Annotated in this window: 52 protein-coding genes and 1 pseudogene (2 of these 53 running past the window's edge); 22 read left to right on the top strand and 31 right to left on the bottom strand. The window is 63.4% G+C overall.

Annotation, left to right across the window (positions count from 1 at the left end; all coding sequences use genetic code 11):
* From L6639_RS20940 to L6639_RS20965, 6 genes are all read right to left on the bottom strand, one after another.
* Positions 1-201, bottom strand: the start of a protein-coding gene (locus L6639_RS20940; protein ID WP_237863522.1) for a caspase family protein. It extends 954 nt beyond the left edge of the window; the window shows 201 of its 1,155 coding nt (coding positions 1-201); it begins with the start codon at positions 199-201; the stop codon falls past the left edge of the window.
* A gap of 69 nt (positions 202-270) precedes the next feature.
* Positions 271-1,419 (bottom strand): amidohydrolase, encoded by a 1,149-nt coding sequence (locus L6639_RS20945; protein ID WP_237863523.1) that lies wholly within the window; start codon positions 1,417-1,419, stop codon positions 271-273.
* 227 nt (positions 1,420-1,646) lie between these two features.
* Complete coding sequence (locus L6639_RS20950; RefSeq protein ID WP_237863524.1) at positions 1,647-2,732, bottom strand: mandelate racemase/muconate lactonizing enzyme family protein; 1,086 nt, start codon at positions 2,730-2,732, stop codon at positions 1,647-1,649.
* A gap of 184 nt (positions 2,733-2,916) precedes the next feature.
* On the bottom strand, positions 2,917-4,122 hold the full coding sequence (locus L6639_RS20955) for a M20/M25/M40 family metallo-hydrolase (protein WP_237863525.1): 1,206 nt from the start codon (positions 4,120-4,122) through the stop codon (positions 2,917-2,919).
* 195 nt (positions 4,123-4,317) lie between these two features.
* On the bottom strand, positions 4,318-4,764 hold the full coding sequence (locus tag L6639_RS20960) for a hypothetical protein (RefSeq protein WP_237863526.1): 447 nt from the start codon (positions 4,762-4,764) through the stop codon (positions 4,318-4,320).
* 152 nt (positions 4,765-4,916) lie between these two features.
* The gene (locus L6639_RS20965; protein ID WP_237863527.1) at positions 4,917-6,167 is read right to left on the bottom strand and encodes an MFS transporter; all 1,251 of its coding nucleotides are present in this window, start codon (positions 6,165-6,167) and stop codon (positions 4,917-4,919) included.
* A gap of 186 nt (positions 6,168-6,353) precedes the next feature.
* Here L6639_RS20965 and L6639_RS20970 point away from each other — a divergent pair, with 186 nt between their 5' ends.
* The 3 genes from L6639_RS20970 to L6639_RS20980 are packed head-to-tail and all read left to right on the top strand — an operon-like array spanning position 6,354 to position 7,979.
* The gene (locus L6639_RS20970; protein ID WP_237863528.1) at positions 6,354-6,779 is read left to right on the top strand and encodes a C45 family peptidase; all 426 of its coding nucleotides are present in this window, start codon (positions 6,354-6,356) and stop codon (positions 6,777-6,779) included.
* On the top strand, positions 6,776-7,438 hold the full coding sequence (locus tag L6639_RS20975) for a C45 family autoproteolytic acyltransferase/hydrolase (RefSeq protein WP_377818874.1): 663 nt from the start codon (positions 6,776-6,778) through the stop codon (positions 7,436-7,438). Before L6639_RS20970 ends, L6639_RS20975 begins: the two co-directional genes overlap by 4 nt.
* 43 nt (positions 7,439-7,481) lie before the next feature.
* Positions 7,482-7,979, top strand: a complete 498-nt coding sequence (locus L6639_RS20980) for a GDSL-type esterase/lipase family protein (RefSeq protein WP_237863529.1) — start codon at positions 7,482-7,484, stop codon at positions 7,977-7,979.
* Between the two features lie 144 nt (positions 7,980-8,123).
* Here the strand turns inward: L6639_RS20980 and L6639_RS20985 are convergent, their stop codons facing one another.
* Entirely contained in the window at positions 8,124-10,274 is a 2,151-nt protein-coding gene (locus L6639_RS20985) for a methyl-accepting chemotaxis protein (RefSeq protein ID WP_237863530.1), read from the bottom strand.
* 220 nt (positions 10,275-10,494) lie between these two features.
* Between L6639_RS20985 and L6639_RS43285 the strand changes: the two genes are divergently transcribed.
* Positions 10,495-10,743, top strand: a complete 249-nt coding sequence (locus L6639_RS43285; RefSeq protein WP_237863531.1) for a hypothetical protein — start codon at positions 10,495-10,497, stop codon at positions 10,741-10,743.
* A 38-nt stretch (positions 10,744-10,781) separates the two neighbouring features.
* On the opposite strand, the pseudogene L6639_RS43290 reads toward L6639_RS43285, so the two are convergent.
* The 6 genes and pseudogenes from L6639_RS43290 to L6639_RS21015 all read right to left on the bottom strand — a co-directional run.
* A pseudogene (locus tag L6639_RS43290) lies at positions 10,782-10,919 on the bottom strand (HGGxSTG domain-containing protein); the annotation flags it as partial.
* The gene (locus L6639_RS20995) at positions 10,916-11,512 is read right to left on the bottom strand and encodes a hypothetical protein (RefSeq protein WP_237863532.1); all 597 of its coding nucleotides are present in this window, start codon (positions 11,510-11,512) and stop codon (positions 10,916-10,918) included. The pseudogene L6639_RS43290 and the gene L6639_RS20995, both read right to left, overlap by 4 nt.
* Positions 11,513-11,825: 313 nt before the next feature.
* Positions 11,826-12,782: a lytic transglycosylase domain-containing protein gene (locus L6639_RS21000; RefSeq protein WP_237863533.1), complete on the bottom strand. Its 957-nt coding sequence runs from the start codon at positions 12,780-12,782 to the stop codon at positions 11,826-11,828.
* A 212-nt stretch (positions 12,783-12,994) separates the two neighbouring features.
* Entirely contained in the window at positions 12,995-13,270 is a 276-nt protein-coding gene (locus tag L6639_RS21005) for a hypothetical protein (RefSeq protein ID WP_237863534.1), read from the bottom strand.
* 78 nt (positions 13,271-13,348) lie between these two features.
* Positions 13,349-14,206 carry a VOC family protein gene (locus L6639_RS21010; protein ID WP_237863535.1) on the bottom strand — a complete coding sequence of 286 codons (858 nt, stop codon included), beginning with the start codon at positions 14,204-14,206 and terminating at the stop codon, positions 13,349-13,351.
* Positions 14,207-14,351: 145 nt separating this feature from the next.
* A complete protein-coding gene (locus L6639_RS21015) occupies positions 14,352-15,545 on the bottom strand; it encodes a urate hydroxylase PuuD (RefSeq protein ID WP_237863536.1) in 1,194 nt (397 codons plus the stop codon).
* Positions 15,546-15,747: 202 nt separating this feature from the next.
* Here L6639_RS21015 and L6639_RS21020 point away from each other — a divergent pair, with 202 nt between their 5' ends.
* A complete protein-coding gene (locus tag L6639_RS21020) occupies positions 15,748-17,052 on the top strand; it encodes a PQQ-dependent sugar dehydrogenase (protein ID WP_237863881.1) in 1,305 nt (434 codons plus the stop codon).
* A 15-nt stretch (positions 17,053-17,067) separates the two neighbouring features.
* Here L6639_RS21020 and L6639_RS21025 read toward each other — a convergent pair whose 3' ends face one another.
* The 3 genes from L6639_RS21025 to L6639_RS21035 are packed head-to-tail and all read right to left on the bottom strand — an operon-like array spanning position 17,068 to position 19,247.
* Entirely contained in the window at positions 17,068-17,868 is an 801-nt protein-coding gene (locus L6639_RS21025; RefSeq protein WP_237863537.1) for an SDR family NAD(P)-dependent oxidoreductase, read from the bottom strand.
* A 1-nt stretch (position 17,869) separates the two neighbouring features.
* Positions 17,870-18,424, bottom strand: coding sequence for a carboxymuconolactone decarboxylase family protein (locus L6639_RS21030; RefSeq protein ID WP_237863538.1), 555 nt, complete (start codon positions 18,422-18,424; stop codon positions 17,870-17,872).
* Between the two features lie 10 nt (positions 18,425-18,434).
* Positions 18,435-19,247: an SDR family NAD(P)-dependent oxidoreductase gene (locus L6639_RS21035; RefSeq protein ID WP_237863539.1), complete on the bottom strand. Its 813-nt coding sequence runs from the start codon at positions 19,245-19,247 to the stop codon at positions 18,435-18,437.
* Between the two features lie 233 nt (positions 19,248-19,480).
* Between L6639_RS21035 and L6639_RS21040 the strand changes: the two genes are divergently transcribed.
* From L6639_RS21040 to cyoD, 4 genes are read left to right on the top strand one after another with little or no spacing between them, the layout of a single operon-like run.
* The gene (locus L6639_RS21040) at positions 19,481-20,314 is read left to right on the top strand and encodes a cytochrome ubiquinol oxidase subunit II family protein (RefSeq protein ID WP_237863540.1); all 834 of its coding nucleotides are present in this window, start codon (positions 19,481-19,483) and stop codon (positions 20,312-20,314) included.
* The gene (cyoB, locus tag L6639_RS21045) at positions 20,304-22,304 is read left to right on the top strand and encodes a cytochrome o ubiquinol oxidase subunit I (RefSeq protein WP_237863541.1); all 2,001 of its coding nucleotides are present in this window, start codon (positions 20,304-20,306) and stop codon (positions 22,302-22,304) included. The genes L6639_RS21040 and cyoB overlap by 11 nt, the downstream gene beginning before the upstream one ends.
* Positions 22,304-22,945: a cytochrome (ubi)quinol oxidase subunit III gene (locus tag L6639_RS21050; RefSeq protein ID WP_237863542.1), complete on the top strand. Its 642-nt coding sequence runs from the start codon at positions 22,304-22,306 to the stop codon at positions 22,943-22,945. The genes cyoB and L6639_RS21050 overlap by 1 nt, the downstream gene beginning before the upstream one ends.
* A complete protein-coding gene (gene cyoD / locus L6639_RS21055) occupies positions 22,942-23,325 on the top strand; it encodes a cytochrome o ubiquinol oxidase subunit IV (RefSeq protein ID WP_237863543.1) in 384 nt (127 codons plus the stop codon). Before L6639_RS21050 ends, cyoD begins: the two co-directional genes overlap by 4 nt.
* 215 nt (positions 23,326-23,540) lie before the next feature.
* Here cyoD and L6639_RS21060 read toward each other — a convergent pair whose 3' ends face one another.
* The gene (locus L6639_RS21060) at positions 23,541-24,329 is read right to left on the bottom strand and encodes a thermonuclease family protein (RefSeq protein ID WP_237863544.1); all 789 of its coding nucleotides are present in this window, start codon (positions 24,327-24,329) and stop codon (positions 23,541-23,543) included.
* A gap of 200 nt (positions 24,330-24,529) precedes the next feature.
* On the opposite strand from L6639_RS21060, the gene L6639_RS21065 reads away from it, so the two are divergent.
* The 4 genes from L6639_RS21065 (at position 24,530) to L6639_RS21080 (ending at position 29,486) form a co-directional block, all read left to right on the top strand.
* Entirely contained in the window at positions 24,530-26,128 is a 1,599-nt protein-coding gene (locus L6639_RS21065) for a GMC family oxidoreductase (RefSeq protein ID WP_237863545.1), read from the top strand.
* Positions 26,129-26,135: 7 nt separating this feature from the next.
* Positions 26,136-26,585 carry a hypothetical protein gene (locus tag L6639_RS21070; RefSeq protein ID WP_237863546.1) on the top strand — a complete coding sequence of 150 codons (450 nt, stop codon included), beginning with the start codon at positions 26,136-26,138 and terminating at the stop codon, positions 26,583-26,585.
* Between the two features lie 92 nt (positions 26,586-26,677).
* Positions 26,678-27,697 (top strand): S1C family serine protease, encoded by a 1,020-nt coding sequence (locus tag L6639_RS21075; protein ID WP_237863547.1) that lies wholly within the window; start codon positions 26,678-26,680, stop codon positions 27,695-27,697.
* A 58-nt stretch (positions 27,698-27,755) separates the two neighbouring features.
* Positions 27,756-29,486, top strand: coding sequence for an FAD-dependent oxidoreductase (locus tag L6639_RS21080; RefSeq protein WP_237863548.1), 1,731 nt, complete (start codon positions 27,756-27,758; stop codon positions 29,484-29,486).
* Positions 29,487-29,630: 144 nt separating this feature from the next.
* Here L6639_RS21080 and L6639_RS21085 read toward each other — a convergent pair whose 3' ends face one another.
* On the bottom strand, positions 29,631-33,107 hold the full coding sequence (locus tag L6639_RS21085; protein WP_237863549.1) for an indolepyruvate ferredoxin oxidoreductase family protein: 3,477 nt from the start codon (positions 33,105-33,107) through the stop codon (positions 29,631-29,633).
* A 162-nt stretch (positions 33,108-33,269) separates the two neighbouring features.
* Here L6639_RS21085 and L6639_RS21090 point away from each other — a divergent pair, with 162 nt between their 5' ends.
* The 3 genes from L6639_RS21090 to L6639_RS21100 all read left to right on the top strand — a co-directional run bounded on the left by L6639_RS21090 (position 33,270) and on the right by L6639_RS21100 (position 36,917).
* Complete coding sequence (locus tag L6639_RS21090; protein ID WP_237863550.1) at positions 33,270-34,223, top strand: hypothetical protein; 954 nt, start codon at positions 33,270-33,272, stop codon at positions 34,221-34,223.
* 317 nt (positions 34,224-34,540) lie between these two features.
* Positions 34,541-35,230, top strand: coding sequence for a cysteine hydrolase family protein (locus L6639_RS21095; RefSeq protein ID WP_237863551.1), 690 nt, complete (start codon positions 34,541-34,543; stop codon positions 35,228-35,230).
* Positions 35,231-35,249: 19 nt separating this feature from the next.
* Positions 35,250-36,917 (top strand): regulator, encoded by a 1,668-nt coding sequence (locus tag L6639_RS21100; protein WP_237863552.1) that lies wholly within the window; start codon positions 35,250-35,252, stop codon positions 36,915-36,917.
* Between the two features lie 130 nt (positions 36,918-37,047).
* Here L6639_RS21100 and L6639_RS21105 read toward each other — a convergent pair whose 3' ends face one another.
* Complete coding sequence (locus L6639_RS21105; protein ID WP_237863553.1) at positions 37,048-37,599, bottom strand: TetR/AcrR family transcriptional regulator; 552 nt, start codon at positions 37,597-37,599, stop codon at positions 37,048-37,050.
* 36 nt (positions 37,600-37,635) lie between these two features.
* Between L6639_RS21105 and L6639_RS21110 the strand changes: the two genes are divergently transcribed.
* Both L6639_RS21110 and L6639_RS21115 read left to right on the top strand, forming a co-directional pair.
* The gene (locus L6639_RS21110) at positions 37,636-38,571 is read left to right on the top strand and encodes an oxidoreductase (protein WP_237863554.1); all 936 of its coding nucleotides are present in this window, start codon (positions 37,636-37,638) and stop codon (positions 38,569-38,571) included.
* A gap of 46 nt (positions 38,572-38,617) precedes the next feature.
* Positions 38,618-39,622, top strand: coding sequence for an NADP-dependent oxidoreductase (locus L6639_RS21115; RefSeq protein ID WP_237863555.1), 1,005 nt, complete (start codon positions 38,618-38,620; stop codon positions 39,620-39,622).
* Between the two features lie 25 nt (positions 39,623-39,647).
* Here the strand turns inward: L6639_RS21115 and L6639_RS21120 are convergent, their stop codons facing one another.
* The 10 genes from L6639_RS21120 to L6639_RS21165 form a co-directional block, all read right to left on the bottom strand.
* Positions 39,648-40,472: a carbohydrate ABC transporter permease gene (locus tag L6639_RS21120; protein ID WP_237863556.1), complete on the bottom strand. Its 825-nt coding sequence runs from the start codon at positions 40,470-40,472 to the stop codon at positions 39,648-39,650.
* On the bottom strand, positions 40,469-41,407 hold the full coding sequence (locus L6639_RS21125) for a carbohydrate ABC transporter permease (RefSeq protein WP_237863557.1): 939 nt from the start codon (positions 41,405-41,407) through the stop codon (positions 40,469-40,471). The genes L6639_RS21120 and L6639_RS21125 overlap by 4 nt, the downstream gene beginning before the upstream one ends.
* Positions 41,404-42,729, bottom strand: coding sequence for an ABC transporter substrate-binding protein (locus L6639_RS21130; RefSeq protein WP_237863558.1), 1,326 nt, complete (start codon positions 42,727-42,729; stop codon positions 41,404-41,406). Before L6639_RS21130 ends, L6639_RS21125 begins: the two co-directional genes overlap by 4 nt.
* Positions 42,730-42,807: 78 nt before the next feature.
* A complete protein-coding gene (gene soxA, locus L6639_RS21135) occupies positions 42,808-43,587 on the bottom strand; it encodes a sulfur oxidation c-type cytochrome SoxA (protein WP_237863559.1) in 780 nt (259 codons plus the stop codon).
* On the bottom strand, positions 43,584-43,901 hold the full coding sequence (soxZ, locus tag L6639_RS21140; RefSeq protein WP_237863560.1) for a thiosulfate oxidation carrier complex protein SoxZ: 318 nt from the start codon (positions 43,899-43,901) through the stop codon (positions 43,584-43,586). Before soxZ ends, soxA begins: the two co-directional genes overlap by 4 nt.
* Positions 43,901-44,368, bottom strand: a complete 468-nt coding sequence (locus L6639_RS21145; protein ID WP_237863561.1) for a SoxY-related AACIE arm protein — start codon at positions 44,366-44,368, stop codon at positions 43,901-43,903. The genes soxZ and L6639_RS21145 overlap by 1 nt, the downstream gene beginning before the upstream one ends.
* Before the next feature lie 4 nt (positions 44,369-44,372).
* Complete coding sequence (soxX, locus tag L6639_RS21150; RefSeq protein WP_237863562.1) at positions 44,373-44,822, bottom strand: sulfur oxidation c-type cytochrome SoxX; 450 nt, start codon at positions 44,820-44,822, stop codon at positions 44,373-44,375.
* Entirely contained in the window at positions 44,815-46,098 is a 1,284-nt protein-coding gene (locus L6639_RS21155) for an NAD(P)/FAD-dependent oxidoreductase (protein ID WP_237863882.1), read from the bottom strand. Before L6639_RS21155 ends, soxX begins: the two co-directional genes overlap by 8 nt.
* A gap of 44 nt (positions 46,099-46,142) precedes the next feature.
* Positions 46,143-48,326: a xanthine dehydrogenase family protein molybdopterin-binding subunit gene (locus L6639_RS21160; protein ID WP_237863563.1), complete on the bottom strand. Its 2,184-nt coding sequence runs from the start codon at positions 48,324-48,326 to the stop codon at positions 46,143-46,145.
* Between the two features lie 12 nt (positions 48,327-48,338).
* Positions 48,339-48,788: a (2Fe-2S)-binding protein gene (locus L6639_RS21165; RefSeq protein ID WP_237863564.1), complete on the bottom strand. Its 450-nt coding sequence runs from the start codon at positions 48,786-48,788 to the stop codon at positions 48,339-48,341.
* A 424-nt stretch (positions 48,789-49,212) separates the two neighbouring features.
* Here L6639_RS21165 and L6639_RS21170 point away from each other — a divergent pair, with 424 nt between their 5' ends.
* Positions 49,213-51,408: a hypothetical protein gene (locus L6639_RS21170; RefSeq protein WP_237863565.1), complete on the top strand. Its 2,196-nt coding sequence runs from the start codon at positions 49,213-49,215 to the stop codon at positions 51,406-51,408.
* Positions 51,409-51,416: 8 nt separating this feature from the next.
* Here the strand turns inward: L6639_RS21170 and L6639_RS21175 are convergent, their stop codons facing one another.
* Positions 51,417-52,805: an MFS transporter gene (locus L6639_RS21175; RefSeq protein WP_237863566.1), complete on the bottom strand. Its 1,389-nt coding sequence runs from the start codon at positions 52,803-52,805 to the stop codon at positions 51,417-51,419.
* Between the two features lie 134 nt (positions 52,806-52,939).
* On the opposite strand from L6639_RS21175, the gene L6639_RS21180 reads away from it, so the two are divergent.
* Both L6639_RS21180 and L6639_RS21185 read left to right on the top strand, forming a co-directional pair.
* A complete protein-coding gene (locus L6639_RS21180; RefSeq protein ID WP_237863567.1) occupies positions 52,940-54,001 on the top strand; it encodes an isocitrate/isopropylmalate dehydrogenase family protein in 1,062 nt (353 codons plus the stop codon).
* A gap of 71 nt (positions 54,002-54,072) precedes the next feature.
* Positions 54,073-54,516, top strand: a complete 444-nt coding sequence (locus L6639_RS21185) for a zinc-binding metallopeptidase family protein (RefSeq protein ID WP_237863568.1) — start codon at positions 54,073-54,075, stop codon at positions 54,514-54,516.
* Between the two features lie 115 nt (positions 54,517-54,631).
* Here L6639_RS21185 and L6639_RS21190 read toward each other — a convergent pair whose 3' ends face one another.
* Entirely contained in the window at positions 54,632-56,200 is a 1,569-nt protein-coding gene (locus L6639_RS21190; protein WP_237863569.1) for a winged helix-turn-helix domain-containing tetratricopeptide repeat protein, read from the bottom strand.
* 160 nt (positions 56,201-56,360) lie between these two features.
* Between L6639_RS21190 and L6639_RS21195 the strand changes: the two genes are divergently transcribed.
* A protein-coding gene (locus L6639_RS21195; protein WP_237863570.1) for a hypothetical protein crosses the window boundary here: on the top strand, positions 56,361-56,812 show its 5' portion. The gene runs 244 nt beyond the window's last position; only the first 452 of its 696 coding nucleotides appear in the window; it begins with the start codon at positions 56,361-56,363; its stop codon lies beyond the right edge, outside the window.

Genomic DNA, 56,812 nt, shown 5'->3' on the forward strand with positions numbered 1-56,812 from the left:
GACGGTGAAGCCAAGTCGTTTCAGCGCCGCGGCAATGTCGCTCGCGTCGTTCGGCGGATTGAGCAGCGCCGGTACGTTCCTGTAGGCGCCATTGCCGATGACGAGCGCGACCCGCCGGCCTTCGGCAGTTGCGGCCGCACGCGCCGCGCCCGCAAACACCGACGCCGCCGTCAATCCCGAAACGAATTCGCGCCGGTTCATCCTGAACTCGCTCGCTCGACCGCGTCTCGATCCTAGCGCAACCGCTCCGGCGGAGCCACAGGCCCTCGCTTAGTTCGCCGACAGCGCCGTCTTGGCGACTTCGGCCATCCAGGTCGATGCCACCGGGAGGATCGCGTCGTTGAAATCATAGCGCGGGCCGTGCAGCTCGGCGCCGTCGCGCAAGGGCCCGTTGCCGATCCAGACGAATGCACCGGGCCGGTGCTTGAGATAGAACGCGAAATCCTCGCCCGCCATGCTCGGCGCGAGATCGCGCCTGACCTTGGCCCGCACCTTGTCCGCGGCCATGCGCGCAAGGCCCGCTTCCTCCGGCGTGTTGATCGTCACGCCGACGCCCATGACGATATCAGGCGTCACCTTGACGTCGAAGCTCGTGGCGATGCCGGCGCAGATCTCGGCGATCCGCGCCAGGATGATGTCCTTCACGCCATTGCGGTGATGCCGCAGCGTGCCGCGGATCGTGACTTTCCCCGCGATCTGGTTGGGCGCGGTGCCGCCCTCGATCGTCGACAGCGAGAGCACGGCGGTGTCGAGCGGATCGACGCTGCGCGACACGATTCCCTGCATCGCCACGATCAGATGGCCGGCGGCCATCACGGGATCGCGGGTCAGATGCGGCATCCCGGCGTGGCCGGCGTGGCCCTCGATGGTGATGGTGACGCGTCCGCCCGAGGCCATCACCGCACCGTCATGGACCGCGATGGTTCCGGCCTCGAGACCCGGCCAGTTGTGGAAGCCGAACACGCGCTCCATCGGGAAGCGCTCGAACAGCCCGGCCCCGACCATCGCGCGCGAGCCGCCAAAACCTTCCTCGGCCGGCTGGAAGATGAAGTCGACCGTGCCGCTCCAGCTGCTGTCGGCGGCGAGCAGCGCGGCCGCACCGAGCAGCGAGGCGGTGTGCCCGTCATGGCCGCAGGCATGCATCACGCCCGGATGTTTCGAGGCGTAGCTGAGGCCCGTATCCTCGGTGATCGGCAGCGCATCCATGTCGGCACGCAGGCCGACGCGCCCCTCGGCTGACCCGCGCGTCAGCGTCGCGACGATGCCGTGGCCGCCGATGCCTGACACGAAGGGAATGCCGAGCTCGGTGAGTCGCTCCTGCACGAAGGCGGCGGTCGCCTTTTCCTGCAGGGATAGCTCGGGATGGGCATGCAGATGCTGGCGCCACGCAGTCAGTTTCTGGTGCAGCTCGGGGGTCAAATGCGGCTCTCTCTGATGGTGTCAGCTGTCACCACTCTAGACGATTATCCGCACGCCGCATCAAGCCCCTTGGAATGCCTAGCGTGCAGCAATGCGCGCCATATCGCCCGTCATTCCGGGGCGCGCCTCTCGGCGCGAACCCGGAATCCATCGCGCAGCTATCTCTGTGGCCCGATAGATTCCGGGCTCGCGACTTCGTCGCGCCCCGGAATGACGAGCAATGGGTATCACACCAGCTTCGCCAGTCCCTTCCAGTCAAAGCCGATGCCGTGGCCGGGGCGTGCCGGGGCCAGCGCCTTGCCGTCCTCGAGCACCAGCGGATGCTCGATATATTTGTCCAGCCCGAAACCGTGCGCCTCGAGATAGGAACGGTTCGGGCAGGCCGCCAGCAGATGCACGGTGATGTCATGCGCGCCGTGGCTGGTGACGGGCAGGTTGAACGCCTCCGCCAGCCGCGCGATCTTCATGAACGCGGAAACGCCGCCGCAATTGGTGACGTCGGGTTCGGGATAGGACACCGCGCCCGCGGTGATGTAGTTCTTGAACTCCCACAGCGAGCGCAGATTCTCGCCCGCCGCGATCGGCACGCCGCCGGCCTGCATGATGCGTGCGTGTCCGGCGACGTCGTCGGGGATGATGGGCTCTTCCAACCAGGTCAAATCATGCGGCACAAACGCGCGCGCAGCGCGGATCGCTTCCTCCACCGTCCACTTCATGTTGGCGTCGGCCATCAGCGGAAAGCCGTCGCCGAGATGTTTGCGCATGGCCGCGACGCGCGCGACGTCGGATTTGAGATCGGGCCGGCCGACCTTCATCTTGATGGCGCGAAACCCCTTGGCGAGATTGCCGTCGGTCTGCTTGAGCAGCGCTTCCACGGAAAGATCGAGATCGATGCCGCCGGCATAGCAGGGCACGCGCGCATCGAAGCCGCCGAGCAGCCGATACAGCGGCAAGTTCGCGCGCCGCGCCTTCAGGTCCCACAGCGCGATGTCGAGCGCGGACAGCGCCAGCACCGTCGGCCCGCCCCGCCCGCCATAGTGCAATCCCCACCAGACGTGATGCCAGAGCGCCTCGGTGTCGTCGGCCTCGCGGCCCTCGACCAACGGCGGAATCTCGCGCTTCAGGATATCGGCGATGGCGCCGCCATTGCGTCCGACCGTGTAGGTGTAGCCGATGCCTTCGGCGCCATCGGCATCGCGCACGCGGCAGGTGATCAGCTCGAACGCCGACATATCGCCATGCGTGGAATCGGACAGCGTGACGGGCAGGGGGATCCGGTAGAGTCCGGTCTCGATATCAGCGATGCGCGGCATGTGGCCTCCCTGTATCTTCTTTTTCTTCTTCTTCGTAGGGTGGGTTAGCTAGCGGCTGCGCGAAGCGCAGTCCGCTGGCGTAACCCACCTCTGCTGTCTCCTGCGGCTACGAACAGTGGTGGGTTACGCGCCCCGGTTTGCGCTTCGCGCGATCCGCGGGGCTAACCCACCCTACGAACCTCCTTCACCGCGTCGTCGCCAGCTGCACCGCCAGCGCGCACGCGCGATCGTATTCGTCGAGATTGATCCACTCGTCGATCGTATGCGCCTCATTCTGCCCGGCGCCGAAGGTCACGGTCGGAATGCCGTGGCGGACCATCCAGTTGGCGTCCAGGCCGCCATTGGCGGCGCGCACGTTCGGGGTGCCGCCAACGGCGGACACGGCCTCGATGGCGCGCTTCACCACCGGCAGGTTCTCCTTCATGCGGAACGGATAATAGTCGGTCTCGGCCTTGAACTTGACCTTGCCGGACTTGCCCTGCGCGTTTGTCACCTTCTTGGCCGCCTTCTCGAACGCGGCCTTGTAGGCCTTGGTGATCTCCTTGAAGAATTTTCCGTCATGGCTGCGGCACTCGCCGCGCACATGCACGTAGTCGGTGACGACGTTGGTGGCATCGCCCGCGGGGCGGCCCTCGCCGCCGGTGACGGGGCCGACATTGCTGGTGCCCTGCCGCGCGCTCGCGCCCTTGCCCTTCACCACCTTGCCGAACCAGCCGCCGGCCTTCACGTCGGCAAGCGCCAGCGCCATGATCATGGTCGAGGAGATGCCGCGCTCCGGCGCGACGCCGGCATGCGAGGCGCGGCCAAAAATCTCGACGGTCCAGCGGTCGGCGCCAACAGCGCCGATCACGACGTTGGAGGCCGAGCCGCCGTCATAGTTGAAGGCCATCACCGGTGACCCCAGCTCATCCAGCTTGACGTGGCGCGCGCCGTAGAGCCCGCTCTCCTCGCGCACGCAGAACAACAGCGTGATCGGCGGATGGTCGAGCTGCTGCTTCTCGAGCTCGGCGGCCAAGGTCACCAGCACGCCGCAGCCGCAGCGGTTGTCGCCGCCGAGCGCGGTCTTGGCCTCGTTGACGATCTTGCGGCCGGATTTCTTTGGCTTCGCGCCGGCGCAGAGCGGCACCGTGTCCATGTGGGTCATGAACATGATGCGCGGCTGGTTGTGCAGCGCGCCGCGGCCGGGCAGGTCGACGATGAGATTGCCGGTTTCGGTCGGCACGGGAATGCGGGTGTTGGCATCGTCCAGCCGGATCGCCTTCGCCGGCACGCCGCTTTCCTTCAGCGCGGCGGTGAGCTCACGCCCGATCGCCGCCTCCTGTCCGGTGACGCCCTCGATGGAGAGGAAGCGCATGAGACGGTCGGTGGCGGCTTTGTTGTCGACGGGCATGAACTGAATTCCCTTGATGCAGACAGTGCGCCAGCATCTCTCGTGGCAGCGCGATGTGCAAGGGCTTCAGATGGTCCCCTCATATGCGAGGAATGTTGGCAGCCGACGCGATGCCCGTGGACGTACCGATCTGGCGACTTGATGACCGTCCTGATCGTTGGCATTGGTCCGTCTATCGCGGACCGTTCGTATCGCTTACGGTGACCACTTCATGTTTACGTATACGCCGGCTGCCCCAGCGAGGGCGAGCGCAAGAATTATGAAGACACCTTCCCACCACGTGCAGTAACGATAGTCGCCCTGATTGGGCCCAGTCGCATAGGTTGGCCGTTCCATTGGCGGGAGCAACCCGTAGTGGCCGAGCATACAGATGGGATGGAACGCGAGCAGGACGGCAGCAATTGAGAACACAATGGCCGAAGCTTTGTCGAATTGTTTGTAAGCCAGTGGCAGCACAATGCAGAATAAAGTCACGCTGAGCATGCTCAGAATGTTGATATAGTCGGGGATCGGGAACCAAGCTTTGCGTTTGCCGTCCGCGACGTCAATTTCACGCTTGATGCGGAAACTGAACAACGCCAATTGCGCGGCGAAAACGACCGATACCAGCGTCTGGAGGGAAAGACCTAAGTTTGCTTGCATGTTATCCTCGCATAAATTCGCCGCGACGGTGAGAACCGTAAAGCAAAGAGCCTGCGCGTATTATTGAGGCGCACGTTGTAATAGAAAACTCTATCGCATGCATGACAATGACGTTGTGAAGCGGTTCACATCCCGCCGCGGCTCTGCGTCCATCACGTCCAACGCTGCGAGGTGTAAGGCAAAAAGATCATCACCCCCACAAGCAACGCCGCCGCCATGAACAGCAGCACCGCCGGCAATCCCGCGACCGATGCGACAGCGCCTGACATCGACTGCATCAGCGCGGTGCCAAGGAAGAAGGCGAGGTTCACGGCGGCTAGCGCCTTTCCGGCGGTCTGCGCGTCCACCAGTTGCCGGCACATGCCGAACAGCAGCGGCTGAGCCGAGGTCGCAAGGCCAATCAGCACGAACAGCACGAGGTCGTATTGCGGTGGCATGACCTCAACGCCGAACAGCCATGCAACCGCATAATGCGGCGCGCCGAGCGCCATCAGCACCACCAGCAGAGCTGCGATCGTGTGCGTGCCAGCCACCAGTTCGCGGCGGTGGCCGACCTTGCGGTCGACCATGCCCATCAGCAGGGGACCTGCGATCATCGCCAGCGTGTAGGCGCCGAGCTGGTTGCCGGCCTCGACCCGCGACAGGCCCTTGACCTGCATCAGCCACGGCCCGCCCCACAAGCCGCGCAGCACCAGCGAGGTCGCGAGCGACACCAGCGCCAACGCGATCAGCCCGCGCAAGGGCCGCGACAGGCCGAGCCTGAGCACCTCGATCATCTGCGACAGCGGCGAGGAATCGTCCTTGTGCTCGGCTGGCTGGTTCGGCACCAGCGCAAACACGGCGAGCGCCACCGCGATGCCGCCGGCCGCGGCGATCCAGAACCCGGCGCGCCAGCCGTAAGTGTCGACCACGAAGGCGAGCGGGCTCGACGACAGCAGCATGCCGATATTGCCGATCGACAGGATCGCGCCCGACCACAGCCCGAAGCGCGCCGCCGACAATTGCTTCGCCGCCAGCGTCATCGGGCACATCAGCATGCCTGACGTCGCGATGCCCAGCAGCAATTGCCCGAAGGCAAAACTCTCAGGCCCGGTCGCAAAGCCCGACGCGGTCGCGCCGACCACGGTGCCCGCAAGCAGGCTCAGCGACACCGGCCGCACGCCAAAGCGGTCCATTGCGGCGCCCACAGGGATTTGCGAAGCGGCGAACGCAAAATGATAGACCGAGGTGAGGCTCGCCAGCGCCTGCGGCTGTACGTGGAAATCCTCCGCCATCAGGTCGAGGCTGAGCGCCGGGATGGTGCGCAGCAGCGTAGAGAGCATGTGCCCACAGGCCAGCGCCACCAGCGCAAAGATCAGCGCGCGTGTGCCATGTCCCGCCTCATCATTGGCAACCGCACTCATCAGCGTTCCGTCCCGGCAACGTTTTGGCCGGGTTACACGATTGGGGGAGGCGTGCCAATGCCGGGAGGGGGCGGCTTATCGCATGGCCCGCCAGACTTTCGCGTGTGAGTCGCGTTACGACCGCTCGGCTCTAGGCTATAGAGGTCGTAGCCCAGCCGTCCCGATTCCGTCCCACCAGAGCATCACATGGCGGACAAGCCCAAGACGCTTCGCGTCAGTCTTGTGCAATGTCGCGGCACTCCTTACGAGGTCGGCCGCGCCCAAGCCGATGCGTTTGCCGCGACCCGCAAGGGCAAGGCATTTCTCCGCAAGCGGTTGAAGCTGCCCTGGTGGTTGAACATCCGCACCCAGGAGCGTGCATTCAGGGCCTATGCGCCTGCTCTGTGGGAGGAGATCGGCGGGATCGCCGAGGGGCTCAACATCTCGATGGAGCATGCCGTCACCTATTTCGGCAACGAAGGCATGAGGATGCCGACAGGCGGCTGCTCGGCCGTGATGTCTGGTGGTGTTTATGGCCGCAACTATGATTTCTGGCCGCGAGGGTATGAGGGAGCTTCGCGCTCGTCCAGATCAGCGGCAGCTATGCCAGCATCGGCGGCAGCCATCAGCTGACCGGACGACTGGACGGCATGAATGAACACGGTCTCGCCATCGGCCTGCATCTGGTCAAGGCGCGACCGCGTGCGCCCGGTCTCAACAGCGTGTTACTGGTCAGGCGCGTCCTGGATAGCTGTGCGACGACGGCGGAGGCCATCGACCTTCTGCGCCGCACGCCTCATGCCATGCAGTACAATTATTCGCTGCTCGATTCCGGCGGCGTGGCTGCGGTGGTTGAAGCAGGGGCCGGCGCGGTCGCGGTGCGCGGTGGCGACTGGCTTGCCTGCACCAATCATTTCCAGTCGCCGCAATTGCGGCGCCTCAATCGCCGGGTCGCGCATTCGATCGACCGGCTCCCGCCGCTGGAAGGTTGGGCCGCGCGAAATCTGACGGCCGAGCAGACGTTCCAGGCGCTGAACTTTTCGGCCTCGCCGGCCTTCCATAATTACGGTCGCGCCCAAACGCTGCACACCATCGTTGCCGAGCCGGGAAAGCGACGGCTCCTGATCGGTATCGGGGGCGATGCAGCCGCGCTCGAAGAGGACATGCTGGACGTTGATTTCAAGTCATGGGTCGCCGGCGAAGATTTGCCGACGTCTGAGATCAAGGGGCAACTCAATCTTGGCCTGCAACGTATCAGGCGGACAAAAGCGAGGCGATGGAGCAAGCGGTGATATCAACGGGAATGGGAATCTCAATCCGATCAAGGGCACAAAAATGATCGCAAGGCTCAGACAGATCGTTCTTCTCGGCGCATTCGCCGCGTTCGCCACGTTTGGCGCCGCGCACGCTGCAACCGTCGTGGCCCTTGGCGCCAGCAACACGTTTGGCAAAGGCGTGTCGCGCAGCCAGGCCTATCCCGCACAGCTCGAAGCGCTTCTCCGTGCGAGGGGTCTCGGCGTCCGTGTCATCAATGCCGGCATCAACGGTGACACCACGGGAGGCATGCTGGCCCGCATCGATCGAGTCGTTCCGAAGGGAACGAGCGTCGTGATCCTCCAACCCGGCGGAAACGACCGGAGAAAGCTGGCGGCCGACAACACGCCCGAAATCCAAAGCCGGCTGGGCGCGATGGGCATCAAGGTGGTCATGCTCCCGAACGGGATGCTGCATGGACTGCCGCATCAACCCGACGGGCAGCATCTCACGCCAGAGGGCTATCACATGCTGGCAGAGCAGCTGGTCGGTCAGGTCGCAGCGGCGCTGGGTAAATGACGTTACGCCCGCTCGAAGGTGTCGATGCTGGTTGTGACCGCGCGCCGCCAGTTGAGCGGCCTCAGCTTTGCGGGGTCGCCTTCATTGGCGGCGCTCAGCGCCTGGTCGGCAGAGGTAGTCGAAAGAAGGCAATCGCTTGCGGTCTTACGCAACCCGTACCGTCCTCAAGAACTGGTCGACCTCCTGCTGAAGACGGCGACTCTCCTGCGAGAGCGATTGTGCCGCGGATAACACGCTTCCCGATGCGGCGCCCGTCTGGCTGGCGCCGCTCTCGACATCAACGATGTTCGTGCTCACGTCGGACGTTCCGCGCGAAGCTTCTTGGATATTGCGCGAGATTTCCTGCGTGGCAGCGCCTTGCTCTTCAACCGCGGCCGCAATGGTGGAGGAGATTTCAGACAGGCGCTCGATTGTCGTGCTGATGTCCTTGATCGCGACGACCGAATCCTCCGTCGCGGCCTGAATTCCCGAAATCTGTTGCCCGATTTCTCCTGTTGCCTTCGCGGTTTGCTCGGCAAGGGCTTTCACCTCGGAAGCTACCACGGCGAACCCCCGACCAGCATCGCCGGCGCGGGCCGCCTCAATCGTCGCATTGAGAGCGAGCAAATTGGTTTGCCCGGCAATGGTATTGATTAGCTCGACGACGTCGCCGATCCGGGCTGCCGCCTTGGAAAGTTCAGTGACCCGCTCGTTGGTCGATCTTGCCTGCTCCACGGCGCCATTGGCGATCCGGGCGGACTCCTGAACCTGTCGGCTGATCTCATTGACGGACGACGTAAGCTCTTCCGTAGCTGAGGCGACCGACTGAACGTTTGTCGAGGCCTCCTCCGATGCCGCAGCTACTCGCGTGGCCAGCTCCTGCGATCTCGTGGCCGATGATGACAAGGTGGTTGCAGAGGATTCGAGCTCGGCTGAAGCGGAAGATACGGTCTGGATGATGCTGCCGACTGTGCCCTCGAACTCGTTTGCTAGCTTGTCCATGTCGAGCTTGCGCTTTGCCTCAGCGGCGCGCTGGACCGCTTTCACTTCCTCGGCATTAAATCGGACGATCGCCTGCACACTGCGCATATTGCGAAGAGCTTCGCCAAGCTCGTCGTCTTTCTCGACGGGGATGGCGTTGTCCAGCTTGCCAAACGTGACGTTGAGCATTGCCTCGTTGAGCACTTTCAACGGACGCAGCACGGAGCGGATCGTCTGCACACCGATGAATCCACCGAAGGCAAGGCCGGCGAGGACCATCAAGCCGACGATCGCAATCGTCATGTAGAACTGATGCTGTGCCGCCTCGTATTCGGCTTTGGCCTCTTTCACCTGGATGGCAACAAGCACATCCAGCTCACGCTTCGCTTCGTCGAAAAGTTGACGCGCTTTGCCGGCGAGGAGAGAGGAGGCTTCGTCGAATTTGCGTTCTCCAAGCAGGGCAAGCGAAGGTTTGACCGCATTCTCCGCGTAGGCCTGGCGCTTCACGGTGAATCGCTCGGCCGCCATCTTCTCTTCGGGCGTGAGATAAGTGGCCAAGTACTCGCCCCAAACTCTCGAGATCTTGTCGATGTTTCCGTTGACTGCAGCAGCGACGTCTCCGACTGGCCTGCCGGCGCGTCCATCGGCAGCCGCGGCGAGCTGGATCGCCGTGTTTTGCAGCATTCGGTCGTTGATATCGAACAATTGAGCCAGCGGGATTGTCCGGTCTTCATAGATCGATTGCATTCGCCTGTTGCTGGCATTGGTGGACAGAAGTCCCGAAATTCCGGCAACAAGCATGAAGATGCTGAGGATCGCGACCAAGGTCGTTAGGCGCGCCCTCAACGTGCCCGTGAAAAAGGATAGCTTGTCCAGGACTGACCGACGGCGAATGATGCCCGCGCCTATCTGATACTCCTGCCCCTTGTTGGCGCGCATGAGCGCGTAGACTTTTTCGGCCTCGGCGCGGTCCTCCGGAGCAAGCTTCGTCCGAACTGAGGTAAAGCCTGTGACTTCGCCGTTTTCGCGGATTGGGGAGGCGTTCGCCAACACCCAGTAGAAGTCACCATTCTTGCGCCTGTTCTTGACCGCACCCGACCACGGCTTACCATCTTTGAGCGTCTGCCAAAGATTTTCGAAAGCCGCCTCCGGCATATCCGGATGCCGAACAATGTTATGCGGCTGGCCCATCAACTCGTCGGGCGCAAACCCGGCGGCCGCCACGAACTGGTCATTGAAGTAGGTGAGCTTCCCTTTGAGGTCGGTCCTTGAGACGATCAGCGTCTCGTCCGTAATGGGAAATTCAGTTGCTGTGACCGGAAGGTTCTTGCGCATGATGGTACCTCTGCAGCGTTGCGAGGGTGAAGTCTCATGAGCACGATTCTTTTCCAAATGACTGAATGTCGCGTAAATATTGAGCAAAACGATCATTAAATCAGCAGGGGAAGGCCGGTACTACCCTGCCGCTGTCGAAGGAGTGCTCGCGAATTATACTGCTTGCTCATTTGCGATGCATCGACGCGCGGCTCCATCGTTGGTTGTTGGAGCAACGCCCGTGGAACAGCACGATGATCTGCTCTATTCCGATCTTTTGCAGACGCGATCAACGACGAGCTTTGCAGAGCAATACCCTATGGCCGAAGTAGAGCTTGCCTGGTCAGTTCCCGGAGTGAGTTGGGTTCGGTTCTTGCGCGGGTTGCAGTTTGCGTTCGGCTGTGCGGGCAATTGGCCGAGCAAGTTCTCCGCTTCAGCCAATAGGGTGCGAACGAACTTCCGCTCTTCGATCGCCTCGCTGCTGAAATAGCCGTGCTTGACGGCATTGCCGTTCCCAATCGGCGCCCCGGATCCCCATGCACCGCCGTGCATGCGGCAGCGTATCCTGCCGCGCAGCGCCGGCGCGCGACACGTTGCACCGTTGCGGGTTTGCGCCCCGCAACGTCGACTCGTTCGCATCGCCCCTGTGTTGCGGACGTGGCTCATGCGGGAACGGCGTCCACCAGGCCAGGCTGTGCAGCGATCAAGTTCGCATGTTGCGTGAAGTTGCCGACGACGGCCTTGCCGCCGTCCTGCACGGACAAATTCTGCACCGTGATCGCGCACGCGCCGTTGCTGCGGTGCCGGTTCAAGGCCTCCACCTGGGCCGCGTAAGTGCGGGCTAGCCGGGTCAGGGCGCGTGTGAGGCTTTCCTGCTGCTGCACGTCATCGGTGCAGGCGAGGCGACAGGCGCAGCGCATCGTCGCGACCTGAATGCTCACCATCTGCGCCGCCAGCATGGATTCGAGCGAGTCCTTCGGCGCGATGCTCTTCAGCGTCGAGACCATGAAGGCGAGATTGCCCTGGTCGGGCTTGCACGCGACGACGCTCGCCTTCACCAGCTGGCTCAACAGGCCATGCAGCGCGTCGCGGTCGGCGGCGCCGAGCGCCTCGGCCAGCAGCGCTTCGCCGGCGCTCGCATCAGGATGTTCGATCACGATGCTCCGGCGGCGGAGCTTGACTTTCGGGCTTGCAATGGTCGCGGCGCGATCGCTGGCCGTGATGGCCGTCGTTTCGGGAGATGTCAGGGACGTGGTCATGCGATGTGTCCTTTGCCGCAGCAGGGCGCGGCCTCGCGGCAAGCGAAGCCGATCGCGCGTCTGCTGACGCGGCGGTTGGGATTTTCAGGTGGTGACGAGGCGTTGTCGCGCTGCCGGGTCGAGCGCGCCCATCATCGGGCAGGGCTGGACACGGGCTGATCTCGCGATGATGCCATCATGCTCCTGTTTTGCCCGACGAGTCAAAGTGATTTTCTGAAATTCAGCAGTCGACCGCGCGCAAGCCCCCGTTCTGACGGGGGCGTCAAGCTACTGTGCATGGGGTTGTTTTCGTGTTTCGGTCGCGGCGGGGCGTTCAGCCCGAAGACCGCTCGCGCGCCGCCACACGGATGGTGTGGGCCTTTGCCCCCTTGGCGCGGGCCGCGATCATGCTGCGCGCCTTGCCATGGGCTGCGCCGCCCTTGCGGAGCAGCGCCACGAGGTGCTTGCGGGCGCGGTTTGCTGCGAGCCGCGCCGCCAGCTGCTCGGCCTTGCGAATGATGGTGGCGGTCGACGGCGTGAGATTCGCGGGCACCCAGGCGACGTCCTTGATCTTGGACAGGCTGCCGACGCCCTCGCAAGGCGCCTCGCGCGGCAGGTCGATCCGGATCGCCAGCGCATCCGAACGCTCGATCCAGTCTTCGGCTTTGGTGCCGGTGATGATGCGGACATAGTCGCGCGTCTCGCGCGGCAAGTCGCTCTCCTTGGCGAGCCATTTCTGGATGCGGCCGGGGCCGGCGTTGTAGGCGGCTGCGGCGAGGCCGAGATTGCCGAAATCGTCGCGGAGCTTGCGCAGGAATCTTGCCGATGCGGGCAGCGCCTTCATGGGATCGAAGGGATCGTCGAGCCCCATTTCAGCGGCGGTCTCCGGCATGAATTGCGCAACGCCTTGCGCGCCGGCCTGGCTGACCTCGTCGGATTTGAAACGGCTCTCCTGCCAGAGCAGGCGGGCGAAGAACGGCACAGGAATGCCGCTCTCCTCGGCCGCTTCCTTGAGCGCGCGGCAGAATTGTTCGGTCGGTGAAGGCGAAGTCTCTACGGCAGCTTCGATGGCGGGCTCCGGCTCGATCGTCTCCTCATAGGAGGCACGCGCATTGGCAAGTTCAATGGCCTGCACACTTGCGAGGAACAGCTCGACGATCGGCACCAACGAAGGCGCGCGGTCGGACTTCGGCGTGGCCTGGTCGACATGTGAGGTTTGCCATGTCGGCTCTGGGCCGACGTCGCACATCAGAAGCAGGAACGCAGCGCAAGCCGCGACGAGAAATCGCATCTCGGTAAGAGTCCTCGAACTGTGGGGAACGACCAGCGGGTGCCGGTGACAAGGACTTCTTAACCGTAATTGCGGCGAAGCTGCGATTCCGAAAGACCACCGGTGTTAGTACGGTGTTCCCGTCGCAGGAACGCGGGGCGCCGCTCCCGCGGTTCTACGGAAACCGCGAGGGGCTCACAGCTGCAAACAATCTTGCGGCAGGTCGGCGCCGCCTAAGGCTTGGGAAAATCCTTGCGCATCGCGATCTCGGCGGCATCGCCGGGCGACAGCACGGTCTGGTCGAAGGCCGCTTGCGGCTTGGTCATGATGTCGTAGAGCGAGATGCCCTTGACGGGCTTGCCCATGAGCTCGCGGACGCAGTCGGCGAGCGTGCCGTTGTAGACGAGGTAGGGCGGACCACGGTCCTTCTGCCGCTCGCCCCTCAGTGACGGCCACTTCTTCAGCTCGGCCGGCGCGTCGTAAGCGATCGGCGATCCCTCTTTGAACATGCGTGTCCCCGGGCGGCTTGGACTTCAGGGGGAACCCTAAAGCCGTCAGGTAAACGCGCGTTAAAGAATTGGTTCAAATCAGCCGGCGATGAAGGCAAGCAGGGTGCCGTTGGCCTTCGCCGGGGGCACGACGATCGCCGCACCGCTACGGACGCCTGCGGGGCCGAGGGCCTTCTCGGTCGCCGCGAGATCACCGCTGACGAGCACCAGCGCCGCACCGCCGCGCCCCGAGAGGCCAGCGAGCGGCACGCCGGGATAGCGTTGGCCAAGCTGCTCCAGTGTCAGATAGACGAAGTCGGCGCGGTCGCCGCCTGAGGTCACCGTCACCGCGCCGTCGGCCTCTGCCTTCGGCTCGCGATCGATCAGCCGCGCCAGATGCGCGGCTTCCGCTGCGGGCTCGGGCGCTGCGATCAGCACTTGGCTAATCCGCTTGGCCGCGTTCGCATGTTTCATCAGCTCGGGAATCCACACCGTCTCGCGGGTCTTGTGCTGACAGGCGAAGATGCGCACCCCGCCGGGCGCTTCCGCGGTCGGCCACATGAAGGTGCGGAATTTTGCGGCCGAGACCGTGCCATCAGGCAGCGTGACCGGTCGCTCGAAATCGGTCGGGCCGATCGGCGTGAAGCCGCGTGCGCGGATTTCCTCGGCACCGGCGGCGGAATCGATCGCGGTGAAGGCGATGCGTTCGATGCCTTCACCCTGTCGCTCGACAAAGGCGCGCGCCGGCGCGTTGTGCTCGGTTGCGACCAGCACGCCGAGCAGCTCCATATAATCAGGGTCGAACATGATGGTGTAGTTGCCGGTGCCCATATGCGCGCTGTGGGTGCCGCGCGGCGAAAGCGTGAAGCCGAGCTGGCGATAGTTCTCGGCAGCCTTGTCGAGGTCTTTCACCATGACCACGGCGTGGTCGATCCCGATGACGTTCTTGAGGGCCACTTGCGATTTCCCCGGCAATTGCGAACTGACGTTGGACGGCCTGCGCCGCCAGTCCTGTCTACGCCGGATAGGCGCTCGAGTCATTTTCAAATCGAGGGGAGATCAGGAATTTCATTCCGCGAAACGCGGCATCGCCGCGCTGTGATCAGCGATCCTGCTCGCTGATATAGGCGGCGAGGACGGCGCGTTCCTCGCTGGTCATTTCGGTGATATTGCCCGGCGGCATCGCGTTGGACCAGGCCGCGACGCGGCCGATCAGACGGATGTTGCGATGGATGTGCTCGGGCGCATCGAGCAAAATGCCCTTCGGCGCGGTCACGATGCCGGCCCAGACCGGCTCGGCCGCATGGCACATGCTGCAGCGGGACATCACGATCTCCTCGACATTGGCGAGGGTGGGCTGCGCCGAGAGCGCGCCCGTCTTGACCTCGCGTGGTCCGGCTGCAGAGAGGAAGAGGATCGCGATCGCGCCCGCTGCCGCCACGCCCCACACCCACCACGGCGATTTGCGTCCGGCATGGCCTTCGTTGAAGAAGTGGCGGATCACCGGTCCCAGCGCCAGCACGATCGCGACGATGATCCAGTTGAAGCGCGTGGCGTAGAGCAGGGGATAGTGATTGCTGATCATCAGCACGACGACGGGCAGGGTCAGATAGTTGTTGTGGACCGAACGTTCCTTGCTGGTCTTGCCGAGCTTCGGGTCGGGCGCCTGACCCGCGATAAGCGCCGCGACGATTTTCTTCTGGTTCGGAATGATCACCGCGAAGACGTTGGCGACCATGATGGTGCCGATCAGTGCGCCGATCTGGTTGAAGGCGCCGCGGCCGCTCAGCACATGGGTGAAGGCGTAGGTCAGCGCGACCAGGAACAGATAGCCGCCGACGGCGAAGGGCAGCTCGCGCTGCGCAAGCCCGGTGCGGCAGGCGGCCTCGTAAAGCAGCCACGCCAGTGCGAGGCTGCCGAAGCTGAACAGCCCGGCCTGGAACGGCGTGAGGTCGAAGATCGACTTGTCGACCAGGAACAAATCGGCGTCGAGATAATACACCACCACCATCAGCGCGAAGCCGGACAGCCAGGTGGTGTAGGCCTCCCATTTGAACCAGGTCAGCTCGTCCGGCATTTGGCTCGGGGCCACCAGATATTTCATGATCCGGTAGAAGCCGCCGCCATGGACCTGCCAGGCCTCGCCCTGCACGCCATCAGGCAGGTCGCTCCTGGGCTTGAGGCTGAGGTCGAGGGCGATGAAATAGAAGGAACTGCCGATCCAGGCGATCGCGGCCACCACGTGCAGCCAGCGCAGCAGCAGACTCGCCCATTCCGATATGATCGATCCCCACATGATCATCCCATCAATCGCGACACCGATGCCGCAGCCTTGATGACCGCAACCTGCGGCCGTGCCCTTACAATCTGTTGCACCGATCCGCGACGTTTTCCAGTACGATGGGTCACACCATCTGCACATCGTGCGGGCATGAGCTGACGTGGGATTTGGCAGATAAGTCCGGGAGGAAGCTGGCGTGAAGATTCATGTTTCGCACATGATAGTGGCCGCATGGCTGTTGGTCGTCTGTGCAGGCGCGCAAGGAGAGCCCGTGCTGCGGGGCAAGGATGCCTATGGCAGCTGGCAGGCCGACAAGCCCGGTACCATCAGGCTGATCCGCCCACAGGATCTGGCCAAGCCCGGCGCCACGCCCTCGGTCTCAAATCCGACGCGAGTGACGTCGCGTGGCAGCGCAACACCCGATGTGCCTGACGGATTCAAGATCGAGCTGTTCGCCGACGGCCTCTCCGACGCCCGCGTGCTTCGCGTCGCGCCGAATGGCGATATCTTCGTTGCCGAGACCGGGCCGGGGCGCATTCGCGTATTGCGTCTCGGGGAGGGCGGCAAGGTTGCGACCAACGAGGTCTTTGCCAGCGGGCTGAGCCGCCCGTTTGGGATCGCTTTCTTTCCGAACGGCGACAATCCGCAATGGGTTTACGTCGCCAATACCGGCAATGTCGTCCGCTTTCCCTATCACGCCGGCGACCTGAAGGCCTCGGGCAAGGCCGATGTTGTGGTGGCGGATCTCGCACACGGATCGGGCCATTCGACCCGCGACATCGTGTTCACGCCAGACGGCAAGCGCATGCTGGTGTCGGTCGGTTCAGTCAGCAACGTCGCCGAGGGCATGGGCAGCCCGCCCGGTGGGCTCGAGGCCTGGGCGCGCTCGCAGGCGCTCGGCGCATCCTGGGGCTATGAGGCCGAGCGTGCCGCGGTGCTCTCATTCACGCCAGAGGGTAAGGACCGCAAGCTCTATGCCACCGGCATCCGCAATTGTGTCGGCCTCGCGATCCAGCCGCAGACCGGCATGCCGTGGTGCTCGACCAACGAGCGCGATGGCCTCGGCGACGATCTCGTGCCCGACTATGTCACCAGCGTAAAGGAGGGTGGCTTCTACGGCTGGCCGTGGTTCTACATCGGCAACAACGAAGACCCGCGTCATGCCGGCGCGCGGCCGGACCTCAAGGACAAGGTGACGGTACCCGATGTGCTGGTGCAGCCGCATTCGGCCTCGCTCGGCATGACCTTCTACCAGGGCGCGCTGTTTCCGTCCGAATATCAGGGCGACGCCTTCGCCGCCGAGCATGGCTCGTGGAACCGGTCGAAGCGCACCGGCTACAAGGTGATCCGCATCCGGATGAAGGACGGCAAGCCGACCGGCGAGTACGAGGATTTTGTCACGGGCTTCGTCGTGAATGACAGTCAGGTGTGGGGACGACCGGTTGGAATTGCGGTCGCGAAGGATGGGTCGCTGCTGATCTCGGAAGATACCGGCGGATCGATCTGGCGGGTGAGGCACTAGCAATCGCGCTGCGACCTATCCCCGCCGCACACTCGCTCCGCCATCCACCGGCAACGTCACGCCGGTGATGAAATTCGCCTCATCCGACGCGAGAAACAGGGCGGCATTGGCGACGTCCCAGCCCGTACCCATCTTCTTGCGCAGCGGCACCTTGTTGTCGCGCTCGGCTTCGACTTCGGCTCGGCTCTTGTGCCATTCGCGGGCGCGGGTATCGACAGCCATCGGCGTGTTCATCAGGCCGGGCAGGATGACGTTGGCGCGGATGCCGTATTCGGCGTTCTGGTAGGCGAGCTGTTCGGTGAAGGCGATCATCGCCGATTTCGTCGCCTTGTAGGCGACGTAAGGATAGGTGGTGATCGCCGCCATCGACGAGATGTTGATGATGACCCCGCCCTTCTGCGCGCGCATGATCGGGATCACTTCTTTGGCGGCGAGGATACAGCTCTTCAGATTGATCGCGACCACGCGGTCGAATGCTTCCTCGGTGATTTGCAGCAGCTCGGCATCGCCGCCGGCGAGGCTCACGCCGACATTGTTGTGCAGGACGTCGATCCGGCCCCAGCGCGATTTGGCGTCGGCGACCATCGCCTTGATGTCGGCAGACTTTGTCACGTCGGCCTTGAAGGCTGCTGCGGTGCCTTGCTTCGCAACGATCAGATCGACGGTCTCCTGCGCCGATTCCAGATGGTGATCGACGCACAACACCTTCGCGCCCTCGCGCGCGAAGGTCAGCGCGGTGGCGCGGCCGTTGCCCATGCCTTCGCCGGGGCTCTGGCCGGCACCGACCACGATCGCAACCTTGTCTTTCATGCGCATGTCAATTCACTCCCGGGATCGGGTACTGCTGGAGTACCTCTTTGTAATAAGGCTCGTTGTCGATCTTCATGGTAGCGAGCACGCGTACCACACCACAATAAAAGGCGATGGTGAGCACAAGGTCGACCATGTGCTCGTCGGAGAGATGCTGCTTGAGTTCGGCGAAAGTTGCGTCCGACATCGCAAGGTCCCGCACCATTTCGCGGGCGCCTTTCAGGATCGACTTGGCGAGCGGCTCGAGCTTCGACGGCTTGCCCTCGGTCTCCGCCATCAGGCCGGCGATGTCTTCGTCTGTAACGCCGAACTCCTTGCCGATCTTCACGTGGTGCGTGAACTCGTATTCCGACTTCTCCATCCAGCCGACCTGGAGGATCGCCAGCTCCCGCAGGCGCGGGTCGAGCTTGCTCTTGAAGCGGATGTAGCCGCCGATGCCGTTGAAAGCGCGCGCCATCTCCGGTGAGTTGACCAGCAGCTTGTGCAGGTTGGTGTTGCGCTTGAGCATATCGCGATATTCGGGCGCGACCTGGTCGGCCTCGAGATAGGGCAGGCGGGCCATTGTGTTTCCTCTAGTGTTCTTGTGACTCGCGTTCGGGCGCCTGCAGCGTGACGCCGCCGTCGACCACCAGCACCTGGCCGGTGATGTAGCGCGCGAAATTGCTGAGCAGAAATTTGACGGCATGGCCGACGTCCCAGCCGGTGCCTTCGGTCTTGAGCAGGGAGGCCCTGGCGCGGTTGGCGCGCGCCTGCTCGCTCATGCCGCGGGCATAGACCATCGGCGTGTACATCGGCCCGGGGCAGATGCAGTTGACACGGATGTTGTCGCGGCCGTGATCGACCGCCATCGCGCGCGTGAGGCCAATGATGGCCGCCTTGGAGGTCGTGTAGGTCGTGAGCCCGCGCGGCCGTAGCGCGGAGATCGAGGAGATATTGACGATCGCGCCGCCCTTGGCGGTTTTGATCATGGCGGGAATCGCATGCTTCGACAGTAGGAACATGGTCTCGACATTGACCTGCATGACGCGGCGATATTGCTCGGGTGCCTCGTCGACCACGCTGCCGCGGCTGCCGATGCCGACATTGTTGTCAAGGAAATCGAGCCGACCCCAGCGGTCGAGTGCGGCGTCGACGAGCTGTTTGCAATCACCTTCGCTGGTGACGTCACCGCCGTGGGGCGCGGCCGTGCCGCCCTCGGCTTTGATCATCTCGACGGTGCGCTCGGCGAGCTTGAGGTCGAGATCGGCGACCAGCACCTTTACGCCGGCGCGGGCCAGCAGAATTGCTGCGGCGCGACCGTTGCCGATGCCGTCACCAGCGGCGCCACCGCCGCTGATCAGCGCCACCTTGCCGGCGAGGCCGGCATCGTCCTCAGGGCCCTGCATGTCGTTTCATCCCGATATTTTCGTGCAAACTAGCAACGCGCCGCCTGGGTGAGAAGGCCCGCCGTCCCGCGTCGATGTCATTGACATCGCACGGAATTGCATGCCGCCGGACGAGATGAGCTGCGGTTGAGCAGCAACTGCTCGGAACCGTCTTCACGCAACTGCGTTTGTGGCTGGAGCGCTTTTCGCGTTACCGTCGTCGTCGGGGTCTCCCAATCGCCAGTGGCTTGCCGATGAATCTGCTCGATCCACAAGGGCCGGTGGCTGCCGCCAACAGCACCATCCTGGTCGATTCCGTCTTCATCATGCTCGCGATCGTGGTGCCAACCATTTTCGCGATCCTCGCTTTTGCGTTCTGGTTTCGCGCCTCCAACACGAAAGCACGCTTTCAGCCTGACTTCGTCTATTCCGGCCGCGTCGAGATGGTGGTGTGGGCGATCCCCGCGCTAACGGTCATCCTGCTCGGCGGCGTCGCCTGGATCGGCTCGCACCAGCTCGATCCGAGAGCGCCCGTGCCAGGCACCGGCAGCCCGGTGCGCATTCAGGCAGTGTCGCTCGACTGGAAGTGGCTTTTCATCTATCCGGACCAGCGGATCGCCACCGTCAACACGTTGACAGTACCCGCAGGCGCTGAGCTCAATTTCCAGCTGACATCGTCGAGCGTGATGAACGTGTTCTTCATCCCGCAGCTCGGCAGCATGATCTACACCATGAACGGCATGGTGACGAGGTTGAACCTGCGTGCTGACAATGAGGGCAAGCTGCAAGGCCTCTCGGCACATTTTTCCGGCGATGGCTTTCCGGACATGATGTTCGACGTCAACGTGATCTCGCCGCTCGCCTTCCCTGATTGGGTGGCGGGCACGGCGAAAAGCGATGCCGTGCTGAACGAGGACAGCTACAAGAAGCTGATGCAGCAGGGCATCGAGAAGGGTAGGCCGACCTATCGGCTGGACGATCCCCGCCTGTTCGACCTGATAGCAACCCAGCACATTCCGCCGGGACCGGGGCCGGAGCTCCTCTCCGATGCCGGCCGTCCCCACAGTGGAGGCGTTGATGCTCGGTAAGCTCGACTGGTCGGCCATTCCGTTCGATCAGCCGATTCCGCTGATAGCGGGTGGCGTGGTGCTGGTTGCGATCCTCGCCGTGCTGATCTGGGTCGTCGTGAAAGGGCATCTGTCCTATCTCTGGCACGAATGGATCACCAGCGTCGATCACAAGCGCATTGGCGTGATGTACATCCTGCTGGCCTCGGTGATGCTGCTGCGCGGCGGCAGCGATGCCATCATGATGCGGGTCCAGCAGGCGATCGCCTATCAATCGCAAGGCTATCTGCCGCCGGAGCACTACAACCAGATCTTTTCTGCGCATGGCACCATCATGATCTTCTTCGTGGCGATGCCGTTCGTGATCGGACTGATGAATTTGGTGGTGCCACTTCAGCTCGGCGTGCGCGACGTCGCGTTTCCGACGCTCAATTCGGTCGGCTTCTGGCTCACCGCGACAGGTGCCTTGCTGGTCAATCTCTCGCTCGTGATCGGTGAGTTCGCCCGCACCGGCTGGCTTGCCTTTCCACCGCTCTCGGAGCTGTCTTACTCGCCTGGAGTAGGTGTCGATTATTACGCCTGGTCGCTCCAGATATCAGGCGTCGGCACGCTGGTGGCAGGCATCAACCTTGTCACGACAGTGCTGAAGCTGCGGACCAAGGGCATGAACTATCTGCGCATGCCGATGTTCTGCTGGACCACGCTCGCTTCGAACCTCCTCATCGTCGCGGCGTTCCCGATCCTCACCGCGACGCTGGCGATGCTGCTGCTCGACCGTTACCTCGGCTTCCATTTCTTCACCAACGAGGCCGGCGGCAACGTCATGATGTTCATGAACCTGATCTGGGCCTGGGGGCATCCGGAGGTCTACATCCTCGTGCTGCCGGCCTTCGGCATCTTCTCCGAGGTGGTCTCGACCTTCTCCGGCAAGGCGCTATTCGGCTATCGCTCCATGGTGCTGGCCACCATGGCGATCTGCGTCATCTCCTTCATGGTCTGGCTGCATCACTTCTTTACGATGGGCGCAGGCCCCGACGTCAACGCCATCTTCGGCATCGCGAGCATGATCATCGCGGTGCCGACGGGCGTGAAGATCTACAACTGGCTGTTCACGATGTATGGCGGTCGCATCCGTTTTGCGACGCCGATGCTGTGGGCGGTCGGCTTCATGGTCACCTTCATCATCGGCGGATTGACCGGCGTTCTGGTCGCGGTGCCGCCGGCGGATTTCATGCTCCACAACAGCATGTTCCTGGTCGCCCACTTCCACAACGTGATCATCGGCGGCGTGCTGTTCGGCGCCTTTGCCGGCTTCGAATACTGGTTTCCGAAGGCCTTCGGCTTTCGGCTTGACGAGCGCTGGGGCAAGCGGGCGTTCTGGTTTACCTTCCTCGGCTTCTACATCACCTTCGTGCCGCTCTATGTTGCCGGCATGCTCGGCATGACGCGGCGCTTGCAGCATTATGACGTCGCGGCGTGGCGGCCGTGGATGATCGTGGCAGCAATCGGCATGGCCGTGCTGTCGATCGGCGTGATCTGCCAGATCATGCAGCTCGTCGTCAGCATCCGTAATCGCGAGGCCTTGCGCGACCGCACCGGCGACCCCTGGGACGGCCGGTCGCTGGAATGGGCGACCTCCTCGCCGCCGCCGGTGTTCAACTTCGCCTTCCATCCTGATGTCCGCGGCGAGGACGCCTATTGGGACATGAAGATCGCGGCCCAGCAGCAATCGCTCGAACACGAAGTGCCCGAATATCACGACATCGAGATGCCCAGGAACTCGCCGACCGGCTTCGTCTGCGCGTTTTTCGCCGCGATCATGGGCTTTGCGTTGATCTGGCACATCTGGTGGATGGTGATTTTGGGCGGCATTGGCGCCTTCGCGACCTTCGTCGTGTTCGCCTGGCGCGACCATGACGAATACGTCATCCCGGCCGCGGAGGTCGCCGCGATCGACCGCGCCAATCTCGAGGAACGGCGCAACCTTGTCAGCATGGCGGGGGCAATCTGATGTCGATGACCGCGACCGTCGGCCGCGCGCATGCCGATCCTCATCACATCGGTGTTGTCATCGAGCATCGCGGGCCCGCGCCGAAGCGGATCGTGACCGCCTATGGCTTCTGGGTGTTCCTGCTCTCCGACATCGTGATGTTCTCCTGCTTTTTTGCGGCCTACGCCGTGCTGGTCAGCCAGACCGCCGACGGTCCGAAGGGCTCGGAGATTTTCGAGCAGCGCAACGTCGCGATCGAAACCGTCTGCCTGCTGCTGTCGAGTTTCACGTGCGGTATGGCCAGCATCGCCGCCGACGTGCGCAACCGGTTCTGGTTCTATCTCGGCATGGCCGTAACTTGCGTGCTGGGGCTGATCTTCCTCGCCATCGAGTTGAGGGAGTTCGCCGATCTCGTCTCCCGCGGCTATGGCCCGTCGCGCAGCGCCTTCCTGAGCGCGTTCTTCTCACTGGTCGGCTGCCACGGCCTGCATGTCTCGGCAGGCGTGCTTTGGCTGCTCACCATGATGGCACAGGTCTTTGCCAAGGGCTTTCGCGCCGATGTGCTGCGCCGGATGATGTGCTTTGCGCTGTTCTGGCACGCGCTCGACATCATTTGGGTTGGAGTCTTTTCCGTGGTCTACTTGCTTGGGAGTGGCGTATGAGCGATCAGACGCACATCGAACATGACCTCGCGCCGGGCGAAGAAGAGCAGCACAGCGTCGGTGAGCGCATCGTCGGCTACGTCGTCGGCCTGGGTCTCGCGCTGCTGCTCACCGCGACCTCGTTCTTCATCGCCGGCACGGATCTGGTCTGGCAGCCTTCGATCCCCGTCGCGCTGATCGTGCTCGCGATCGCGCAGATGGGCGTGCACCTCGTCTTCTTCCTGCACATCACCACGGGACCCGACAACACCAACAACGTGCTGGCGCTGGCCTTCGGGCTGCTGGTCGTTTTCCTGGTGGTCGGTGGCACCGTCTGGATCATGGCGCATCTCAACCAGAACATGCCGCCGATGGATCAGTTCATCCGGATGCACAGCTAGCGCTGCGCAAAAAAGAAGAGCCGCTTGTTGTGACAAGCGGCCCAAGTCTAGGGAGGAAACGCCCGAGCAAGGACAATCCGATGAGGATCGTCTGCCAAGGAAACGCCCGCGCAAAGCGCTTACGTACACATATAGGTGCAGCAACTCCCGATTCAGTTCAATTCCGGATCAATACGGTCTAGGACTACCACTCACGGGTGCGTGAACCAAAATGTTCACTTTGGCCGGCGGCAGTTGTACGCCTTGCGGAAGCCGGAGGCCTGGGCGTCGTCCTCCGAGCAGAACCAGCGGTCCGGCTTGGTCGTCGCGGCATAGCTCGGGCAGCCCCTCAAGTGATAAATGCCGATATTGCCGGTGACGCGGGCGCGCACCGCGAGCTTACCTTTGATGGTGCAGCTCGGCGGCGCCGTCAGCTCCTCCGGAAACAGCACCGCCCGAATCTCCTTGTCGCGGTCGGGACGGCAGGCGGCGCCGAGCAGGGAGCCGTCCTTCTTGCCGGTACGGAATTCTTGCGGTGCAACAAAGCAGCCCTTCCAGATGCCTGATGACGCCGTCTTCGCCTCGGCGGCCGCCGGCTTGACATTGGCCTTGAGGGGCTCGCGCGCGATGGCGAAGCCCAGCCTGACGAGTTGCTCGTTCAATGATACCTTCTCGCCCTCGACCGTGCAGATCGCGCGGTGGCGCTTGCCAAAATTCTTCTCGGGACCGACGTCGTCACAGCGCACCGGCTTGCCGCCGATCAGCTTGGCGAGCTGGTCGCGGGCCTCGATGCCGCAGGTCCAGGGATCGGCGTGGTCGTCGATGCAGACCTGGTCCAACTCGGGCGCGTCGACGCCATCGAGCCGGTAGGTGATGTCGCCAAGCTGGATCGAATTGGCATCCCGGACCGTTGCGGCCGCAGTCAGCGCGGTGACAGGACTGGAGGTCCCCAAAAATCCGGAAAGAGCGAGAAATAAAACAAGCGCGAAGGCGCGGGCAGCGGCCAATGAATATTCGAAGGACATAATTTCTCGCTATCGATTGCTCTTGCTCCTCGTTCCTAGCATCCGGCAGACGCGAGACCAATGGTCTGCGCTGTGCGAAGTGCGACATTCGCCAGCCAGCCTTTACTCGCCGGCCGGTCTGCCCCTATCGTTTGATGGCCTTGTGAGCCGTGATGGCCGAATCGCCCGGGAAGTGGCGAGGGCGGGAGGAAGACTTTTCGATGAAAGACCCCGTGGACGTCCTGATCATCGGCGCTGGCGCTTCAGGCGCGGCAGTGGCGTGGTCGTTGGCCGAGACCAAGATGCACATTCTCTGCCTGGAGCAGGGCGGCTGGATGAACCCGGCGGAATATCCGAGCACGGGCCGGGACTGGGAGGCCAGGTTCTTCGGCGAGTGGTCGTCGAGCCCCAATATCCGCGGCCGGCCCGAGGACTATCCTGTTAACGACGACAATTCCCCGATCAAGGTCGTGAATTATAACGCGGTCGGGGGCTCGACGGTGATGTACACCGCGCACTGGCCGCGGCTGCATCCTTCCGATTTCAAGGTGAAGACGCTCGACGGTGTCGCTGACGACTGGCCGATCGACTACGACGCGCTGACACCGTTCTTCGAAGAGAACGACCGCATGATGGGCACGTCTGGCCTGTCAGGCGATCCGCTGTCGCCGCTGACGCATCCGCCGATGCCTCAGCAGCCGATGGGCCTGTCTGGCGCCATCGTCGCCAAGGCCATGAACAAGCTCGGCTGGCACTGGTGGCCGTCGGATACGACGGTCGCGACCATGGACTATGAGGGGCGGGCGCGCTGCATCAATCTCGGCCATTGCACGCCCGCCTGCGCACAAGGCGCAAAATCCTCGACCGACATCACCTATTGGCCGCATGCGGTTCGGGCCGGCGTCGAGCTGCGCACGCATTGCCGGGTGCGCGAGATCACCACCGACGAGAACGGCATGGCCACCGGCGTGGTCTATTACGACAAGGACGGCATCGAGCAGTTCCAGCCCGCGCATGTCGTGATCATCGCCTGCAATGGCGTCGGCACGCCGCGGCTGCTGCTCAACTCGAAATCCGACCGCTTCCCGAACGGCCTTGCCAATTCGTCCGGCCTCGTCGGCAAGAATTTGATGTTCCACCCCTATGCGCAGATCTACGGCTATGTGAAGGAGCCGACCGACTCCAATCGCGCGCCGCCGACCTGTCTGTGGAGCAAGGAGTGGTACGACACGGACCTGTCGCGCGGTTTCGTGCGCGGCTATGGCGTCCAGTTCGTGCGTGGCGCCGGGCCGGTATTCGAGGCTGTGGTCAGCGAGCAGAAGGGCATTCTGCCCTGGGGAGAAGATCACCACCGCGTCTTCCGCAAGCTCAACGGCCATCGGCTCGGCTTCTCCGCGATCTGCGAGGACCTGCCGGAGGAGCATAACCAGGTCACGCTCGATCCCGTGCTGAAGGACAGCCACGGCATTCCCGCCCCGAAGATCGACTACACGATCTCCGAGAACAGCCGGAAGATGATGGACCATGCGCTCGCCCGCGGCCGCGAGGTTCTGGAGATGGCGGGCGCCACCGACATCTGCGTCAACTCCCCGATCCCCTGGGGCGGCTGGCATCTGCTCGGTACCGCGCGGATGGGCACAGACCCCCAGCGCTCCGTCGTCAACGAATGGGGCCGCACGCACGACGTGAAGAACCTCTTCATTGTCGATGGCAGCATCTTCGTCACCTCGGGCGGCGTAAACCCGACCTCCACCATCCAGGCCCTCGCGCTCTACATCGCCGACCAGATGAAGCAGCGTCTCGCCAACCTGTTCGACTGAGGCCGACATGTCCGAAAGTCTTCAACTGACGCGCGCTCAACGCGACGACCTGCGCACCATCGCCGCGATGATCGTGCCCGCCAGCGACGAGTACAAGGTGCCCGGCGCCGACGATGCCGCGATCCAGGCCGATATGCTGGCGACGCTCGGCCGCGACAGCAAGATGGTGACGGCGGCGCTGGACCATCTGGCGCGCCTGGCCGGCGGGCCGCTTGCCGAGCTCGATGCCTCGAAGCGCAATGCCGCGGCGCAGGAATTTCGCAAGAAAGGCGGCGCGGCCGCGGCAACGCTCGTGCGCGTGGTGCTGCAATGCTACTACCGCGACGACCGCGTGCTGCGCTCGCTCGGGCTGGAGTTGCGTGCGCCGTTTCCCAAGGGCTACGTGCTCCCGGATGGCGACTGGTCGCTGCTCGATCCGGTCAAAGCCAGGGGCGGCACGCTGCGGCGCGCGCCCTAGCCATCTGGGCAGTCCGGCCTTGCACCCCCGGGCTTGCACCTTGCGCCCGATGGAACAGGCCACCATCTGTGTGAGCCTCAAGGACTCTTGCCATGCTGGATTTCACTTCAGATATCGTCGATGACGCACCGTCATCGCGAACGACAGCATCTGCTCCGGTCGATGACCGGGCCCTGCTGGACGCCTATTCCAACGCTGTGATCGATGTGACCGACCGCGTCGGTCCCGCCGTCGTGCGCGTCGAGACCGGACCAAAGACGCCGAACGGCCGCGAGCGCGGCGGGCTCGGCTCCGGCATTGTGATCTCGCCTGACGGCCTCGTCCTCACCAACAGCCACGTGGTCGGCTCGGCCAAGGAGATCCGGCTGCGGGACGTCGAAGGTCATGTTGGCGATGCGCGCGTGCTGGGCGTCGATCCCGATACGGATCTCGCGCTCCTGCGCGCCAACGGCGTGCGCGACTTGCCCTATGCCGCGCTTGGCAATTCCAAAACGCTCCGGCGCGGCCAGCTCGTGATCGCGATCGGCAACCCGCTCGGTTTCGAATCGACCGTCACCGCCGGCGTGGTTTCTGCGCTCGGGCGCTCGATCCGCTCGGTCAGCGGCCGGACCATTGAGGACGTGATCCAGACCGATGCCGCGCTCAATCCCGGCAATTCGGGCGGGCCGCTGGTGTCGTCAAATGCCGAGGTGATCGGCATCAACACGGCGATCATCAACGGTGCGCAGGGCATCTGCTTTGCGGTTGCGAGCAACACGGCGCAATTCGTACTGTCGGAGATCATCCGCCACGGCTATGTCCGCCGCGCCTTTATCGGTGTTGCCGGGCAGACCGCGCCGGTCCCGCGGCGGCATGCGGTGCTGGCCGGCGTCGAGAACAAGATGGGCGCGCTCTTGATGCAGATCGAGCAGGACGGCCCGGCGGCGAAGGCGGGCCTGTTGCCCGGCGACGTCGTCATCAAGCTGGACGGTGTCGAGATCAACGGCGTGGATGATCTGATCCGCGTGCTCGACCGCGACCGGATCGGCCGGCGGCTCGCCATGGACGTGTTGCGGCTCGGCCGGCTGCGGGCGATCGATATCGATCCCATCGAGCGGAAACCGGCCCGCTAGCTGCGGGACGGCAGGCGGGGTATGACGGTGTCATGCCTCCCCTCCGGACCCCTGCCGCATGATGCCGGCGCATGAGACCTACGACGTCATTGTCATCGGCGCTGGCGCCGGCGGTATGACAGCTGCGGCCGTCGCTGCCGCCGAAGGTCTGCGCGTGCTGGTGATCGAGAAGACCGCTTTCGTTGGCGGCACGACCGCGTGGTCCGGAGGCATGGTCTGGATCCCCGCCAATGCCAAGATGAAAGAGGCGGGGCTCTCCGACAGCATCACGGATGCGGTCCGGTATCTGTCGAGCACCGTGCCCGAACCTGCCAACGCGGGCCTGCGCGCGGCATTTCTTGCGCGTGGGCCGGAAGCGATCGCCTATCTCGAAAGCAACACGGAAGTTCGCCTTCAGTCAGTGAAGGCCTATCCGGACTATTATCCGGAGCGGCTGGGCGCGACATCAGGCGGGCGCGTGCTGGAGCCGGTCGCGTTCGACGGCACGCGGCTGGGCCCAGCTTTCGCGCGGCTGCGCGCGCCGCTGCCGGAATTCACGCTGTTCGGCGGGATGATGGTCAACCGGCTCGACATCCCGCATCTGCGCCGTGTCGGAAAATCGCTGCGCTCGACTTTGCGCGCGGCACGGTTGATCTCCGGATATGCGCTGCAACGACTGCGCAGCCTGCGCGGAACGACGCTGCATCTCGGCAATGCGCTCGCTGCTCGGCTCTATGCCTCGCTGCTGGCGCGGCAGGTCGAGATTCTCTTCAGTGCCGATGTCGAGGATTTGTTGATGCAAGGCGATCGCGTCGGTGGCGTTGTGATTCGCCATGGCTCGCGCGACCGCTTGATCGCCGCGAGGCGCGGCGTCGTGCTCGCAACCGGCGGCTTTTCGCATGATGCGGTCTTGCGCAAACGCTTTTTCCCGCCCTCGGCTGGATTTGTCTCGGCCGCCAACATAGCGGGCACGGGCGATGGGCTTCGGCTTGCGGCGACGGCCAATGCGGCGCTGAATACGGACGCGACGAGCCCGGCCTATTGGGTACCGGCCTCGCTGTTCCGCCGCACCGACGGCAGCCGCGGCGTGTTCCCGCACACTGTGACTGACCGCGCGAAGCCCGGCGTCATCGCCGTGAACGGCGCGGGCCGGCGCTTCGTCAACGAGGCGCTCTCTTACCATGAGTTCGTGCTCGCGATGCTGCGCGATGCCAATGGCGAACCGGACCGGCCGTTCTATCTGGTCTGCGACCGGCCGTTCCTGTGGAGCTACGGTCTCGGTCGCATCAAGCCGTTCACGCGCAGTGTGCGCTGCTATGTGGCGAGCGGTGAATTGATCGAGGCTCCCGACATCTCAGAGCTTGCGGCCAAGATCGGCATCAAGCCGGCCCTGCTTACCGCGACGATCGCGGCTTACAACGATGGTGCAAAGGAAGGCCGCGATCCCGAATTCGGTCGTGGCAGCACCATCTACCAGCGCCACCTCGGCGACGCCGCTCATAAGCCCAACCCCTGCGTTGCGCCAATCCACTGTGCGCCCTTCTTCGCCATGCGCATCTATCCGGCCGATCTCGGCACCGCGATCGGCATGAACGTCGATGCGCAGGCGCGCGTGCTGCGCGAGGACGGCATGCCGGTTGCGGGGCTTTATGCCTGTGGCAACGACATGGGCTCGATCATGAACGGGAATTATCCCGGTCCGGGCATCACGCTCGGGCCGGCGCTGACGTTCGGGTATATCGCGGGGCGGCATCTGGCGGAGGGGGCGGCGGGGTCGGTGGCGCCGCGCGTCGCCACGACGTCAGCCTAGCTATCTCCCACCGCAGTCATGCGCCGCGAACGCGGGGCAACCGGTCCGCCGCGGCCCCTCAGTTCAATTACAGCTGTCTCGGCGTACTGGATCGCCCGGTCAAGCCGGGCGATGACAGCTGTGTGCTTGGCGACAATGCGGCCTCTACTCCGCCGCCGCGGCAAATCGGCTGTTCTCCAGCTCCGCCTCTAGCCGCGCCTTCTCCGCTGCCGCCAGCTTGATGTTGGCCTCCTTGACGTGGCCGAAGCCGCGGATGGTTTCCGGTACACGCGCTAGTCTTGTCAGAAGCGGGATCTGCTCCGCTTTCAGTCCGGGCATCCGCTGATCGATCATGCCGAGATAATCTGCGACCAGCTTCCGCTCGGTCCGGCGCTCTTCAGTGCGGCCGAACAGATCAAAAGCGCCGCCGCGCAGGAATTTCAGCTTCGCCAGCACGCGAAAGGCGTGGATCATCCAGCCGCCGAATTCCTGCTTCTGAAGCCGTCCCGTCGACTTGTCGCGCTTGGCGAAGATCGGCGGTGCGAGGTGGTACTTCAGTGTGAAGTTGCCGTCGAACTTTTCCGACACCTTCCTGGCAAAGCTGCCATCGGTATAGAGCCGCGCGACCTCGTACTCGTCCTTGTAGGACATCAGCTTGAACAGGTTCTTTGCCACGGCCTCGGTCAGCTCCGTGGAGGCGGGCGAGGCGGCAGCTTCCGCCTTGCGCACTTTGGCCACAGCTGCGAGGTAGCGGTCCGCGTACGCCTTGTCCTGATAGCTGGTCAGGAATTCGGCACGGGTTGCGATGATATCGTCAAGCGATTTGGTCGGCGCGGACGCCCGATTCTTGAATTGAAGCACGCTGCGCACGCGCGACATGTCGTGAGCGGCGAGGCGGCCCCAGGTGAAGGCGAGCTTGTTCATCTCGATCGCGGCGCCGTTGATCTCGATGGCGCGCAGCAGGGCCTCCAGCGACAGGGGGATCGACCCCCTCTGGAAGGCGAAGCCCAGCATGAAGGGATTGGTTGCGATGCTGTCGCCCATCAGCGCGCCGGCAATGCCTGTCGCGTCGATGATGTCGAGATTCTTGTCGCCGACCGCATCGCGCAGCACGGTCTGCATCGTGCCCATCTCGAAATCGATATCGGGGTTCTGCACGAAGCTCGCGGTCGGCTGCAGGTCGGCGTTGATATAGGCCTTGGTCACGCCACGCTCGGCGCGGCTCAGCGCCGCCGGGCCGGCCGAGACGATCATGTCGCAACCGAGGATGACGTCGGCGCCGCCGGTGGTAATGCGGACCGCCGAGATGTCTTCCGGCTTCGGTGCGATGCGGACATGGCTCATCACCGCGCCGTTCTTCTGCGAAAGGCCGGTGATATCGAGCGCCGAGCAGCCGCGGCCGTCGACATGGGCGGCCATGCCGAGCAGCGCGCCGATGGTGATGACGCCGGTGCCGCCAATGCCGGTGACGAGGATGTTGTAGGGTCCATCAAGCTCACGCGCGGACGGCAGCGGCAGGTCGGCGAACAATTGGCCGGAGTCCACCGCCGAGGTCTTCATCCGCTTCAGCGAACCACCATGCACGGTGACAAAGCTCGGGCAGAAGCCCTCGACGCAGGAAAAGTCCTTGTTGCAGTTGGACTGGTCGATCTGGCGCTTGCGGCCGAACTCGGTCTCCAGCGGCTGCACCGAGACGCAGTTGGACGCCTGCGAGCAATCGCCGCAGCCTTCGCAGACCAGCTCGTTGATGAAGGCGCGCTTGGCGGGATCGGGATAGAGCCCGCGCTTGCGACGGCGGCGCTTCTCCGCGGCGCAGGTTTGGTCGTAGATGACGACCGTGAGCCCCTTGATATCGCGCAGCTCGCGCTGCACGGCATCGAGCTCGCGGCGGTGATGAATCGTCGCGCCCTGCGGGAAGTAATTGCCCTCAGGGTATTTGCTCGGATCGTCCGAGACGATCGCAAGCCGCTTGACGCCCTCGGCCCAGACCTGGTGCGCGATCTGCGCGACATTGAAGGCACCTTCGGCCGGCTGGCCGCCAGTCATCGCGACGGCGTCGTTGTAGAGGATCTTGTAGGTGATGTTGATGCCGGCCGCCGATGCTGCGCGGAGCGCCAGCAAGCCGGAGTGCGTATAGGTGCCGTCGCCAAGATTCTGGAAGATGTGCTTTTCGGTGGTGAAGGGCGACTGGCCGATCCAGTTCACGCCCTCGGCGCCCATATGAGAGATCAGGTCGGTACGGCGAGTGGGCATGCTCAGGGCCATGCCGTGGCAGCCGATACCAGCCATGGCACGGCTGCCTTCGGGCACGCGCGTCGAGGTATTGTGCGGGCAGCCCGAGCAGAAGAACGGCGTGCGCGCGAGTTTGATCTGCGTTGTGGTCGTCACAGGATTGTCGAAGGCCTCGAGCCGGGCAAGGCGCTGCTCCAGCACCGGGCTGTGATGGCCGAGCTTGCGCAAGCGTGCCACCAGCGCGCCCGCGACGATGGTCGGCGTCAACTCGCCCTCGCTCGGCAGCAACGGTGCACCGCTCTCGTCGCGCTTGCCGGTGACGGTCGGGCGCCTCGACCCATCAATGTTGTAGAGGATGCGCATCAACTGGTCTTCGATGAAGCCGCGCTTCTCTTCGACCACCAGCACGTCCTGCAGGCCCTCGGCAAAGCGCCTCGCGCCGCTTTCCTCCAGCGGCCAGGTCAGCGCGACCTTATAGATGCGCAAGCCCAGATCCTGCGCGTCCTTGTCGGTGATGCCGAGGTCGGCCAGCGCTTGGCGCAGATCGAGATAGGCCTTGCCGGTCGCGATGATACCGAGCCTTGCGGGCTTGGAATCGAGCACAATGTGATCGAGCCGGTTGGCGCGGGCGAAGGCCTGCACCGCGGCCATCTTCGGCCCGAACAGGCGCCGCTCGGCCTCCAGCGGAGGATCGGGCCAGCGGATGTTGAGGCCGCCGGGCGGCATCTCGAAATCATCGGGAAGTACGATCCTGATGCGTGCGGGATCGCTATCGATCGAGGCGGAGCTCTCGACCGTCTCGCTGATCGCCTTGAAGCCGACCCAGCATCCGGAGAAACGCGACAGCGCAAAACCGTAGAGGCCGAGATCGAGATAGTCCTGGAGCGTGGCGGGATTGATCACGGGAATCATTGCCGCCGCGAACACCTGCTCGCTCTGATGCGCCAGCGTCGAAGACTGGCAACCATGGTCGTCGCCGGCGAGCGCGAGCACGCCGCCATTGAGCGAGGTGCCAGCGGCATTGGCATGCTTGAGCGCATCGACCGAGCGGTCGACGCCCGGACCCTTGCCGTACCAGATGCCGAACACGCCATCGACCTTGGCGCCGGGAAACAGGCCGACCTGCTGGCTGCCCCAGACCGCGGTCGCCGCCAGATCCTCGTTCAGGCCGGGGACGAAGGCGATGTCGTGCTGCTGAAGGTGCGACTTCGCGCGCCACAGCGCGTGGTCGTACATGCCGAGCGGGGAACCGCGATAGCCCGAGATGAAGCCGCCGGTTTTGAGTCCCTGGAGCCGGTCACGTTCGCGCTGCAACATGGGCAAGCGGACCAGGGCCTGAGTGCCGGACAGGAAGATCCGCTTCGATTCGAGCCGGTATTTATCGTCCAGCTCGACCTGCAACAGCGCCATTTTAGGAGTCCTCGTCGTCGCATGAGGTGGGAATTTTGCGCCGCGGAAAGATCGGCGACTTGCGAAGCGGATGCGGCAGTCAAAAGCATGGAGCACCGAAGTCAATATCGCTGGCCGCATCCGTGGCGGGCCTGCTAGTCATGGCTGCCTGTGGAGGAGCCCATGACGGCGAACGCGTTCAATACCGAGATCACCGAAACCGCCGAGGCCCTGATCGGGCCATGGCGTCAGCCCCGCCAGATGCTGCACGCGCAGGTTTACGATGCGCATGCCTCCATCCACGACGATGCCACCGCGCAGAAGCTCGGCTTCAAGGGCGGCACCATCGAAGGCCCGACGCATTTCAGCCAATTCGCGCCGCTCGGCGCGCGGTTATGGGGGCGGGCGTGGTTCGAGAGCGGCTGTCTGTCCGCCCATTATCGCAATGCCTGCTTCGAAGGTGAGGACGTGCAGGCGATTCTGTCGAAGCCGTTGCCCGGAACGAGCCAGTGCCAGATCCAGATGGTGAAGCGCGATGGCACCGAGGTCTTGCGCGGCACGGCCTCGGTCGGCGATGCGCAAGCCGCGACGGCGCTCGAGACGCGCCTGACCGAGCTCAAGCCGCTCACCGATCCTGTCATCCTGCGCGACGTGAAGGTGGCGCAGACGAGCAGGCGGCAGCCGGTGCGGATGGCGTTCGACCAGAACATGGGCGACCTCTATCCGTTCTCCCTCAGGCAGAAGCTCGGCGTCATCACCGAAAACTCGCCTTACTATTCCAGCGCCGACAATCCGTGGCGGAAGGCGATCATCCCGATGGAGATGCTGAGCGTGCTGTTCCAGTACCGCTCCAAGGACGATCCGCTGCCGGCGAAGGGACCGGCCGTCGGCCTGTTCGCCGACCAGGAGATCCGGCTGATGAAGGGGCCGCTCTTTGTTGACGAAGAGTATGAGGTCGAGCGTGAGGTGGTCGCACTGTCCGGCAGCCGACGCACCGAGAGCGCCTGGGTCAAGACGCGAGTGTTCGAAAAGGCCGGCGCGGTGGTTGCGACCATGCTGCTCAACATGGCGACGCTGAAGGACTCTTATGCGCCCTATGAGGAGGAGTATCGGCGGCTGTATGGAGCGGGGCGGTAGTCTCTCTGTCCGTCATTCCGGGGCGCGACAAAGTTGCGAGCCCGAAATCCATACTCCCGATCGTGGTTATGGATTCCGGGCTCGACGCTTCGCGTCGCCCCGGAATGACGGGCGGAGAGTGCGCGACCAACGCTCATCCTCTAGGCAAATGCACCTCGCAAAGCCGTCGCACAGGGAATAAGCAGTCCTCGATCTCGGGCGTAACCTTCTGAGTACGCATCGATTTTCGTTGCGCCTCGTACGTCACTGCAATTGTACACAATGGCACGGCGCTTGCAGAACTCCCCGCAAAGAGAGTTCTCGCGGGGGCCTGCGTCATGTTGAACTCAACCAAGCCGACATTGGGCGTCATCAGCGCCGAGCCCGAGCCGATCAAGCTCGACTGGTCGTCGACCGCGCTTGTGATCATCGACATGCAGCGCGACTTCATGGAGCCCGGCGGTTTCGGCGAGACGCTTGGCAACGACGTCAGCCAACTCGCGCATGCGGTGAAGCCGATCGGCGCGGTGCTGAAGGCCGCACGCGACACCGGCATGCTGGTGATCCATACCCGCGAAGGGCATCTGCCTGATCTGTCCGATGCGCCGCCGGCGAAAGTCGAGCGCGGCGCGCCGTCCTTGCGTATCGGTGATCCCGGCCCGATGGGCCGCATCCTCATTCGCGGTGAGGCTGGTCACGACATCATTCCCGAGCTTTATCCGCTCGACAGCGAGGTCGTGATCGACAAGCCCGGCAAGGGCGCGTTCTACGCCACCGAGCTCACCGATGTGCTGGAGAAATACGGCATCGAGAATTTACTCGTATGCGGCGTCACCACTGAGGTGTGTGTCAACACCACCGTGCGCGAGGCCAACGACCGCGGCTATCGCTGCGTCGTCATCTCGGACGGCTGCGCATCCTACTTCCCCGAGTTTCACGAGATGGGCCTGAAGATGATCAAGGCCCAGGGCGGCATCTTCGGCTGGGTCGCAACCTCAGCCGCGGTCTTGGAGGCAATGAAGGTTTAGACCACACAGGGGTATTCTCATGAGCACATTGACGGGGACGGCCGGCAAGTCTGCAAGCAATACGTCCGAGTTCAAACCGGCGCTATGGACATCGGGCGACTGGAACGCGTTTTTCGGCTTCGGCACCAACATCCTCGTCAACATGCTGGTGCTCACGGGCCTGCTTCGCTTCGTGTTGAAGATGCCTGACAGTCTCGTGTTCGGCCGCATCCTGCCCGCGCTCGGGCTGATGATGTGCCTGTCGACCTTCTACTACGCCTTTCTCGCCTATCGTCTCGCGCAAAAGACCGGGCGCAGCGATGTCTGCGCGCTGCCGTCTGGCGTCAGCGTGCCGCACATGTTCATCGTCACTTTCGTGATCATGCTGCCGATCACGCTGAAGACGGGCGATCCGCTCAAGGGCTGGTCCGCGGGCCTCGTCTGGGTGTTCTTCCAGAGCTTCATCCTGATGATCGGCGGCTTCATCGCGCCGTTCATCCGCAAGATCACACCGCGCGCGGCGCTGCTTGGCACGCTCGCGGGTGTCTCCATCACCTTCATCTCGATGCGGCCTGCGCTCGAGATGTACATGACGCCTCAGATCGGCCTCGTCTGCTTTGCCATCATCCTGGTGAGCTGGTTCGGCGGCGTGAAGTATCCGAAGGGGATTCCCGCGGGTCTCGTCGCCATCGCGGCGGGCATGATCATCGCCTGGGGCTCGAATCTGTTCGGGCTTGGCCTCGGCGGATTGAGCCTCAAAGGCGTCAGCGCCGCCTTCTCCAATTTCGGCTTCTCGGTGCCGCTTCCCGCCGTGGGCTACGTCTTCTCAGGCTTCGAATATCTCGGCGTCATCCTGGTCACCGCCGTTCCGTTCGGCATCTATGACCTCGTAGAGGCCATGGACAATGTCGAGAGCGCGGAGGCTGCCGGCGACGAATATCCGACCACGCGCGTGCTGACCGCCGACGGCGTCGTCAGCCTGATCGGCTGCCTGATGGGCAATCCTTTCATCAACGCCGTCTACATCGGCCATCCCGGCTGGAAGGCGATGGGCGGTCGCATCGGCTACTCGGCGGCGACCGGCATCATGGTGGTTGTGCTGGCCTGGTTCGGCATCATCTCGGTGCTGCTGGCGTTGGTGCCCGTGGTCGCGATCTCGCCGATCTTGCTCTATATCGGCATGCTGATCGGCGCGCAGGCGTTCCAGACCACGCCGGTCAAGCATGCGCCCGCGATCGTGCTGGCGCTGACCCCGCATCTCGCCGCTTGGGCCAAACTCCAGATCGACACGATGCTGGCCTCGACCATGACGGCGGCAGCGACCGTCGGCGGCATGGCGGCCGACAAAGCTGACGCAGTGAAGACCGCGGCGGTCGCCGCTCTGCCGCAGCAGGGTGTGTTTTATCACGGGCTGGAGGTGATGGGCGGTGGCTCCATCCTTGGCGGCCTCATCCTCGGCGCGATCGGCGTCTTCATCATCGAGCGTGATTTCGAAAAGGCGTCGGCCTTCGCACTTGTCGGTGCAGTGCTGACCTATTTCGGCTTCATGCATGGCGAAGCCGTTGGCATCGGCGGCGGCTTCGGTGTCACGCCTGCCGTGGCCCTCTCCTACGCCGTGATGGCTGCCGGCCTGTTCGCGGCCAGCAAGCTCGGCGCCAGCGAGCACTACGCCGCGCATCCGGAGATGCATGCGGCACCGGCGGAGTAGGCTGGGCGAATAAAGTCTGCGGCCGGACGACGTCGCGTCGCCAGGCCGCATCTTTGTCTTAATCCAGCCAGTTGCTCGACTGCCGCCACCCATCATGGTGGCAGGTCTAGCCCCGCACTGCGCCGCGCGATCAAACGCCTATCTGGTTCCTGGTCGCGCGAAGAATATCGTCCGACAGCTTGGGATCATTCACGGCCCGGGCCAGCACGAGTGCCCCGACCAGGGAGGCGGCCGTCGCGAGGGCCTTCTCCTCGCGCTGCCGCGGCTTCAGCGTCGAGGTCATTCGACCGCTCAGCAGCCCGATCATGCCACGTACTCCGGCTGTGAAACGGTCTCTCACGCCACCGCTTTGTCGAGCCATCTCACAAGACAGGGCCGCGAAGGGGCAACCGCTTCCCGGTTCGTCGCGATGCCCAGCTGAGAGGTATTCGGAAACGTAGTCGCCGAGCGCAAATTCGTCGGGCACTTCTCGCCCTTTGGCGACGATGGCGTGGGCCACCGCTTCTTCGACGAGTCGTTCCTTGGAGCCGAATTGACTGTACATGCTGCCGTGGGTCATCCCCGCAGCATCGGCCAGCGCGTCCACACCCATGCCGGAGATGCCGCGCTCCCGCATGAGGCGGGAGGCGGCCTCGAGAATACGCTCGCGATTTTTCGCCGCCTGTTCCTTTGAAACGCGCATGTCGCAGATCCTTGGTCCCGGGTCTTGACAATTATAATGGCGATCGTCATGTATATCAATAATTACGATCGTAATCAAAGTGGTTCGAAGCTGGCACCCTCACAGGAGAAGCTCGTGAATACGACCAACACTGGAATAGCGCTTGTTACCGGCGCCTCATCAGGCATCGGCGAAGCCACGGCGGAGCGGCTCGCGAAAGCCGGCTACAAGGTCTACGGCACCAGCAGACGAGGCGCGCAGGCCGGCAGGCGATCGTTCGAGATGCTGGTCCTCGACGTGACCAGCGATGAATCCGCCAAAGCCGCCGTCAGTAATGTCATACGGTGCGATGGCCGCATCGATCTGCTCGTGAACAACGCCGGCTTCGGTGTTGCCCCTGCCGGCGCGGAAGAGAGCTCGATCGATCAGGCCCGATCGATTTTCGAGACGAACTTCTTTGGACTGATCCGGATGACACAGGCCGTCCTGCCCCACATGCGGCGGCAGGGGAATGGTCGCATCATCAATATCGGCTCCGTTCTCGGCTTTCTGCCGATGCCCTACGGCGCGCTCTATGCCGCCACCAAACACGCCGTGGAAGGCTATTCGGAATCGCTCGACCATGAGCTGCGCACGAGAGGCATCCGGGTCTCGGTCATCGAGCCCGCGTACACCAAGACGCCGTTCGACGCGAACTTCATGGAGCCGGATGCCAAGCTCGACGAGTATCGCGAGGCGCGTGCGCACGTCACCAAACGGGTGAACGAGGTTATGACGACGGCTGAGGACCCAAGCGTGGTGGCCGACACCGTTCTGAAAGCGGCCAGCGCGGCGCATCCGAAAGTCCGGTACGCGGCCGGCAAGCTCGCCAACCGCCTGCGGTTGCTTCGCAGATTTGCGCCGGCTGGACTGGTCGACGCCGGGATTCGAAAGGACCTGCGGCTCGATGCGGCAACTGCATTGCAGCCTGCCCGCACCGCCCGAGCCTTCTGACGGCATGCGGCCGGCGCAAGCACCCGAAAACCGGACATCAGCAACCATGAGAGCACTCGTCTTCAAGCGTTATGGTAGACCGGACCAGGTTACGTTCGTTGATACGCCTCGGCCGTCGCCGAAGCCGAACGAGATTCTCGTCCAGGTCCATGCGGCTGGTTTGAACCCTATCGACAACATGATTCCGAAAGGAACCTTCAAGCCGATCCTTCGCTTTCAGCTTCCGGCCACGCTGGGCAGCGATTTGGCCGGTGTCGTGGTGGAGGTCGGAAGTCGCGTCACCCGCTTCAAGCCGGGTGATGCCGTCTTCGCCAGCATCTTCGACCTGAGCGGCTCGGGTGCTCTCGCTGAGTTTGCGACGGTGCCCGAGGACGCGGCCGCGCTCAAACCGGCAAATCTGGACTTCGTGCAGGCGGCCTCGATACCGATGGTTGGACTGACGTCGTGGCAGGCGCTCAAGGTCCGCGCACGGCTCCAACCCGGCCAAAAGGTATTCATTCCGGCAGGCGCGGGCGGCATTGGTACGTTTGCGATCCAGCTGGCGAAATATCTCGGCGCGAAGGTCGGGACGACGACGAGTACCGGAAATGTGGATCTGGTCCGGAGCCTCGGAGCCCACGAGGTGGTCGACTACAAGAAGCAGCAATTCGAGGATGTGCTGCGCGGCTACGATGCTGTGCTGGGCACAGTCAGGGGCGACGCACTCGAGAAGTCGCTTCGGATATTGAAACCCGGGAGCGCAATCGTCTCACTCATTGGGCCACCCGACGCTGCGTTCGCTCGCGCCCGCGGCATGAATTTCTTCATGGTGCTGCTGTTCGGGTTGCTGAGCCGCAAGATCCTGCGGCGTGCCAAGGCAAGCCGCGCTGCGTATTCCTTCCTGTTCGTACACCCGGACGGCAGTCTACTCGCAGAGCTCGGTAAGCTTATCGAGGCCGGGCACATCCGGCCGGTGATCGACAAGGTCTTTCCGTTCGCGCAGGCAAAGGAGGCGCTGGCGTATCTCGAGACGGGCCGAGCCAAGGGAAAGGTCGTCGTCCGGATCAGCTAAAGGCGTCGACAGGGATGAGCAGCGATCATCCGCCCTTCACGGCCCCCGCCGTCAGCCCTGCCACGATCTGCCGCTGCGCGAATACCGTAAGCAGCAGCACCGGCAGCGTCACGACCAACGCAGCTGCGGCGAGCGGGCCCCAACTCAACTGGTCGAACGAGATCATGTTGTAGACGGCGACGGGCAGGGTGCGGGTCTCGCGCCCCGCCAGCACGATGCCGAACACAAAATTATTCCAGGAGAAGATCACCGCGAGAATGAAGGCGACCGCGATGCCGGGCTTGGCGATCGGCAGCGCGACGTGGCGGAATACCTGCCAGCGGCCTGCACCGTCGATGAGGGCGGCTTCTTCCAGCTCCAGCGGCGTGGTCTCGAAATAGCCGATCATGATCCAGATCACGATCGGCACCGTCACCACGAGATGGATGATGATCTGCGGCACCAGCGTGCCGAGCAGGCCGAGCCACTGGAACAGCAGGAACAACGGGATCAGATAGGACAGGCCGGGCGTGATGCGGGCGATCAGGATCACGATCGCCGATTTGTGCGCGGCCATCCGCGCGATGCCGTAGCCGGCGGGGACGCCGACCATCAGCGCCAGTACCGTCGCACTGCCTGTCACGATCAGGCTGTTGAAGAAATAGGTGACGAAGCGGTTGGAGGCGAGCACGTCGGCGTAGTTCTTCCAGGCGAAATGCTCTGGGATGAACACCGGCGGGTAGGCGGCGTTGTCGACCTCGAATTTGAGCGAGAGCGACAGCATCCAGAGGAAGAACAGGATCGCCGGCGACACGATGACGAGCACCGCGAACCACAGGCCGATCTTGCCGATGATTTGCTTCGGGGTCATGCGTCGCTCGCGATTTCGGTCCACAGCATGCGCTGGCGGGCGTAGAGCATCACCGCCGCAAGCAGGACAATCAGCAGGAAGAACACGACTGCGATCGCCGAGCCGTAGCCGAGGTCGTAATAAACGAAGGCGACGCTGTAGAGGTAGAGGTTGATGGTCTCCGACGCTGATCCCGGTCCGCCCTGCGTGATCGCGAAGATGACGTCAAAGCTCTTCACCGCGTCGATCATGCGGATCATGCCGGCGATGAACAGGAACGGCATGATCAGCGGCAGGGTGATGAACCGGAACACCTGCCACAGGCTGGCGCCGTCGATCTGCGCGCTCTCGTAGGGTTCGGTCGGGATCGCAGCGAGCCCGCCGAGCACGATCAACATCACCAGCGGTGTCCATTGCCAGGTCTCGACCAGCACCAGCGAGGGAATCACCGTTGCCGGATGAAACACCCAGAGCTGCGCAGGGATGCCGACCAGTGACAGCAAATAGTTGAGCACGCCGAGTTGCGGGTGGAACATCATGGTCCAGACCAGCGCGATTGCCACCGGCGTTGCCATCATCGGCATGATGAAGATGCCGCGCAGGAAGCCGCGGCCGGCGAATTTCTGGTGAAAAACCACGGCCGCAAATGTGCCGAACACGAGCGGCAGCACCACGGACAGCACGGTGTAGACCAGCGTGTGTCCGATCGCCTCGATGAAGCGCGGATCGCCGGTCAGGCGCAAATAGTTGGAGAATCCGACGAAGGTGGTCGGCGAGCCGACCTTCCACTCGTTCAGGCTCATCCAGATGGTGAACACCCACGGGAAGATGATGATCGCGAGCACGACGACCAGCGCCGGCACCACGAACGGCCAATAGGACGGCGGCCGCAGCTCCTTCTCCGGCGCGGCATCAGACTGTGCCGCGCGCGGAGTCGATTGTGTCAACGCACTCACGCCTTTTCGCTACGCTCCAGGATCGGCCGGAACTGATCGTGGGCTTTCTTCAGCTCTGCCGCGGGATCGGAGCCGGCCAGGGTCGAGGTGATAGCGGCGCCGACGAGATCGCGGAATTCGGCGACCGGGATGATCACCGGCAGGCCGAGCTTGCTGATCTTGGCGGAATCAATCACCGACTGCAGCCACTCCTTGGGCATCTTCACGCCCTTCTGGACCTCAGCATCGTTCAGGATCGAGTTGCGGAACGGCACGCCGCCACCGGCCTGCAAGAGCCGCGCACCCTGCTGCTTCGAGACGATCCACTGGCAGAGCAGATAGGCGGCTTCCTTGTTCTTGCTCGCGGCGGCGACACCGATACCGTCGCCATAGGTCGCCGAATATTGCCCCTTCGGACCGGCCGGCACGACGGTGTAGCCGACCTTGCCGACGACGCGCGAGGCAGCCGGATCCTCCAGCGGCGGCGCCCAGCCGACGCCGTCGATCCACATCGCCGATTTGCCTTGCGTGAACGAGGCCATCGACTCCATCCAGTTGAAGCCGGCGACGCCGGGCGGAGCCACTTTCGTCAGCAGAGTCTGGTAGAGCTTGGTCGCTGCGACGGCTTCGGGACCGTCAGTCAGAATGTTGCCCTTGGCGTCGAGGAATTCGCCGCCATAATCGAGGAAGAAGTTCGTCCACAACGTCATATTGGCGTTGCGCAGGCCCCGCCCGACGAAGCCATAGGTGCCGTCCTTCGCATCAGTGAGCTTTTCGGCGGCGGCAACCATCTCGTCCAGCGTTTTGGGCACTGCGACGCCCTTCTTCTGGAACAGCTCCTTGTTGTAGTAGAGGATGAAATAGTCGACCGACCACGGCAGGGACAGCATCTGACCCTTGTCGTTCTTGCAGTACTGCAGACCTGCGGCCGAGAAATCGCTCTCGACGAGGTCGGGCGCGGTCAGCGTCGGGTCCTTCATGTAGGGCGTGAGGTCGGCGAGCCAGCCGGCTTTCTCGAACTGCCGCTTCTGCACATGATAGCTGAGATGGACAACGTCGAAACTCGGCCGGCCCGAGGTGAGCTCGATGACGCATTTCTGCCGCTGCTGCTGCTCGGGGATTTGCTCGGATTCGACCTGGATGCCGGTGAGGTCGGTGAATTCCTTGACGTATTTTTGCAGGTTGTCGCCGCGCGGCCCCTTGGCGAGGATCACCTCCAGCTTGGTACCTGCATATTTCTTCCAATTCACCTCGGCGCGCGCCGGAAGCCCGGTGAGGCTGAGTGCGCCCGCCGCAGCGGTGCCCGTCAGCAGCGTACGGCGCGAGATTTTATGGTCAGCCACTTTAGTCCCTCCCTCTGATTCAATTCTTTGGGGGGATACTAGCGACCGTTCCACGCCTGCCTAGCCCTAATTTATGCGTTACGGTCGCACCGCCGGCGTTTCCATCGGCATTCCGCGGGCCCGCGACATCAGGTAGAGTTCGAGCGCGACCAATTCGGGCGCGCCATACTCATAGGCTTGGGCGCGGACGCCGGTCATGCAGCTGCGCAAGCGCCGCTCCAGGGATCCCAGCGTCTGCCATTCCAGTCGATAGAGCGGATAGCCGGTCGGCTGCCCTTGCGTGATCGGCGAGCCTGCAAGGTGCTTGTCAAAGTTGTCGTCATGGCAATTGGTGCAGGCCAGGTTGAGTTGTCCCTCGCGCTGCATGAAGAGGCTGCGCCCCTGTTCGACGAAAGCAATAAGTTGTGGATCATCGCCTGTGGTGATCGCAACGCCGCGCGACTGATGAGCAACGAAGGCGGACAGCGCCAGGATGTCGTGGCCCTCGTAAGGCAGTGAGCTCGCCTGCTGATGATTGGCACGGCAAAGGTTGATGCGCTGGTCGAGGGTGACGGGGCGCCCCAGCGTCCGGTCGAACGCCGGATAGCGCGCCGCGACGCCCTTCATACTGCTTCGCGCATCGCCGTGACAGTCGGCGCACGCCTTGTCGGCGCTGCCGACCTTCCTACCCCATAAGGCCTCGCCATCCAGCACGAACAGCATGCCCGGATTGGAGGTGTCGTCATCCTGCATGGCGCGCGTATCAGGACTCATGAAGGAATAGCCGGAGCGGCGCGCATCGGGCGGGATCTCACCGGCCAGAAGGGCAGAGGTCGTGGCGGCAAGCGCCGCCACCGCTATCGCGCGCCAGAAAATCATTCGACCGTGATCGATGCCGATGCCCTGGACGAGTAGCCGTTGTCGCCGATCCATTCGAACTCGAGCTTGCCGCTCTCCTTGGCGATCGTGAAGAAGGACAAGTAAGGGTTGGCGGCGATCGCCGGAAACAGATCCGCGCGAAAAATCTCGGTGCCGTTGTAGCGGCAGGTGAAGCTCGTGATGATGTCGCGCGGCACCAGCGCGCCATCCATGGTGCGGCGAAAACCGGTTTCCATGATGTGTGAGGTCAGCGTGCGGATCTCGATGATGTCGCCGCGTTTGGCTTTTGAGGGGACGTTGATGAGCGCGGCCATCAATTCACCTCCTCGGTGCAGGCGGCGAGCGTCACGACAATATCCGCGGCGACCTGCCAGAAACTATCGTCGGAGAGGCGGGCGATTGCGACCACTTTCTGGGTGTCGGCAAGCCGGATCCGCGTCGAGACCTGCGCGCGTCCGGAGGACGGGTTCAGGTAGAAATTTCCGATGTTGGGCTGAGGGTTCTTCTCGTTGAAGACGTGGATGCTCTTCACGTAGTCGTCCGCGGTCATCGCGCTCGCGACGCTGACCGTCATCGGCACCGTGTTGCCGTTCTCGACCAGCGGCGGAATGTCGAGCTTGACCTTGCCGGTGCGAATGGGGACCTCGCCGACGAGGTTCCGGATCGCAGTGTTGAGCATCGCGGGCGTCGCTTTGAGCGGCCGCAGCGTGACGACCGGGATCGTCCCGGCGACTGTGACGCCTCCGGCCAAGCTCAAGAATTGTCGTCGCGTCATCCGCATCAGCTTAGTCCCGAAGTGTTGCGAGAAAGGCCACGATGTCCTCGATCTCTGTGGCCGACAATATCGGTTTCTCCGCGAAATTGCGTCCGACCCGAACCAGCCCCTCGTTGCGATAATAGGACGGCATGATGGTGTCCGGATTGAAGCGTGAGGCGTCAACCAGCCGAAGCCGCAACTGGCTTGCCGTCCAGCGGTTCCCCGCGCCGGTGAGATCGGGCGCCAAGTCGCCCTGGAACCGCGCTTCCGGGAAGGGGCCGGAATGGCAGAGGATGCAGGTCGTCGTTCGCGCCAGCGCCAGCGTGCGCCCGCGCACGGCATCGCCGGGCGCGCCCGTGAGCGATGTCGCGATGCCGTCGCCGGTGATCTCGTAGCGGGCTAATCCGTCCGCACGTGCGTTGGCGACGTGCACCACACTAGCAAACAGCACTGCGATGGTGATCGTCGACCTAGCCAAAGGTGTCCGCCGTGATGGTTTGAAACCAGCGCTCCGCCTCGGCCGCTTCGCGGGTGCGCAGCTCACGCGGCGCATCGACCGGGCTCGTAGCGCCGCCCTCGACCTCGACAAAGATGTCGCCCCTGGGTTGGTAGTTGCCCGCGAGCGAGAAGCCATAACCGGGTGCGACAATGTTGTAGCAGACGCCGGTGAGCCGCGGTGTCTCCGGCGTGCGGCCGGCGAGCAGATTGACGATGGCGGCAGCGCAAGCCTTGCCTTGCGCATTTGCGGCCGATGCCGATTTGGGAATGCCGCCGCCAAGGCAAGCGTCGCCGATGACGTGAATATTCTTGACAAGCTTTGACTCGAAGGTGACGGGGTCGATCGGGCACCAACCGGTGGCATCAGTTGCACCCGCGATCTCGGCAATGCGCCCAGCGCGCTGCGGCGGGATGACATTGGCGACGTCAGGGCTGTAATTGCCGAATTCGGTGACGATGGTCTTGGTGGCGGGATCGATCGAGGTGACGCGACCGCCTTGTGACAGGCCGATTCGTTCAATCATGTCGCCGTACAGTTCTTTCCAAGCCTGCTCGAACAGCCGCTGCTGCGAGAAAGTGTCCTTGGCATCGAGGATCAGCACTTTCGAGCGCGGCTTTTTCGTCTTCAAATAATGCGCGATCAGGCTGGCGCGCTCGTAAGGCGCGGGCGGACAGCGCGAGGGATTGGCGGGGACGGCGATGGCGACAGTGCCACCATCGTCCATCGCTTCCAACTGCCTGCGCAGCAGCAACGTCTGCGCGCCGGCCTTCCACGCATGCGGCATTGTTTCCGACGCGGCCTCGTCGTAGCCGGGCAGCGCCTCGAAATGGAAGTCGATGCCGGGCGAGAGCACGAGGCGGTCATAGGGCAGCGCGACGCCGTCGGCGGTCATGACGCTGCGCTGCTCCGGCGCGATGGTGGTTACGGTCTGGCCGATCACGGTGACGCCTTCGGCGGCGACCTTTTCATGGCCAAACTGCTGCGCCTCGATATCGTGCAAGCCCGCGATCACCTCGTTGCTGAGAGGACAGGCGGTGAAGACCGCATTGGGATCGATCAGGATCACCTGCAGGTCTACCTGCGCCCGCTTGAGCGCGCGGGCGCAGGCGGCTCCCCCGAAGCCGCCGCCGACCACGACGATGCGACCTGTCGATTGCGCAAGCAGGACCGATGGCCGTGCCAATGTAGCCGCCGCGGCGGTGATGCCGAGCACGGCGCTCCGACGTGTCACCGGTCGCGTGGTCATTGAGGTCATCCAGGCAAGTACCGCGGCGGCCATGATGGCCGCCGCGGTGTTTCTCATGCGAAGGTGATGTTCTGATCGCGCAGCGGCACGGAACGGATTCGTTTGCCGGTGGCTGCGAAGTAGGCGTTGAGCACCGCTGGTCCAGCAACGCCGATCGTCGGCTCGCCGACACCGCCCCAGAAACCGCCACTCGGCATCACGATCGATTCCACCTTCGGCATCGCCGCGATCCGCATCGAATCGTAGGTATCGAAGTTTGTCTGTTCGACGGCGCCATCCTTGACCGTGATGCCGCCATAGAACAGTCCGCTCAGGCCGTAGACGAACGACCCGGCAATCTGCCGTTCGATCTGGGCCGGGTTGACGGCATAGCCGGGGTCGGTCGCCGCGACGATGCGATGCACCTTGATCTTGGTGCCGTCGATGACGGAGATCTCCGCGGCCGCCGCGACATAGCTGCCGTAGGAGGCGAAGTGCGCAAGTCCGCGATAAACGCCCTGCGGCGGCGCAGTGCTCCAGCCAATCTTCTCGGCCACGGCCTCCAGCACAGCGAGATGCTTCGGATGATCCTTCATCAGCTTGCGCCGGAACTCGAGGGGGTCTTGCCCTGCTGCGTGCGCCAGCTCATCCATGAAGCATTCGACATAGATGGCGTTCTGATTCACGTTCACTCCGCGCCAGAAGCCTGGGATGATGTGCGGGTTGCGCATCGAATGCTCGATCAGGAGATTGGGCACCGAGTATCCAAACGGTGCATCGCCCTTGGCGTTGAGGCCGGCGAATGTCGCTGGGTCCATGCCCTTGACGAGTGCGTCCGGCCTCAAGCTCGCGAGGATCGACTGGCCGGAGATCCGCATATGGAATGCCGTCAGATTGTTGTCGGCATCGAAGCCCGCGGTCAGTTTGCATTGCGTGACCGGATGGTACCGGCCGTGCGTCATGTCCTCTTCGCGCGTCCATATCAGCTTGATCGGCGTGCCCGGCATCTGCTTGGCGATCAGCACGGCCTGCCGGACATAGTCGGTCTGGCCGCGCCGGCCGAAGCCGCCGCCGAGCAGCAGCTTGTTGACGTCGCATTTCTCGGCCGGAAGTTCTGATGCTTCCAGTGCGGCGGCGAACGCCGCCTCGCCATTCTGCGTGCCACACCAGACCTCGCATTTGTCGGCCGTGTAGAGCGCGGTGGCGTTCATCGGCTCCATCGTAGCGTGGTTCTGGTAGGGATAGTTGTAGACGGCTTCGATCGTCTTGGCGGCACCGGCAAGGGCGGCCTTCGCATCGCCGTCGGAATTGCCGACATAGGCCGGACCGCCGTCGAGGCCTTCGGCCAGCCATTTTGCGATCGAGGCGCTGGAGACTTTGGCGTTCTCGCCTTCGTCCCAGACGATCGGCAGCGCATCGAGCGCGGTCTCGGCGTGCCAGAACGTGTCGGCCACGACCGCAACTGCGGTGTCGCCGACCTTCATCACCTTCTTCACGCCTTTCATGCCGGCGATCTTGGCTTCGTCATAGCTTTTCAGCTTGCCGCCGGTAACAGGGCAATCCTTGATCGCAGCGTTGAGCATGCCGGGCAGCTTGACGTCGATGCCATAGACGGTGGTGCCGGTGACCTTGTCCGGGGTGTCGAGCCGCTTCACGCCCTTGCCGATCACCCGCCAATCCTTGGGATCCTTCAGCTTGACGTCAGTCGGGGGCGTCAGCTTGGCCGCGGCTTCGGCGACCTTGCCGTAGGTCGTGGTCTTGCCCGATGGCGTGTGGGTGATGACGCTATTGACGGCCGTGCATTCAGAGGCCGGCACCTTCCAGTCATTGGCCGCGGCCTGGATCAGCATCATGCGTGCGGCGGCGCCGCCCTTGCGGACATAGTCGTGGGAGCCGCGGATGCCGCGGCTGCCGCCGGTCGAGTAATCTCCCCAGACTCGCTTGCGCGCGACGTTCTGGCCAGGCGAGGGGAATTCGGTGGTGACCTTGGTCCAGTCGCATTCGAGTTCCTCGGCGACGAGCTGGGCGAGGCCCGTCAGTGAGCCCTGGCCCATCTCCGAGCGGGCGACGCGGATCACCACTGTATCGTCAGGCCGGATCACGACCCAGGCATTGACCTCGGGCGAGCCGTCAGCCGCGCGAACCACGGTGGGACCCCCAAACGGCAGGTCGAAGCCGATGGCAAGACCAGCGCCGACAGCGGCGGTGCCGATTACGAAGGCGCGGCGGTTCAATTTGGGAGAAACATGCTTGTTCATGTGCCAGCTCCCTTACGCGCTTGCGATCGTGTGGATCGCCTCGCGCACCTGCTGGAAGGTGCCGCAGCGGCAGATATTGGTGATGGCCTCGTCGATGTCGGCGTCGGTCGGCTTCGGCTTCTCGTTCAGGAGCGCCGTCACCGCCATGATCATGCCGCTCTGGCAATAGCCGCATTGCGGAACGTCCTGGGCGATCCAGGCCTCCTGCACCTTATGCAGCGTCGCACCGGAGCCGAGCCCTTCGATGGTGGTGATCTTCTTGCCCTCGGCCTCGGCGACTGAAATCCCGCAGGAACGGGTGGCGACACTGTCCAAGTGCACGGTGCAGGCACCGCATTGTGCGATCCCGCAGCCATATTTGGTCCCGGTCAGGCCGGCATTCTCGCGGATCGCCCAGAGCAGCGGCGTATCCGCCTCGACATCGAGCGTGAAGGTTTTTCCGTTGATTGTTAGGTTTGCCATCGCAAGTCCCCTGATTGGCCCATCCACCGATGGACTCGGGGGCGCAATGTGTCCGGCAAACTCGAACCTTTCAAATCAAGACTCTGAGGGGCAGGTATCGAAGATTCTCGCGACTGCGGGAAGATAGTGGATCGGGCGGTGTTGCGCGCTTTGAGATGGCCACGCGAAGGCCCGCGCTGGGTGAGCAACTGCCGGTTCCAGTCGTTGCTGCCGGCGCGGCCGCAGCGCAAAATCAGCCCTGACGTCCCCAAAATTCAGGGCTGACCCTGCGGGCTCGCTTGACAGTGCGACAACCTGGGGGTGATCGTTTCCGGGACAACACGGGGGCGCCATCGATTGCGGCGATTCCAGCGGACTTCCAGGCCTGTCGGCGATCAAGATCGGCATTGCTACGAGAATAGCTTTTGCGGAGGGGGGGTGCGGCATGTCAAGGAAGGTGATCGGCTGGATGGTCGCGGCGATCGTCGCGATTGTTCTTGTCTTCAATTATCTGCCCTCGTTAGTCGCCGACTCCATCTACAAGAATGTCGACGACACTACCGATGGTGAGATGCCCGCCACCGTCACCTCCTTTGAAGCGGGACCGGATGTCGTCAGCACGATTGGTGGCAGCGGGGAGGGGTTGAATTGCAGCCTGCCTGCTCTGACCAACGTCTTCTTCGATGGAAGCAGGGATTCCAAGGGCAAGCGTCATCTCGTCCTGCAGCGCTTCCGGCAGGCCTGCGTGTTCCATGACCTCTGCTACCGCCACGGCCTCGCTACCTATGGCTATAACCAGAACGATTGCGACCGCATCCTGCAAAATGCGGCGTTCCGTCTGTGCACCTATATTCGCAACGGCAGCGGGACCGGCAGCGCTACGCGCTGCCAGACCGATTCGAAGATGGTCCTCGCAGGCGTCAGTATGGGTGGATACAACGCCTTTCGCGGCTGGGATCGATCGACCTATTTCGAGTTCGAATCCGATCCGTTCCGCTCGGATGGTTTCCAGGCGAGCCGCGTCGTGGATCATCCGTTCAAGGCCGTGGATCCCGTCAAATATCGCAACGATCCGGACCAAGTCATCCTGTCGTTCGAGAACGTTCGATCCGACATCGCCGTAACCTGCATGACTTGCGGACAAATTCCGGTGTTCGAATACACGCAGGACCCGAACGAGGTCGACGCCGAACTGCGCTCGGTCGGCGTGACGAAGCTGCCTGAGGCATTGCTCAAGCGCGAGCCGATGCTCTCGGAGACCGTGCCGATCTGGCTGCCGCCGCGTCGTCATCATGCCGCGCCGCATTTGCTGGTCGACAGTGCGGGCAAGAACCATCTGATCTGGATGAGCCGCAACAATCCGCAGGACACGATGTCCTGCATCGTTGGCGCGGATGCCGCGCGGCTTCTCACCAATACGCTGCCTCGGCGGGATCTCTGCTCGAAAGATGCCGGTTCGTCGTTGACCATGGTGGAGGTCGACATGTTCGCGACGTCTCCGCTCCCGATGGAAATTCCGGGCGCGAGCGAACCGATCTACGCGACCGCCATCAGCCCGCAGAAGACGGTCGACAATGATCTTAGCTTCTGCTCGCGTTCGGCATCGAGGCCAATCGATCCATCCGGTCATGACGACCAGTCCAAATGCATCAACTTCTCCGGGGATGACGTCAGCAAAGGCGCAGCGCTCGGCGCGTTCCAGGACTTTCCGGTCATTCGTCCCGGACAGCAGATCGTCTTCGCGCGAGATGTTGACCAGCGGACGAACTCGCCGTTGACGGCGATCTGGCAGCGTGTGCTTGGCGATACCTATTCACCGGGTGGTGCGCTGCTCGTGATCGACGTCGCGCCCCCGGCTACGCCCAAGGGACCTGCGTTGGCCAAGCTGAAGAAGATCGTCCGGTTCAATATCGACGATCGGTTCGATCCGATGATGCCGATCACGCGCAAGATCGATGATCTGCGTTTCCTGAGCCTGGAGGCATCGAAGGAGACCGTGCGCGTCCGGACGATCGATTTCGCCAAGGATAATCCCGCCGTCGGTACCGTCCGGCTGACGATGGAGGGCAAGGACCTTGATCTGGATCGCTCCTGGGCTGCACGGCCTATGATGGTGCTGGAGACCCGGGATGTTCAGCCCAAGACGAAGCTGGTGTTCTCGCGCGGTGAAATCGCAATCGACCCGGACAAGCCCGTCTCGCCGGATGCGACGACGGAAGCACTGACATTACAGACGCTGGTCTTCGAACGCGACGTCGCGGCGCCTTCGGATGCGCCATTCGTGAAATCGGCCGGGGCGGCTTGCAGGATCACCTATGAGTTCGCGCCTGGTCACACCGACTGGCCGTGCTACCGCGCCTTCGATTCTGATCGTTCGATGCGGGCCTCGCCGGCTGCGCGAATGCAGGGGGCACAGATGCTGATTGGGCATCTCTCGAAGAGCGCGGGCCACGCCATCGCATTTCCTGACGCCTGCCTGAAGTCGGAGCCGATCATTCTCGCCCCACAAGGGGACACGTTCGTGTCTGTGAGCGACTCTGCGGGTTGGGCAGGTCCACCCAAGCTGCGGCGCACGATCACATGCGAGCCGCTCGATACGGCAACCATCGTCAGCCAGCCGATCGCGCAGAAGGCGCCCTGAAGCACAGCCTATTTCACTGCCAGCCGCAAAAAACTCATCACGCTGCCGAGCCCGGCAAAGCCTGCGCCGAGTGCTAGCGCAACGGTGGCGCCGTTGTGACCGGCCATGGCAAAGCACGCCGCGGCAAGCGCGGCGCCGGTCGTCTGACCGGTCAGGCGCGCCGTGGCCACGATGCCCGAGGCGCTGCCGCCGCGGTGTGGCGGGGCGCTTCCCATGATCGCCTTCATGTTCGGCGCCTGGAAGAAGCCGAAGCCCATGCCGCAGATCATGATCCGCCAGATGATGTCAGGGATGCTCGGGCTCGCCGGAAGCAGCGCCAGCAGCGCCATGCCGAGGCCGAGCAGAATGAGGCCGATCCCGCCCAAAAGGCCAACCGGATGCCGGTCGGAGAGGCGCCCGGCGATCGGCGCCATGATGCCGACCACCAGCGGCCACGGCGTCATGAAGAAGCCGGTCTCGACCTGGGAGCGGCCGAGCACATCCTCGAAGTAAAAAGGCAATGAGACGAAGGCGAGGCCTTGCACGGCGAAGGAGCAGACCGCAGTTGCCGCCGACAGCGCGAACATCGGCCGCGCGAACAAATCGATCGGCAACATCGGCGCGGGATGATCGGCGTGACGTCGCGTCAGGATGAAGCCGAGCACCAGGGCAGCGATCAACTCGATGCCGACGACGACAGGCGACAGATTGTGCGCGGCGCTGCCGATGCCGATGATGAACAGGCCGAGGCAGGCTGAGGCGAGGGCAGCGCCAACAAAATCAAAATCGTGATCAGCGCGCGGCGTCTTCGGCAGCATCGCAAAGCCGATGCCTGTTGCGATGAGGCCGAAGGGGATGTTGACGGCGAACAGCCACGGCCACGGTCCGACCGCGAGGATCGCTGACGCGATCGACGGGCCGAAAGTGAAAGCGGTGGCTACCACCAGCGCGTTATGGCCGAAGCCGCGGCCCTGCATCCGTCCGGGATAGACGAAGCGCACCAGCGCGGTGTTGACGCTCATGATGCCGCTCGCGCCGAGGCCCTGAAGCGTGCGCGCGACCAGCAGGCTCTCCAGCGACCACGCCACCGCGCAAAGCAGCGAGGCGATGGTGAACAGGATCAGCCCCCCGAGATAGATGCGCTGGTGCCCGACGATCTCGCCGAGCGCCCCGAGCGGCAGCAGCGTCGCCACCAGCGCGATCTGGTAGACATTGACCACCCAGACCGATTGCTCCGGGCTGACATGCAGATCGGCGGCGATGGCCGGCAGCGCGATGTTGGCGATCGCGGTGTCGAGCGAGGCCATCGCCAGCGCGGTGAAGATCGCGGCAATCGCCCAGCGCCGCTGCTCGGCCGGCAGGCCATCGGCTTTGGGATGATCGGGCTCGCGCGCAGCGGCAGGTAACGTTGATGTCATTGCCTTGCGCGTTCTCCGACAGCGTGGCTCAAATGGTCTAGGGCATGTACTACGCCTGAGGCTGCTTCCACAGGCTTATGCTTGCATGCATTGTATGCGCGAAGATCAGGCGCCGCTCTCGGAAGGGGATCACCATGCACATCGTCGTTCTGCCGGGAGACGGCATCGGACCGGAGATCACGGCCGCGACATCAGGCGTGCTGCGCGCGGCGTCCGAGCGCTTCCAGCTCAACCTGCGGCTGGAAGAGCATGCGGTAGGGCATGCGAGCCTGAAGCTATCAGGCACCACGGTGCGCCCCGAGCTGCTCGACAGCGTCCGCGCCGCGGACGGCCTGATCCTGGGGCCCACCGCGACCTTCGACTTCAAGGACGAGGCGCATGGCGAGATCAATCCGTCCAGGCACTTTCGCAAGAACCTGGACCTCTACGCCAACATCAGGCCCGCGCGCACCTATGCCGGGCGGCCCGGCAGGCTCGGCGATTTCGATCTCGTCGTCGTGCGCGAGAACACGGAAGGCTTTTACGCCGACCGCAACATGGAGCAAGGCAATGGCGAGATGCTGGTCACATCAGACGTCGTGATCTCGCTGCGCCGGATCACGCGCCTGTGCTGCGAGCGCATCGCCCACGCTGCCTGTCGCCTGGCGATGAAACGACGCAAGCATCTCACCATCGTGCACAAGGCCAATGTGCTCAAGATCGGCGACGGCATGTTCCTCGACATCTGCCGCGCGGCGGCGAACGCGTACCCGGGCCTTGCTGTCGACGACGTCCTCGTCGACGCCATGATGGCGCATATGGTGCGGAGCCCCGACCGCTTCGACGTCATCGTCGCCACCAACATGTTCGGGGACATCCTCTCCGATCTCACCGCCGAGCTCTCCGGCAGCCTCGGCCTCGGCGGCTCGCTCAATGTCGGCGACCGCTATGCCATGGCGCAGGCCGCGCACGGCTCGGCGCCCGACATCGCAGGCCAGGACGTCGCCAATCCGGTCTCGCTGATCCTGTCGACTGCGCTGCTGCTGGCCTGGCACGGCGAGAGGAACAATGCGGTGCGCTACGAGGAAGCGGCGCGCGCGATCGAGGCGGCGGTGGCGAAGGCGCTCTGGGCGGGCAGGGCGACGCGCGACGTCGGCGGCAGGCTCGGCACGATCGCAGCGGCCGCTGCGATCGCCGAAATCCTGCAGGCGGAGTGAGCCGCAGCTGCTTTTTGTCAGACGGCCAAGATCAGAAACCGAAAACAACCCCATGCACAGTAGAACGGTGTTTGAACGACAAGGGCTTTTTCAGACGCGGACGCGACGACCCCCTGAATCGCGTCGACGTTGACACGTCGGGCAAAACACCGGCACGATGTCATCATGGCGGTCGATCCGGCTGGGCGAGAGGAAAGCGCAGGGAGGTCACAGCGCCGACGACCTATATATCAGGTTCAAAGGCCGCGTTCGGCGAGAAGCTGATCCTGTCGCCGGCGAACACCGCGAGCGAGGACTTCTCCGAGTTCGGCGCATCTGGCGTACCGTTGATGATGTTCAATATCGGCGTCTATGACCCGGATGCGTGGCTGGCCGCCAACAAGAGCGGAACGCCGCTTCCCGGCAACCATTCCCCGCTGTTCGCGCCGGTGCCGAAGCCGACCATCCAGACCGGCATCACCGCGATGACGCTCGCCGTGCTGAGCGCGTTCGAGCAAAGGGCGAGGGGGCAGTAACGGCTGGTCCTGCGAGTAGCAGCCACTTAGCCGCCGCTGCCGTTCCGCCTCGATTCCAGATAGAATGCGCATACGGACGGGAGGGAGGATGATGCTTTCCCGCCGGAAACGTCCATCACTCTTCCGGCACGCCAGCGAGGCGGAAGCCTTCACACACGCGCTCGACCCCAGCAAGGAAAGTTGGATTGTCGCTTTGTTGAGCAGTGACGAAGCGACGGATGGTGAAACGAGAGTTGAGCGCAAGTCCTGTTCTTGCAGCAGTTTGCGCCTCATCGAGGGCGCCGGTCAGGCCTAACGCAGCGGCGAGCGCCAAATGAGCGATCGGAAAGTTGCGATTCGCCTCAGTGCTTCGTCGTAGCCAGCTGACCGCTTCGACGTCCAAACCCAGTTGTAACTTGGCCACGCCTACAAAACACGCCCATTGGTAGGCCTCAACGTCGCGAGGGGAGAGACGTAAAGCGTCGAATATGTGGCCTTCGGTCTCGGCAGCACGCCCCATATAGAATTTGGCAAAACCGATGGCAGCATGAGCGCTGGCGATGTTCGAATTCAGCGCCAACGCATGCTCGAATTCACGGACGCCTTGGGCGGCCCGGTAGGTAAAGATCTGGACCCACCCCCGAGCCAAGTGGGCTGAAGTGCGGTTCGGCCTGATCGACAATGCCTTATTCACCATCGCCTCGGCCGCTGCAAACCGCGCAGGCGCATCATCCGTCGTAAAGCTGGTTCCAACTGCCGTATCAACATTTGCCAGGCCAATCATTGCTTCGACGTTGCCGGAGTCGTACGCCAGAGAGCGTTCGAAGAAGCTCCGCGCTTGCGTTAAGCATTCAGGGCTAAACCCCTTCATCAGCCAGGCCCGGCCCTGGAAGTATAGGTCCATCGCATCGGGATGCAGCGTACGCTCGGCTCGTTGCGCCTCAGCCTCGATGAGCTGGCGACCTAACGTATTGGCGAGCCAGGATACGATTTCGTCCTGCAGGTCGAACAGGTCGACGACAGACTTCTCGAAGCGCTCCGCCCAAAGATGCTGGCCGCTGATAGCATCAATCAACTGCACGTTCATGCGAAGCCGCTTGCCGCTGCGTTGCACTGAACCTTCGAGCACGTAGCGAACGTTCAATTCGCGGCCGACTTGCCTTACATCGACTGCTCTACCCTCGTAGGAGAAGGCGCTGTTCCGTGCGATTACAAATGAACCAGCGATGCGCGACAAGTCTGTAGTCAAACTCTCGGTTACACCATCCACGAAATAGTCCTGCTCACGATCAGCGCTAAGGTTCGTGAAGGGTAGCACGACGATGGATAGGCGCGGCGGTGCGCCGCCGGTTCGCTCGACCGAGCCAATCGTCTCTATTGCCGAGTTCTCGGCTTCCCGCACTGCGCCCACGAAGCGGAAACCCTTGCGCGGGAGCGTCTTGATCAGGTCCTGTTTCTCACCAGTATCGCCGATTGCACAACGGGCACCATTGATGCGCGTCGTCAGCGCGGCATCCGAGACGATGCGACCATTCCAAACGCCCGCGATGAGCTCGTCCTTACTGACGACGCGGTCCCTGTTCCGGATCAGATAGTTCAGAAGGTCGAATACCTGCGGCGCGACAGAGATGGTCTCGGCTCCTCGCCGCAGCTCCCTCCGTTCCGTATCCAGCGTGAAAATCGAAAAGGAGTAAAGCAAATGCATCCTCCTGCGGTCCGATCGCTCCCCGTGGAGCCGATATGTAAGCAGACGGTAAGAAGAATGGAAGGCGCCTGTAAAGCGCTTCCCATGACCTTGGCGCATCCTCGTGCACGGCTGAAAAATATGAACTGCTTGCGGATATCACGTCACGAGGGAGGATGTCATGAGGCGGATGGCTGCACTGACGTGGGCTGCTACTGCAGCCAGGCTTTTGATCTGGGTCGTATGCGTTCTCGCCTCCGCGAGCCGCGCTCACGCCCAATGCTCGGCGCGCGATGTGTTGCAGAGGCAGTTAGTGCTCAAGGCGGCGCCCGTTGTCCCGACACGCATGGGTCCGGTAACGTCCGTTTCGGATGTTGCCGAATGGAAAACGATCAGCATCGGGACGTTCCCGGATACGTTTGCTCTCCTCACCGCGCTGAGTGCGATTGGTTGCGGCGTCGGTAACTCGGCTGCGGAGGCTCTTGCACGACCTGCGTTTACGCTCAGCGGTGTCAGAACGGCGGTAACACTTCTGACGGTGACCGCGGCCGATCTGGGTTTCAGGGGTGAGACGGTGCCGTTGCGGCAAATCTACGAACTCGCGCAGCAATTGGGCTTCGGGCTTGCACCGCC

The organism is Bradyrhizobium zhengyangense (assembly GCF_022012555.1).
Lineage (GTDB): Bacteria > Pseudomonadota > Alphaproteobacteria > Rhizobiales > Xanthobacteraceae > Bradyrhizobium > Bradyrhizobium zhengyangense.

What these genes read in the sequence shown, in the direction of transcription:
- L6639_RS20950 (WP_237863524.1), bottom strand. Translation starts at nt 2,732, where the DNA reads ATGCCGCGCATCGCTGATATCGAGACCGGACTCTACCGGATCCCCCTG.
- L6639_RS20955 (WP_237863525.1), bottom strand. Translation starts at nt 4,122, where the DNA reads ATGCCCGTCGACAACAAAGCCGCCACCGACCGTCTCATGCGCTTCCTC.
- L6639_RS20960 (WP_237863526.1), bottom strand. Translation starts at nt 4,764, where the DNA reads ATGCAAGCAAACTTAGGTCTTTCCCTCCAGACGCTGGTATCGGTCGTT.
- L6639_RS20965 (WP_237863527.1), bottom strand. Translation starts at nt 6,167, where the DNA reads ATGAGTGCGGTTGCCAATGATGAGGCGGGACATGGCACACGCGCGCTG.
- L6639_RS20970 (WP_237863528.1), top strand. Translation starts at nt 6,354, where the DNA reads ATGGCGGACAAGCCCAAGACGCTTCGCGTCAGTCTTGTGCAATGTCGC.
- L6639_RS20980 (WP_237863529.1), top strand. Translation starts at nt 7,482, where the DNA reads ATGATCGCAAGGCTCAGACAGATCGTTCTTCTCGGCGCATTCGCCGCG.
- L6639_RS20985 (WP_237863530.1), bottom strand. Translation starts at nt 10,274, where the DNA reads ATGCGCAAGAACCTTCCGGTCACAGCAACTGAATTTCCCATTACGGAC.
- L6639_RS20995 (WP_237863532.1), bottom strand. Translation starts at nt 11,512, where the DNA reads ATGACCACGTCCCTGACATCTCCCGAAACGACGGCCATCACGGCCAGC.
- L6639_RS21000 (WP_237863533.1), bottom strand. Translation starts at nt 12,782, where the DNA reads ATGCGATTTCTCGTCGCGGCTTGCGCTGCGTTCCTGCTTCTGATGTGC.
- L6639_RS21005 (WP_237863534.1), bottom strand. Translation starts at nt 13,270, where the DNA reads ATGTTCAAAGAGGGATCGCCGATCGCTTACGACGCGCCGGCCGAGCTG.
- L6639_RS21015 (WP_237863536.1), bottom strand. Translation starts at nt 15,545, where the DNA reads ATGTGGGGATCGATCATATCGGAATGGGCGAGTCTGCTGCTGCGCTGG.
- L6639_RS21020 (WP_237863881.1), top strand. Translation starts at nt 15,748, where the DNA reads ATGATAGTGGCCGCATGGCTGTTGGTCGTCTGTGCAGGCGCGCAAGGA.
- L6639_RS21025 (WP_237863537.1), bottom strand. Translation starts at nt 17,868, where the DNA reads ATGCGCATGAAAGACAAGGTTGCGATCGTGGTCGGTGCCGGCCAGAGC.
- L6639_RS21030 (WP_237863538.1), bottom strand. Translation starts at nt 18,424, where the DNA reads ATGGCCCGCCTGCCCTATCTCGAGGCCGACCAGGTCGCGCCCGAATAT.
- L6639_RS21035 (WP_237863539.1), bottom strand. Translation starts at nt 19,247, where the DNA reads ATGCAGGGCCCTGAGGACGATGCCGGCCTCGCCGGCAAGGTGGCGCTG.
- L6639_RS21040 (WP_237863540.1), top strand. Translation starts at nt 19,481, where the DNA reads ATGAATCTGCTCGATCCACAAGGGCCGGTGGCTGCCGCCAACAGCACC.
- cyoB (WP_237863541.1), top strand. Translation starts at nt 20,304, where the DNA reads ATGCTCGGTAAGCTCGACTGGTCGGCCATTCCGTTCGATCAGCCGATT.
- L6639_RS21050 (WP_237863542.1), top strand. Translation starts at nt 22,304, where the DNA reads ATGTCGATGACCGCGACCGTCGGCCGCGCGCATGCCGATCCTCATCAC.
- cyoD (WP_237863543.1), top strand. Translation starts at nt 22,942, where the DNA reads ATGAGCGATCAGACGCACATCGAACATGACCTCGCGCCGGGCGAAGAA.
- L6639_RS21060 (WP_237863544.1), bottom strand. Translation starts at nt 24,329, where the DNA reads ATGTCCTTCGAATATTCATTGGCCGCTGCCCGCGCCTTCGCGCTTGTT.
- L6639_RS21065 (WP_237863545.1), top strand. Translation starts at nt 24,530, where the DNA reads ATGAAAGACCCCGTGGACGTCCTGATCATCGGCGCTGGCGCTTCAGGC.
- L6639_RS21070 (WP_237863546.1), top strand. Translation starts at nt 26,136, where the DNA reads ATGTCCGAAAGTCTTCAACTGACGCGCGCTCAACGCGACGACCTGCGC.
- L6639_RS21075 (WP_237863547.1), top strand. Translation starts at nt 26,678, where the DNA reads ATGCTGGATTTCACTTCAGATATCGTCGATGACGCACCGTCATCGCGA.
- L6639_RS21080 (WP_237863548.1), top strand. Translation starts at nt 27,756, where the DNA reads ATGATGCCGGCGCATGAGACCTACGACGTCATTGTCATCGGCGCTGGC.
- L6639_RS21085 (WP_237863549.1), bottom strand. Translation starts at nt 33,107, where the DNA reads ATGGCGCTGTTGCAGGTCGAGCTGGACGATAAATACCGGCTCGAATCG.
- L6639_RS21090 (WP_237863550.1), top strand. Translation starts at nt 33,270, where the DNA reads ATGACGGCGAACGCGTTCAATACCGAGATCACCGAAACCGCCGAGGCC.
- L6639_RS21095 (WP_237863551.1), top strand. Translation starts at nt 34,541, where the DNA reads ATGTTGAACTCAACCAAGCCGACATTGGGCGTCATCAGCGCCGAGCCC.
- L6639_RS21100 (WP_237863552.1), top strand. Translation starts at nt 35,250, where the DNA reads ATGAGCACATTGACGGGGACGGCCGGCAAGTCTGCAAGCAATACGTCC.
- L6639_RS21105 (WP_237863553.1), bottom strand. Translation starts at nt 37,599, where the DNA reads ATGCGCGTTTCAAAGGAACAGGCGGCGAAAAATCGCGAGCGTATTCTC.
- L6639_RS21110 (WP_237863554.1), top strand. Translation starts at nt 37,636, where the DNA reads ATGGCGATCGTCATGTATATCAATAATTACGATCGTAATCAAAGTGGT.
- L6639_RS21115 (WP_237863555.1), top strand. Translation starts at nt 38,618, where the DNA reads ATGAGAGCACTCGTCTTCAAGCGTTATGGTAGACCGGACCAGGTTACG.
- L6639_RS21120 (WP_237863556.1), bottom strand. Translation starts at nt 40,472, where the DNA reads ATGACCCCGAAGCAAATCATCGGCAAGATCGGCCTGTGGTTCGCGGTG.
- soxA (WP_237863559.1), bottom strand. Translation starts at nt 43,587, where the DNA reads ATGATTTTCTGGCGCGCGATAGCGGTGGCGGCGCTTGCCGCCACGACC.
- soxZ (WP_237863560.1), bottom strand. Translation starts at nt 43,901, where the DNA reads ATGGCCGCGCTCATCAACGTCCCCTCAAAAGCCAAACGCGGCGACATC.
- L6639_RS21145 (WP_237863561.1), bottom strand. Translation starts at nt 44,368, where the DNA reads ATGCGGATGACGCGACGACAATTCTTGAGCTTGGCCGGAGGCGTCACA.
- L6639_RS21155 (WP_237863882.1), bottom strand. Translation starts at nt 46,098, where the DNA reads ATGACCTCAATGACCACGCGACCGGTGACACGTCGGAGCGCCGTGCTC.
- L6639_RS21160 (WP_237863563.1), bottom strand. Translation starts at nt 48,326, where the DNA reads ATGAACAAGCATGTTTCTCCCAAATTGAACCGCCGCGCCTTCGTAATC.
- L6639_RS21165 (WP_237863564.1), bottom strand. Translation starts at nt 48,788, where the DNA reads ATGGCAAACCTAACAATCAACGGAAAAACCTTCACGCTCGATGTCGAG.
- L6639_RS21170 (WP_237863565.1), top strand. Translation starts at nt 49,213, where the DNA reads ATGTCAAGGAAGGTGATCGGCTGGATGGTCGCGGCGATCGTCGCGATT.
- L6639_RS21175 (WP_237863566.1), bottom strand. Translation starts at nt 52,805, where the DNA reads ATGACATCAACGTTACCTGCCGCTGCGCGCGAGCCCGATCATCCCAAA.
- L6639_RS21180 (WP_237863567.1), top strand. Translation starts at nt 52,940, where the DNA reads ATGCACATCGTCGTTCTGCCGGGAGACGGCATCGGACCGGAGATCACG.
- L6639_RS21190 (WP_237863569.1), bottom strand. Translation starts at nt 56,200, where the DNA reads ATGCATTTGCTTTACTCCTTTTCGATTTTCACGCTGGATACGGAACGG.